At 47.3% G+C, this 56,445-nt stretch carries 64 protein-coding genes and 2 pseudogenes (2 of these 66 running past the window's edge); 46 read left to right on the top strand and 20 right to left on the bottom strand.

Translation table 11 applies throughout. From position 1 onward, the window contains the following. The 6 genes and pseudogenes from DWV34_RS02720 to DWV34_RS02695 form a co-directional block, all read left to right on the top strand. On the top strand, window positions 1-20 hold the final stretch of the coding sequence (locus tag DWV34_RS02720; protein ID WP_118475334.1) for an S-adenosylmethionine synthetase N-terminal domain-containing protein. The gene continues 763 nt to the left of window position 1, outside the view; only the last 20 of its 783 coding nucleotides appear in the window; its start codon lies off the left edge, out of view; it ends in the stop codon at window positions 18-20. An 11-nt stretch (window positions 21-31) separates the two neighbouring features. Then, a complete protein-coding gene (locus DWV34_RS02715) occupies window positions 32-1,297 on the top strand; it encodes a site-specific DNA-methyltransferase (RefSeq protein WP_118475331.1) in 1,266 nt (421 codons plus the stop codon). Beyond that, window positions 1,290-1,523: pseudogene (locus tag DWV34_RS02710) on the top strand (DNA cytosine methyltransferase); the annotation flags it as partial. The gene DWV34_RS02715 and the pseudogene DWV34_RS02710, both read left to right, overlap by 8 nt. Window positions 1,524-1,608: 85 nt before the next feature. Continuing rightward, on the top strand, window positions 1,609-3,297 hold the full coding sequence (locus DWV34_RS02705; RefSeq protein ID WP_118475329.1) for a site-specific integrase: 1,689 nt from the start codon (window positions 1,609-1,611) through the stop codon (window positions 3,295-3,297). Next, window positions 3,294-4,262, top strand: coding sequence for a tyrosine-type recombinase/integrase (locus DWV34_RS02700; RefSeq protein WP_118475327.1), 969 nt, complete (start codon window positions 3,294-3,296; stop codon window positions 4,260-4,262). The genes DWV34_RS02705 and DWV34_RS02700 overlap by 4 nt, the downstream gene beginning before the upstream one ends. Continuing rightward, a complete protein-coding gene (locus DWV34_RS02695; protein ID WP_118475325.1) occupies window positions 4,255-5,280 on the top strand; it encodes a tyrosine-type recombinase/integrase in 1,026 nt (341 codons plus the stop codon). Before DWV34_RS02700 ends, DWV34_RS02695 begins: the two co-directional genes overlap by 8 nt. Before the next feature lie 8 nt (window positions 5,281-5,288). Here the strand turns inward: DWV34_RS02695 and DWV34_RS02690 are convergent, their stop codons facing one another. After that, window positions 5,289-6,176, bottom strand: coding sequence for a GIN domain-containing protein (locus DWV34_RS02690; protein WP_118475323.1), 888 nt, complete (start codon window positions 6,174-6,176; stop codon window positions 5,289-5,291). A 230-nt stretch (window positions 6,177-6,406) separates the two neighbouring features. On the opposite strand from DWV34_RS02690, the gene DWV34_RS02685 reads away from it, so the two are divergent. The 40 genes and pseudogenes from DWV34_RS02685 (at window position 6,407) to DWV34_RS02495 (ending at window position 39,301) form a co-directional block, all read left to right on the top strand. Further along, window positions 6,407-7,990 (top strand): DNA cytosine methyltransferase, encoded by a 1,584-nt coding sequence (locus tag DWV34_RS02685; RefSeq protein ID WP_118475321.1) that lies wholly within the window; start codon window positions 6,407-6,409, stop codon window positions 7,988-7,990. A 99-nt stretch (window positions 7,991-8,089) separates the two neighbouring features. Continuing rightward, on the top strand, window positions 8,090-8,809 hold the full coding sequence (locus tag DWV34_RS02680) for a virulence protein (RefSeq protein ID WP_118475319.1): 720 nt from the start codon (window positions 8,090-8,092) through the stop codon (window positions 8,807-8,809). Further along, a pseudogene (locus tag DWV34_RS18075) lies at window positions 8,793-9,008 on the top strand (DUF4314 domain-containing protein); the annotation flags it as partial. The gene DWV34_RS02680 and the pseudogene DWV34_RS18075, both read left to right, overlap by 17 nt. A gap of 163 nt (window positions 9,009-9,171) precedes the next feature. Continuing rightward, complete coding sequence (locus tag DWV34_RS02670; protein WP_118475315.1) at window positions 9,172-9,348, top strand: DUF5049 domain-containing protein; 177 nt, start codon at window positions 9,172-9,174, stop codon at window positions 9,346-9,348. Window positions 9,349-9,498: 150 nt separating this feature from the next. Next, window positions 9,499-11,067 carry a terminase large subunit gene (locus tag DWV34_RS02665; RefSeq protein ID WP_118475442.1) on the top strand — a complete coding sequence of 523 codons (1,569 nt, stop codon included), beginning with the start codon at window positions 9,499-9,501 and terminating at the stop codon, window positions 11,065-11,067. A 79-nt stretch (window positions 11,068-11,146) separates the two neighbouring features. Continuing rightward, window positions 11,147-11,500 (top strand): DUF1413 domain-containing protein, encoded by a 354-nt coding sequence (locus DWV34_RS02660; protein ID WP_158565671.1) that lies wholly within the window; start codon window positions 11,147-11,149, stop codon window positions 11,498-11,500. A gap of 3 nt (window positions 11,501-11,503) precedes the next feature. Beyond that, window positions 11,504-11,734 (top strand): hypothetical protein, encoded by a 231-nt coding sequence (locus DWV34_RS02655; RefSeq protein ID WP_118475311.1) that lies wholly within the window; start codon window positions 11,504-11,506, stop codon window positions 11,732-11,734. Between the two features lie 26 nt (window positions 11,735-11,760). Next, window positions 11,761-12,126, top strand: coding sequence for a hypothetical protein (locus DWV34_RS02650; protein WP_118475309.1), 366 nt, complete (start codon window positions 11,761-11,763; stop codon window positions 12,124-12,126). An 80-nt stretch (window positions 12,127-12,206) separates the two neighbouring features. Next, window positions 12,207-13,571, top strand: a complete 1,365-nt coding sequence (locus tag DWV34_RS02645; RefSeq protein WP_118475307.1) for a phage portal protein — start codon at window positions 12,207-12,209, stop codon at window positions 13,569-13,571. Next, window positions 13,468-14,199, top strand: coding sequence for a head maturation protease, ClpP-related (locus tag DWV34_RS02640; protein WP_118475305.1), 732 nt, complete (start codon window positions 13,468-13,470; stop codon window positions 14,197-14,199). The genes DWV34_RS02645 and DWV34_RS02640 overlap by 104 nt, the downstream gene beginning before the upstream one ends. 6 nt (window positions 14,200-14,205) lie before the next feature. Then, a complete protein-coding gene (locus tag DWV34_RS02635) occupies window positions 14,206-15,408 on the top strand; it encodes a phage major capsid protein (protein ID WP_118475303.1) in 1,203 nt (400 codons plus the stop codon). Window positions 15,409-15,425: 17 nt separating this feature from the next. Continuing rightward, entirely contained in the window at window positions 15,426-15,737 is a 312-nt protein-coding gene (locus DWV34_RS02630) for a head-tail connector protein (protein WP_118475301.1), read from the top strand. 1 nt (window position 15,738) lies between these two features. Next, a complete protein-coding gene (locus DWV34_RS02625) occupies window positions 15,739-16,074 on the top strand; it encodes a head-tail adaptor protein (RefSeq protein WP_118475299.1) in 336 nt (111 codons plus the stop codon). Further along, on the top strand, window positions 16,067-16,498 hold the full coding sequence (locus tag DWV34_RS02620) for an HK97-gp10 family putative phage morphogenesis protein (protein WP_118475297.1): 432 nt from the start codon (window positions 16,067-16,069) through the stop codon (window positions 16,496-16,498). Before DWV34_RS02625 ends, DWV34_RS02620 begins: the two co-directional genes overlap by 8 nt. Continuing rightward, the gene (locus tag DWV34_RS02615; protein WP_118475295.1) at window positions 16,495-16,836 is read left to right on the top strand and encodes a hypothetical protein; all 342 of its coding nucleotides are present in this window, start codon (window positions 16,495-16,497) and stop codon (window positions 16,834-16,836) included. Before DWV34_RS02620 ends, DWV34_RS02615 begins: the two co-directional genes overlap by 4 nt. A gap of 3 nt (window positions 16,837-16,839) precedes the next feature. Beyond that, entirely contained in the window at window positions 16,840-17,436 is a 597-nt protein-coding gene (locus DWV34_RS02610; protein WP_118475293.1) for a major tail protein, read from the top strand. 14 nt (window positions 17,437-17,450) lie between these two features. Further along, complete coding sequence (locus tag DWV34_RS02605; RefSeq protein ID WP_118475291.1) at window positions 17,451-17,834, top strand: hypothetical protein; 384 nt, start codon at window positions 17,451-17,453, stop codon at window positions 17,832-17,834. Between the two features lie 26 nt (window positions 17,835-17,860). Beyond that, complete coding sequence (locus DWV34_RS17170; RefSeq protein ID WP_158565670.1) at window positions 17,861-18,022, top strand: hypothetical protein; 162 nt, start codon at window positions 17,861-17,863, stop codon at window positions 18,020-18,022. A gap of 12 nt (window positions 18,023-18,034) precedes the next feature. After that, entirely contained in the window at window positions 18,035-20,590 is a 2,556-nt protein-coding gene (locus tag DWV34_RS02600; RefSeq protein WP_118475289.1) for a phage tail protein, read from the top strand. 16 nt (window positions 20,591-20,606) lie between these two features. Then, complete coding sequence (locus DWV34_RS02595; RefSeq protein WP_118475286.1) at window positions 20,607-21,383, top strand: distal tail protein Dit; 777 nt, start codon at window positions 20,607-20,609, stop codon at window positions 21,381-21,383. A gap of 4 nt (window positions 21,384-21,387) precedes the next feature. Next, window positions 21,388-23,913, top strand: coding sequence for a phage tail spike protein (locus DWV34_RS02590; protein ID WP_118475284.1), 2,526 nt, complete (start codon window positions 21,388-21,390; stop codon window positions 23,911-23,913). 11 nt (window positions 23,914-23,924) lie between these two features. Next, on the top strand, window positions 23,925-24,122 hold the full coding sequence (locus DWV34_RS02585) for a hypothetical protein (protein ID WP_073126833.1): 198 nt from the start codon (window positions 23,925-23,927) through the stop codon (window positions 24,120-24,122). Further along, window positions 24,115-24,678, top strand: coding sequence for a hypothetical protein (locus DWV34_RS02580; RefSeq protein ID WP_118475282.1), 564 nt, complete (start codon window positions 24,115-24,117; stop codon window positions 24,676-24,678). The genes DWV34_RS02585 and DWV34_RS02580 overlap by 8 nt, the downstream gene beginning before the upstream one ends. 26 nt (window positions 24,679-24,704) lie before the next feature. Further along, on the top strand, window positions 24,705-27,143 hold the full coding sequence (locus tag DWV34_RS02575) for a glycosyl hydrolase family 18 protein (RefSeq protein WP_118475440.1): 2,439 nt from the start codon (window positions 24,705-24,707) through the stop codon (window positions 27,141-27,143). Window positions 27,144-27,218: 75 nt separating this feature from the next. Further along, window positions 27,219-27,641: a phage holin family protein gene (locus DWV34_RS02570; protein WP_118475438.1), complete on the top strand. Its 423-nt coding sequence runs from the start codon at window positions 27,219-27,221 to the stop codon at window positions 27,639-27,641. A 1-nt stretch (window position 27,642) separates the two neighbouring features. Then, a complete protein-coding gene (locus tag DWV34_RS17960) occupies window positions 27,643-28,587 on the top strand; it encodes an N-acetylmuramoyl-L-alanine amidase (RefSeq protein WP_118475280.1) in 945 nt (314 codons plus the stop codon). A 131-nt stretch (window positions 28,588-28,718) separates the two neighbouring features. Beyond that, window positions 28,719-28,934: an SHOCT domain-containing protein gene (locus DWV34_RS02560; protein ID WP_118475278.1), complete on the top strand. Its 216-nt coding sequence runs from the start codon at window positions 28,719-28,721 to the stop codon at window positions 28,932-28,934. A gap of 62 nt (window positions 28,935-28,996) precedes the next feature. Further along, window positions 28,997-30,559 carry a recombinase family protein gene (locus DWV34_RS02555; RefSeq protein ID WP_118475275.1) on the top strand — a complete coding sequence of 521 codons (1,563 nt, stop codon included), beginning with the start codon at window positions 28,997-28,999 and terminating at the stop codon, window positions 30,557-30,559. Next, window positions 30,560-30,994, top strand: coding sequence for a recombinase family protein (locus tag DWV34_RS02550; protein ID WP_118475273.1), 435 nt, complete (start codon window positions 30,560-30,562; stop codon window positions 30,992-30,994). It begins immediately after the preceding gene. Continuing rightward, window positions 30,981-32,552, top strand: a complete 1,572-nt coding sequence (locus tag DWV34_RS02545) for a recombinase family protein (protein WP_118475435.1) — start codon at window positions 30,981-30,983, stop codon at window positions 32,550-32,552. The genes DWV34_RS02550 and DWV34_RS02545 overlap by 14 nt, the downstream gene beginning before the upstream one ends. A gap of 145 nt (window positions 32,553-32,697) precedes the next feature. Then, window positions 32,698-33,216, top strand: a complete 519-nt coding sequence (locus DWV34_RS02540; RefSeq protein WP_118475271.1) for a hypothetical protein — start codon at window positions 32,698-32,700, stop codon at window positions 33,214-33,216. Window positions 33,217-33,218: 2 nt separating this feature from the next. After that, on the top strand, window positions 33,219-33,563 hold the full coding sequence (locus tag DWV34_RS02535) for a DUF262 domain-containing protein (protein WP_243000798.1): 345 nt from the start codon (window positions 33,219-33,221) through the stop codon (window positions 33,561-33,563). Window positions 33,564-33,654: 91 nt separating this feature from the next. Continuing rightward, the gene (locus DWV34_RS02530; protein WP_029425405.1) at window positions 33,655-34,149 is read left to right on the top strand and encodes an HD domain-containing protein; all 495 of its coding nucleotides are present in this window, start codon (window positions 33,655-33,657) and stop codon (window positions 34,147-34,149) included. 93 nt (window positions 34,150-34,242) lie between these two features. After that, window positions 34,243-34,827 carry a GrpB family protein gene (locus tag DWV34_RS02525; protein WP_118475269.1) on the top strand — a complete coding sequence of 195 codons (585 nt, stop codon included), beginning with the start codon at window positions 34,243-34,245 and terminating at the stop codon, window positions 34,825-34,827. A 44-nt stretch (window positions 34,828-34,871) separates the two neighbouring features. Then, window positions 34,872-35,366, top strand: coding sequence for an AAA family ATPase (locus DWV34_RS02520; protein WP_118475267.1), 495 nt, complete (start codon window positions 34,872-34,874; stop codon window positions 35,364-35,366). Between the two features lie 777 nt (window positions 35,367-36,143). Continuing rightward, the gene (locus tag DWV34_RS02515) at window positions 36,144-36,464 is read left to right on the top strand and encodes an ArsR/SmtB family transcription factor (protein ID WP_118475265.1); all 321 of its coding nucleotides are present in this window, start codon (window positions 36,144-36,146) and stop codon (window positions 36,462-36,464) included. A 100-nt stretch (window positions 36,465-36,564) separates the two neighbouring features. Next, the gene (gene arsB, locus DWV34_RS02510; protein ID WP_118475263.1) at window positions 36,565-37,605 is read left to right on the top strand and encodes an ACR3 family arsenite efflux transporter; all 1,041 of its coding nucleotides are present in this window, start codon (window positions 36,565-36,567) and stop codon (window positions 37,603-37,605) included. After that, window positions 37,605-38,603 (top strand): permease, encoded by a 999-nt coding sequence (locus DWV34_RS02505; protein ID WP_118475261.1) that lies wholly within the window; start codon window positions 37,605-37,607, stop codon window positions 38,601-38,603. Before arsB ends, DWV34_RS02505 begins: the two co-directional genes overlap by 1 nt. Before the next feature lie 14 nt (window positions 38,604-38,617). Next, entirely contained in the window at window positions 38,618-39,016 is a 399-nt protein-coding gene (locus DWV34_RS02500; protein WP_118475259.1) for an arsenate reductase ArsC, read from the top strand. A gap of 57 nt (window positions 39,017-39,073) precedes the next feature. Further along, the gene (locus tag DWV34_RS02495; protein WP_118475257.1) at window positions 39,074-39,301 is read left to right on the top strand and encodes a thioredoxin family protein; all 228 of its coding nucleotides are present in this window, start codon (window positions 39,074-39,076) and stop codon (window positions 39,299-39,301) included. A 55-nt stretch (window positions 39,302-39,356) separates the two neighbouring features. Here DWV34_RS02495 and DWV34_RS02490 read toward each other — a convergent pair whose 3' ends face one another. The 19 genes from DWV34_RS02490 to DWV34_RS02405 form a co-directional block, all read right to left on the bottom strand. Next, window positions 39,357-40,925 carry a recombinase family protein gene (locus DWV34_RS02490; protein WP_118475255.1) on the bottom strand — a complete coding sequence of 523 codons (1,569 nt, stop codon included), beginning with the start codon at window positions 40,923-40,925 and terminating at the stop codon, window positions 39,357-39,359. Then, window positions 40,925-41,341, bottom strand: a complete 417-nt coding sequence (locus DWV34_RS02485) for an integrase (protein ID WP_118475253.1) — start codon at window positions 41,339-41,341, stop codon at window positions 40,925-40,927. Before DWV34_RS02485 ends, DWV34_RS02490 begins: the two co-directional genes overlap by 1 nt. A gap of 4 nt (window positions 41,342-41,345) precedes the next feature. Continuing rightward, entirely contained in the window at window positions 41,346-42,905 is a 1,560-nt protein-coding gene (locus DWV34_RS02480) for a recombinase family protein (protein ID WP_118475251.1), read from the bottom strand. Window positions 42,906-42,957: 52 nt separating this feature from the next. Beyond that, a complete protein-coding gene (locus DWV34_RS02475; protein ID WP_006291492.1) occupies window positions 42,958-43,164 on the bottom strand; it encodes an SHOCT domain-containing protein in 207 nt (68 codons plus the stop codon). Between the two features lie 118 nt (window positions 43,165-43,282). Beyond that, window positions 43,283-44,254, bottom strand: coding sequence for a GH25 family lysozyme (locus DWV34_RS02470; RefSeq protein WP_118475249.1), 972 nt, complete (start codon window positions 44,252-44,254; stop codon window positions 43,283-43,285). A 1-nt stretch (window position 44,255) separates the two neighbouring features. Continuing rightward, window positions 44,256-44,669 carry a phage holin family protein gene (locus DWV34_RS02465; protein ID WP_118475247.1) on the bottom strand — a complete coding sequence of 138 codons (414 nt, stop codon included), beginning with the start codon at window positions 44,667-44,669 and terminating at the stop codon, window positions 44,256-44,258. A gap of 79 nt (window positions 44,670-44,748) precedes the next feature. Then, window positions 44,749-47,187 (bottom strand): glycosyl hydrolase family 18 protein, encoded by a 2,439-nt coding sequence (locus DWV34_RS02460; RefSeq protein WP_199485876.1) that lies wholly within the window; start codon window positions 47,185-47,187, stop codon window positions 44,749-44,751. A gap of 29 nt (window positions 47,188-47,216) precedes the next feature. Further along, a complete protein-coding gene (locus DWV34_RS02455; protein ID WP_118475243.1) occupies window positions 47,217-47,795 on the bottom strand; it encodes a hypothetical protein in 579 nt (192 codons plus the stop codon). Further along, complete coding sequence (locus tag DWV34_RS02450) at window positions 47,796-47,987, bottom strand: hypothetical protein (RefSeq protein ID WP_118475241.1); 192 nt, start codon at window positions 47,985-47,987, stop codon at window positions 47,796-47,798. Window positions 47,988-48,000: 13 nt separating this feature from the next. After that, a complete protein-coding gene (locus DWV34_RS02445) occupies window positions 48,001-49,866 on the bottom strand; it encodes a phage tail spike protein (RefSeq protein WP_243000797.1) in 1,866 nt (621 codons plus the stop codon). Between the two features lie 663 nt (window positions 49,867-50,529). After that, complete coding sequence (locus DWV34_RS02440) at window positions 50,530-51,309, bottom strand: distal tail protein Dit (protein WP_036696184.1); 780 nt, start codon at window positions 51,307-51,309, stop codon at window positions 50,530-50,532. 1 nt (window position 51,310) lies between these two features. Further along, window positions 51,311-54,031: a phage tail tape measure protein gene (locus DWV34_RS02435; RefSeq protein WP_118475237.1), complete on the bottom strand. Its 2,721-nt coding sequence runs from the start codon at window positions 54,029-54,031 to the stop codon at window positions 51,311-51,313. A gap of 18 nt (window positions 54,032-54,049) precedes the next feature. Beyond that, entirely contained in the window at window positions 54,050-54,214 is a 165-nt protein-coding gene (locus DWV34_RS17345; protein WP_009242878.1) for a hypothetical protein, read from the bottom strand. Beyond that, a complete protein-coding gene (locus tag DWV34_RS02430; RefSeq protein ID WP_099224995.1) occupies window positions 54,211-54,588 on the bottom strand; it encodes a hypothetical protein in 378 nt (125 codons plus the stop codon). The genes DWV34_RS17345 and DWV34_RS02430 overlap by 4 nt, the downstream gene beginning before the upstream one ends. Before the next feature lie 11 nt (window positions 54,589-54,599). Then, window positions 54,600-55,184 carry a major tail protein gene (locus DWV34_RS02425; protein ID WP_118475235.1) on the bottom strand — a complete coding sequence of 195 codons (585 nt, stop codon included), beginning with the start codon at window positions 55,182-55,184 and terminating at the stop codon, window positions 54,600-54,602. A 5-nt stretch (window positions 55,185-55,189) separates the two neighbouring features. Then, window positions 55,190-55,516, bottom strand: coding sequence for a hypothetical protein (locus DWV34_RS02420; protein WP_099224999.1), 327 nt, complete (start codon window positions 55,514-55,516; stop codon window positions 55,190-55,192). Then, window positions 55,513-55,899, bottom strand: a complete 387-nt coding sequence (locus tag DWV34_RS02415; RefSeq protein WP_118475233.1) for an HK97 gp10 family phage protein — start codon at window positions 55,897-55,899, stop codon at window positions 55,513-55,515. The genes DWV34_RS02420 and DWV34_RS02415 overlap by 4 nt, the downstream gene beginning before the upstream one ends. Then, on the bottom strand, window positions 55,896-56,228 hold the full coding sequence (locus DWV34_RS02410) for a phage head closure protein (RefSeq protein WP_118475231.1): 333 nt from the start codon (window positions 56,226-56,228) through the stop codon (window positions 55,896-55,898). Before DWV34_RS02410 ends, DWV34_RS02415 begins: the two co-directional genes overlap by 4 nt. Further along, on the bottom strand, window positions 56,225-56,445 hold the 3' portion of the coding sequence (locus DWV34_RS02405; protein ID WP_118475229.1) for a head-tail connector protein. 115 nt of this gene lie beyond the right edge of the window; only the last 221 of its 336 coding nucleotides appear in the window; the start codon falls outside the window, past its right edge; it ends in the stop codon at window positions 56,225-56,227. Before DWV34_RS02405 ends, DWV34_RS02410 begins: the two co-directional genes overlap by 4 nt.

The following is a 56,445-nucleotide window of genomic DNA, read 5'->3' as shown; positions in this document are numbered from 1 at the left end:
CTGAATGGGGTCTGTACTAAGGAGGGCGCATATGGGAAGAACAACTACACAAATGGAATTAGTGTCCATTTCAAAATTAGTGCCGTATGTAAATAATGCCCGCACCCATTCTCCGGAGCAGATTATGAAACTGCGTTCCTCCCTGCGAGAGTTCGGATTTATCAATCCTGTCATTATTGATAAGGATTTCGGTATCATTGCCGGACACGGCCGTGTGATGGCAGCCAAAGAAGAAGGTATCGATGAAGTCCCTTGTGTTTTCGTAGATTACCTTACCGAAGCACAGAAGAAAGCCTATATTCTTGCTGATAACCGTATGGCTATGGATGCAGGCTGGGATGAAGAACTGTTGAAAATTGAAATCGAAGCACTGCAGGGTGTGGATTTTGATATCGGTCTTGCAGGCTTTGATGATGATGAAATTGCAGACCTCTTTGCAGGAGATGATAAATCCGATGTGGAAGAGGATGATTTCGATTTGAACGATGCTTTGGAACAGGCTGCCTTTGTGGAACGTGGTGATGTATGGACAGTTGGCAGGCACAGACTGATGTGCGGTGATGCCACAAATCCCGATGATGTTGCTACGCTGATGGATGGTAAGAAAGCAAATCTTGTGCTGACCGACCCTCCGTATAATGTTGCCTTTGAAAGTTCCGATGGTCTGTCCATTAAAAACGATAAAATGGCAAGTGAGAAGTTTTATGAATTCCTGCTTTCAGCATTTCAGAACATGGCTGCCCACCTGGAAAAAGGCGGTGCTGCGTATGTGTTCCATGCTGACACCGAAGGCTTGAATTTCCGTAAGGCATTTATCGATGCAGGTTTTCACCTTTCCGGCTGTTGCATTTGGGTCAAGAACTCTCTGGTGCTTGGCAGAAGTGATTATCAGTGGCAGCACGAACCTGTGCTTTACGGTTTTCTCCAGAACGGAAAGCATTATTGGAGTAAGAACGCAGGCAGAAGTCAGACCACCATCTGGAACTTCGATAAGCCAAAGAAAAATAAAAACCATCCGACTTCCAAGCCACTTGACCTGTTGGCATATCCTATCGGCAACTCCAGCCGTGAAAATTCCATCGTGGTCGACACCTTTGGCGGCAGTGGTTCTACGCTGATGGCTTGCGAGAAAACAAACCGCATCTGCCATACGATGGAACTGGATGAAAAATACGCATCGGTTATCCTTCGCAGATATGTGGAAGATACTGGTGATGCAGATAATGTATATGTTGTCCGTAACGGCGAGCGTATTCCTTATGCCGACCTTGTGAAGGAGGTTGGTACAGATGAATAAGAAACCTATGACCCTCGGCAGCCTCTTTGATGGCTCCGGGGGATTTCCTTTAGGAGGCTTGATTTCTGGTATCATCCCTTTGTGGGCATCGGAAGTTGAGCCTTTTCCTATTCGTGTAACAAGTAGGCGTATTCCACATATGAAACACCTCGGTGACATTTCCGGTATCAACGGCGCGGAAATCGACCCTGTAGACATCATCACTTTTGGCAGTCCCTGCCAAGATTATGCCGAGGAAATAGTTATCCCGAAGTTTAAGCCACCGCCCTTGTAAATAAAGGGATTGTGGCCGAAAACTTCGGGATAACAGAATGGAATCCATCGTTTACTTGCATAATAAAAAAGCAGGTTTTCACCTGACTATCCGGAAATGCGAGGTAAAACGAATGGACACATTTAATCTACAAGGGGCCGCTGAACAGTCATTACGGCTGTTGGAGCAAGGCGGCTCAAGTGCAAAGACGGTCAAAGAGTATCGAACCACAGGGTTTGGCGCAATTATCCGCCATTTCACCCGAAAGGGAGTTATGGATGTGAACGACGAAATGCTTGATACCTTTGTGCTGGAGCAGCGCGAACATTTTGAGCGGGGTGAGTTTTCCGAATGGAAATGGCGGCTGGTCCGGCGTGGGAGTGAATTGCTCAAACACTTTGCACAAACCGGTACAGTAGAGTTGACAGAACTCAGACCCTGGGAACCTGTTTTGAGAAAACCACGCCAAAGTGTTGAACTGGACATGCCAACACCTGAACAACTGGCCGACCCCGACGATCTTTTCGCACTGATTTGGCGAGTGAAGCAAGAGCTTCTCAAAGTGGGGCTGACGAAACGAACAGTGCGGCATTATACGGTCGAAGGAATGACAATCATCTTGCGCAGGCACACAGAGCAAGGACTGGCACACTATTCTGAATCGCTGGCATCCGACATAGTGTCGGAAATACGAAGCAAATATGAGCAAGGGCTTACCTCACGGGTTTCATACCAGAACCTGCGCAAAGCGAGTTTCCTTCTGGCTGAAATGCACCGAACCGAAGATATTACTCTCTGCAAGGTTCCAGATTGGGGACAACGCGAACCGGCTCCCGAATTTGCAGCCTTGCTTCTCCATTTCTGCGACAATGCTAACCGCACCGGCATACTTGCGGGCAGCACGGTCAAGACGGCCCGAAGCGCCATACGCACCTTTTTCTTCGAACTGAAAGCACGCGGCAGGATATCCTTTGACGGCATCACTTTGGCAGAGATCAGCGACACCATAACCCATATGGCAACTCGGTATACCGGCGGCCTGCACTCGGCTATCTTTTCCGTCCGGGTATTTCTCCTGCATTTGTATGAAAACAATTTCACGCCGGAGAACCTGAGCCTTGCGGTTCCTGAGATGGCCGCACGCAGAACTGTATTCCGAGAGGGTTTTACCTTTGATGAAACAGCGTGCCTGCTGAATGAGCCAGATTTAGCAACGGCTGTCGGTAAGCGCGATTACGCTATGATGCTTTTGTCCGCCCAAACCGGCCTGCGCGCCTGTGATGTTGTAAATCTCAAACGGGAGGACATTGACTGGCGGGCCCGGGAAATTAACATTGTTCAGCAGAAAACGGGCAAGCCGCTGAGCCTGCCTCTTGAACCTGAAAGCGGCAACGCAATCGCGGACTATCTGCTCCATGCCCGCCCGGAAAGTGATCTGCCGTATATTTTCCTGTGTCACACCGGCACTCTGCGCCCCATCAACAACCGCAGCGCCAGCGCCCTTGTGACAAAGTATCTGCACCGTGCAAAGATTGCTTCAGATATTCCTCGCCGGGGTTTCCACAGCTTCCGGCGGGCGTTTGGAACCCGGCTGCTGCAAAACGAGATACCGCTTGAATTGCTTCGACAACTTTTGGGGCATTCAAAAATTGATTCGGCAAAACCGTATCTCTCCGTAGATGAGCAAGGCCTGAAAACCTGCGCTCTGGGGCTTGTGCCTTGCGGGAAGGTTGGTGATTTGGCATGACATACACGTTTGAAAGCCTTTTTGCCGAGCATCTGCGCGGGTTTGTACAGCAAAAGAATGCTGTCGGATTTCCGTATGACGAATCGTTACGGCTGCTGCGCGATTTCGACCGGTTCTGCCTTGACAGGTTCCCCTCTGAAACCGCTTTGACTAAAGAAATATGCTTGGCTTGGGCGGTCCGAAAGAATACGGAGGGCAACAACACCTTTCGCAATCGCTTAATGCCGGTCAGGGAATTTGCTCGTTACCTAAACCGCTGCGGGGAACCAGCCTTTGTGCTTCATCCCAATTTCGCAAAGAAAGGCCAGCGGTACATCCCACACATTTACAGCGAGGAAGAAATCGCTGAACTGTGGGATGTTTTAGACCATCTGCGGCCACGCAAGGGCTATCCTATCCGCCATTTTGTTCTTCCAACTCTTGTCCGGCTATTGTATTGCTGTGGCCTGCGCCCCTGCGAGGCCCGAAAACTCCGGACTGCCGATGTGGATTTGGAAAAGGGACGCTTGGACATTATGGAGAGCAAGGGTCACAAAAGCCGCATTGTGATGATGGCGGATGACGTTGTTGAAGTGTGCAGGCGGTATGATGAAATTGTTTCACGGCTTATGCCGGGACGTGAGCTGTTCTTTCCCAATTCCAATGAAAATCTGTACACCAAAGAGTGGCTGGAAAAGACATTTCGCATTGTTAAAGCCAAAGCAAGAATCGGGACATCCGGAGAGCATTCCCCCAGACTTTATGACTTCCGGCACACATTCGCAACGCACCGTTTGTACCAGTGGATGCGCGATGGCAAGGACGTAACCGCTATGCTGCCATATCTCAGCGCGTATATGGGACACGCGCAGTTAAGCGACACACACTACTATATCCACTTGGTTCCGGGCCTGTTTGAAAAAATGGCGGGGTTTGACTATTCAGCGTCAGAACATCTTTTGCCGGAGGTGGAGTGCGATGAATGATTTTTTTAATACTATCAGAAGTTTTCTGTTGGAGTATCTGCCCAACCAAAGATGCTTTAGCGAAAATACGGTTCGATCCTACCGCCAGGCACTGAATCTTCTCATTTTGTATTTGCGAACGGAACAAAGGCTGTCCATTAAGCAAATACGGTTTGATACCATGAACAGAGAGGTGATTCTGAATTTCCTTGATTGGCTGGAAAATGACCGGCACTGCGGTGCCAATACCCGCAATCAACGGCTTATGGTGTTGCGCTCATTTTTTGATTACGCCGGGGAGCTCGACTGCACGCAGATTGCATTAAGCGTAACCGTCCAGAATATTCCGATTAAGGCACCGCAAAGCAAGGTGGTGGAGTATCTGTCGGAAACAGCGTTGGAGGTTTTGCTGAAACAGCCAGATCCGACAAAACGAACCGGGCTGCGCAATCTGTTTTTCATGGTGCTGATGTATGATACAGCCGCGCGTTGCGGTGAACTTTTGGGCATGAAGGTTCGTGATCTGCGTATTAAGGTTCAGCATCCCATTGCCTATTTGCACGGCAAAGGAAGCAAGACCCGCACGGTACCTTTGCTTGCCGGAACAGTTCAGCATTGTGAGCGGTATTTGCGTACATTCCATACCAATGAACCGGCGGACAGTGAAAAACCTTTATTCTACACCGTTATTCATGGAATACAGCAGCCTATGTCCGCAGATACGGTGGCGCTGTTTCTGAAAAAATATGGAGATTTGGCTTGCCGTGCCTGTCCGGAGGTCCCGCCGCATATCCATGCGCATATGCTCAGGCATACCAGAGCAATGCACCTGTACCACCAAGGAATGCCGATGATGTTGCTTTCTGAATATCTCGGTCATGCCAGTGAGGAAACAACCAAAGTATATGCCTACGCGGATACCGAAATGAAGCGCGCGGCGATTGACAAGGCTGATATTGTTCGAGGCAACGCTCCACCGCCCGTGCCGGTTTGGATTAATGATGATGAAATGATCCTCAAATTATCTGGATTACTTTGAGTGCGCTATTATCTTCCTATCTTCAACACCCTTATGCATCCAGAGCCATTCTCTTGCGTGGTGTACTCATCAAGTACATGTGCAATCATCATATTCCCAGAACCTGAAAGAGTTAAGGCGGCTGTTTTAACTAATGCTCCGATCATGAGATCTCCAGATCCGCTAATTTGAACATCTAAATTTTCCATCGTTCCCGTTAATATGTCGATACTCCCTGACCCAGAAATACGACCATACAGACTACCATTTAATTCATCGGCAACTAAACTTCCACTACCTGAGATGTTAAGTTCTGCATTTTCTAATTTGATTGCACTGATTGATGTTGAACCTTTGATTTTTGCTTTTAAGTTGGAAATTGGGACATGAGAAAAGATGTTGCCTGTACCAGAACCATTGACATACAGGCTGTGGAGGACATTACACTTAATTTCAATATACCCAAAATCTTCTGACAATCGCGGAGGAAGCCGCTTGCCATTAACCCAAACGTTTCCCATATCAATATGGATGTTGCTTTTACTCTTGGGCGTTTCAATACAAAGTTCATCTCCGCGTTGATAAACGGAGCTGTTTTCAACAAAATCATCCGATCCGCCAATTGACACAAGGCACTCACTACCTTCGTTAGGGAGAATGACAACATTATTCATATCTCCGCCTACACTAAGCTGCGTAATGGCATTAAATTTCAGTTGCTCTTTAAATATCTCATTCATTGGCGGCCACAACGGCAAATCTTTAATGATAATTTCTCCGGGACCCTTGTTGATAACTGTTCGTGTTGCAACATTAACAGAACTGCCATCGGCAAAGGTAAAAATATACCCATTGTTTTTAAAGACTTCCTTGTTGCTCAGAATCATCATCTCTTGGCTCTCAAATATTCTATTCATGATTAACTTCCTCCTCTGTAGTTTTGGCGGGCTCACGGCAGCTCAATTAAAAAGATTATACCATGTCTTCAACTCTGCGTCACAGGACAAGCAATAAAGCGTAGATAAATATTTATTATCCCGAAGTTTTTGACCGCAATCCCTTTATCTACAGGGACAACGTCTTAAACTTCGGGATAACTTTTTCCTCGGCATAATCTTGGTTATTCCGATGTCGGGATAACACTGATATGAGCGTCGCGGGAAAACGCAGCGGTCTTGATGGTGAGCGTTCCTGCTTGTTCTACGAAGCAATCCGAATCGTAAAAGAAATGAGGTGTAAAACCAATGGTGAGTATCCAAGATACATCGTGTGGGAAAATGTCCACGGCGCCTTCTCCTCAAACGCAGGAGAAGATTTCAAAGCCGTCCTTGAGGCAGTTGCGTCCGTCAAAGGCCACTATGCTGTTCCTTGTCCTCCAAAAGGAAAATGGACAGGAGCAGGAGAAATCCTGGGAGATGATTTCAGCATCGCATGGAGATGCGTTGACGCGCAGTTTTGGGGAGTTCCCCAGAGAAGAAGACGTATCTATCTTGTCGCAGATTTTAATGGCGGGTGTGCCGGAAAAATATTATTTGAGTCAGAAGGCCTGTTTGGGAATCTTGAACCGAGCCGATGCCCGTGGAAAAGAACTGCCGGAACTTCTGAAGAAAGCACTCCTGCGACAGGCATCGTCTTAAACGACCAGGGTGGCAGCCGTATGGATGTCACTGAAGAGTTTACCTGTCCCCTTCGTGCCGAAGCTCATCATCCGCCTTGTGTGATGGAATCGGCAGGCTTTTGTACGGAGCATTCTGCTAACAGCCGTGGCATTGGATATGAGGCGGAAAAATCTCCGACACTTCGAGCCGGAGTTGTTCCCGCCACTGTGTATGAAAATCATTCACAGGACACTCGTTATGTTGGTCCTCTTTCCGTTGCACAGACTGTCGCAGCAACCTACGGCACAGGCGGTAACAATCAGCCGTTTGTGGTCGAGCCGACAGCCTTTGGAGTTTGCTCCAAAGACAGCAACGCCATGAAATCAGCTAATCCCAACAGCGGTTTTTATAAAGCGGACACTTCCCGTACTCTGGACGGCAACGGTGGAAATCCATCATGTAACCAGGGCGGTATTGCTATTGTGGAAGGTAACGGTTCAAGACCATCCCATCACGGTAATGGCTATTCGGAAAGTGATGTCATGTATACCTTAAATACCGTAGACCGCCACGCAGTGGTTTATGCCATTGACCGTGAAAGCTATAACTGCGGTCAGAATTTTGCAAGGAATATGGGTATCAGTGATGAGGGTGTCAATTCCACACTGAAAGCCACGGGACCCGATGCGGTTGCCGTTCCCACCTACTCAAGCAGCAAGGCATCGTTTTTTACTTCTGCGGAAGAGGAACTTGCCAATACTTTAGTAGCTACAGATTACAAAGACCCTCCGTTGGTCAATGACACCGATGCGGATCTGGAATACATTGTCCGTAGGCTGACCCCTACGGAATGTGCAAGGCTCCAGGGATTCCCGGATTGGTGGTGCGATGACCTTGGTGTAAAACTTCCCTCGGAAGAGGAACTCACCCGTTGGACAGAAATCTTTGAAACACATCGTAAGATTGTGGGAACATCAAGCAAACCGAAAACACGGAAACAAATCTTCAAGTGGCTGCAGAACCCGCATTCCGACTCGGCAGAGTATAAGATGTGGGGCAACGGTGTGGCACTGCCTAATGTGGTTTATGTGCTGACAGGAATCGTGTACTATACACAAAATGAAGGGGTGTAAAACTACAACAATTCTCCCTTATATTTTGCACATATTACTTGCTATTTTGAGCCTTTAGAGTGATATATGTAGTACCGAAAATTAAAGGAGGTACTCAACATGAGATTTGAATTTAATGTAACAGGAAGTGACCGTAAGGCACTGGTTACGGCAATGGGAGAAATTCTGGATGTAAAACCAAAGTACATGGGAATGCCCAGCATGAATTACGAAGTGGATTATTTCACAGTAACCAAAGAAGGTGCGGTGGAGTTTGATGACAGAGCCGACAGTGAGGAAATCGAGCAGTTGCTTGAGAAACTTGCTGACAAAGGCTTTGTCGTAGCACCCGCAGAAATGGCACAGGCTTGGCTTGATGCGAGAGCCGAGGAAATGGCTGATGAAGAACCAGAAACGCTACAGGACGAAACTGTGGGGCTTACGGTGGCGATTCCTTTGGATAAGGTATCACTTGGCAATCTGACGAATCTTTTGGATGCTAAGGGCAGCCTTATTAAAAAGGCATTGGGCATTGAGGCAACACCAATCGAAGTCGGAGAGGATAGGATTTCCTTCCCTTGGTTTGAGAGCGGTTTGAATGCTGATGAGGTCAAGACATACAGCCACTTCATTGCTGCCCTTTGTGAGATGAGTCGAAATCAGAAACGCATTAACGCCACGGATAAAGCAGTGGACAACGAGAAATATGCATTCCGATGCTTTCTTCTGAGACTTGGTTTTATCGGCAACGAATACAAGGATGAGAGGAAAATCCTGCTCCGCAACCTTTCCGGCAGCAGTGCTTTTAAGGGAGGTGCGAAGCATGAGATTTCCGAATAAAGAAATTGTGGAACAGGTTCGAAAGGAATATCCCGTAGGCTGCCGAGTGGAACTGGTGCAGATGGATGATATGCAGGCACCTCCGGTTGGTACAAAGGGTACGGTCAGAGGCGTGGACGATACTGCCTCCATCATGGTCAGATGGGATACGGGTTCCGGCTTGAATGTGGTGTACGGTGTCGATATTTGTCGAAAACTGGACGCAGTACAGATTACCTGCTACGGTAAGACGGAAACTTGGGACAGCAGAAAAGAAGCAGCAGATTTTTACCTTCGTGCCATCGCAGGCTCCGAGGGCAGTGAATGTGAACGCTACACAAAAATCTACACGGAGTTGCTTATGGGCAAGGAGGTCTGCACTGATGAATAAAGTGAAGGAACAGATTTTCGCCATCAGAGCCACAGGTCGAACCAATATGTTTGATATCCCGATGGTACAGTACATTGCCAACGAGATGCACTTTTACGAATTGGTGGTCTACCTTGAGGAACACCGAAAGGAATACACCCATTTCATTCTCACGGGTGAATTTGAATAAGAAAATCCTGCATAAGGTCAGGACGGAGCCGTAAGGCTCTGTTCCTCGTATACACGGTCGCACCGAATATGGTGGCGGCTATTTTTTATGCCATTTTCAAGGAGGTGACGACATTTGCGAAAATTGATAAATTATAAACCAACCCGCTTTATGGCGGAGGGCAGCTATTACGATAAGGATGCCGCCGACCACGCAGTATGTTTTATCGAAAAATTCTGCTGTCATACCAAAGGTACATGGGATGGAAAGCCATTTGAACTGATTGACTGGCAGGAACAGATTATCCGAGATATCTTTGGTGTCTTGAAACCAAACGGATACAGGCAGTTCAACACAGCCTATATCGAGATACCGAAAAAACAAGGCAAGTCAGAATTGGCAGCGGCAGTGGCGCTGTATCTTTTATGTGCTGATTTTGAACCGGGTGCAGAAGTTTACGGCTGTGCTGCGGATAAAGACCAGGCACGAATTGTATTTGACGTTGCTTTGGAAATGGTAAGGCGAAGTCCACTGCTTAAAAATAAAATGACCATCCAGGCAAGCCAAAAGACAATGACCTACAATCCTACAGGAAGTAAATATAAGGCACTGTCTGCGGATGTGGCAAATAAGCATGGTTTCAATACCCACGGTGTTATTTTTGATGAGCTGCATACCCAACCGAACAGAAAACTGTTTGATGTAATGACCAAGGGTTCCGGTGATGCAAGAATGCAGCCGCTTTATTTCCTGATTACAACGGCGGGAAATGATACACAGTCCATCTGCTATGAAACGCACCAAAAGGCAAAGGATATCATCGAAGGTCGAAAAGTTGACCCTACCTTCTACCCTGTGATTTATGGTGCAGAAGATGATGATGACTGGACAGACCCGGAAGTATGGAAGAAAGCCAATCCTTCCCTTGGTGTGACGGTTGGTATCGATAAGGTTCAGCAAGCCTGTGAACAGGCAAAGCAAAATCCCGGTGAAGAGAATGCATTCCGACAGTTAAGACTAAATCAGTGGGTCAAGCAGGCTGTTCGTTGGATGCCGATGGCGGTTTGGGATGCCTGTGCATTTTCTACCGATAAATCGGAACTGGAAGGGCGTGTCTGCTACGGCGGTCTTGACCTTTCAAGTACAACGGATATCACTGCATTCGTGTTGGTGTTCCCACCGGAAGATGAGGATGATAAATATATCATTCTTCCTTACTTCTGGATTCCGGAAGATAATATCGACCTGCGTGTACGCCGTGACCACGTACCGTATGACATTTGGGAACGTCAGGACTTGCTTATGACTACCGAAGGAAATGTAGTCCATTATGGCTACATTGAGAAATTCATCGAGTCTTTGGGTGAGAAATATAACATCCGTGAAATTGCCTATGACCGTTGGGGTGCTGTCCAGATGGTTCAGAACCTTGAGGGTATGGGATTTACAGTAGTACCTTTTGGGCAGGGATATAAAGATATGTCGCCTCCTACAAAGGAACTGATGAAACTTGCGATGGAGAAGAAACTGGCTCATGGCGGGCATCCCGTTCTTCGTTGGATGATGGATAACATCTACATCAAGACGGACCCTGCCGGAAACATCAAAGCAGATAAAGCCAAATCCACAGAGAAGATTGACGGTGCCGTTGCTACGATTATGGCGCTTGACCGTGCGATTCGTTGTGGTAATAGCAATAGTGCCTCGGTTTATGATGACCGTGGAATTTTATTTATTTAACCCCTTGCATTTTCTGATTATGTGTGCTAATATTAGATTACAAAATATTATAACACATTATCAGAAAGAGGTGTTGAGCATGGCAGTAACTGTCTCCGTTACATTAACTGATGAAGAATATGAGGAGGTTTTGGTTAAATCAAAAGCAATAGGTTTATCTGTTGCACAGTATGTAAAGAAGTATCCAATCTCAGTAGATGATTTTGATAGCAGATATTCATATCTTAAGGAACAGGCACTTTTACAGCCCGCAGGAGTTCCATTTACGGTTATGTCTTTGTTTGATGATTGGGATACTATCCCACGAGGAGTAAAACTGTCGCTGGGAAGAAATTTTTATCATCTTGTAAAGAGGGAAACCCAAGAACTAATTCAGATAAAACCTGCGGGAAAAACAAGTTCCAATGTTCAGCTATATGTTAAGGAGGGATAATCGATGCAACCAGATTATGTAAAAAGAAGAGTGGAGCGAGAAATTGTAGACACGATGAGAAAATATCCAAGGGGTCGAGATACAAGAAAACTGATATCAGAAGTATTGGGAAATCTTCAAAAAACTTACCCATCTCTTAACAGGCATCATGTTGCAGGTATGTTGGCTTGGATTCTCAAAAAGTATAATTTTTCATTAACTACACGCTATCCCGGATTTATGGTTAGTGTGTGAAACTAAAGATTCTGGAGGAATGTAAAATGTTATATTCAGTTGATTCTATGAAATATGTGACAACCTTGCCTCATAGCAAGGATTATGATAACTGGAGAAATCATATTTCTGACGCAGACTACGATAAGGTAGTAGATGCTATTAACGAACTGGTTGATACAAAAGAAATTAACACTGCAGGGTGGATGCCTGGTAGCAATTGGGATGGTACAGTGTATGAACCCCTATATTATGCCTGTGGTAAGAACCAAACTCAGGCTGGTATGTTCTTTGGACTGATTGTCTTTAAGACTCTTATGGACAGAGAAGATAAAGTTTGGGGATTCGGTAGATATGGGGATATTAAAAGTATGACATATTTTGTGCTTGATAATCCTCCACCTAAAAAGTAAATAACTATTATGGATTAGCATCTGTCAAAAACGGCAGGTGCTTTTCTTATGCCTATTTTTAAGAAGGGAGCGTGATTCTTATGGGAATTTTATCTGGAATATTCAAAGCAAGAGATAAGCCCGAAAACAGAACGGCGGGCAGTGCCTATACCTTTTATATGGGTGGCTCGACTTCCGGCAAAAATGTAACGGAACGTTCTGCGATGCAAATGACAGCGGTGTATTCCTGTGTCCGTATCCTGGCAGAAGCAGTAGCAGGACTTCCCCTGCACCTATACAGATATAATGCCGATGGTGGCAAAGAAAAAGCCATCGACCATCCGCTTTATCGACTGCTCCATGATGAGCCGAATCCGGAAATGAGTTCTTTCGTATTCCGAGAAACACTCATGACCCATCTGCTTTTGTGGGGTAATGCTTATGCCCAGGTCATTCGTAACGGTAAGAACGAGGTGGTTGCCCTTTATCCTCTGATGCCAAACAAGATGTCAGTGGACAGGGATGAAAACGGGCATCTGTACTACACCTATTACCGTGGCTCGGATGAAGCTATTAAAAATAAAGAATTTGCGGTAACGCTTCAGCCTTCCGATGTGCTGCATATCCCCGGACTCGGCTTTGATGGATTGGTGGGATATTCCCCAATTGCTATGGCCAAGAACGCCATCGGCATGGCTATTGCCTGTGAGGAGTACGGTGCCAAGTTCTTCGCCAACGGTGCAACGCCGGGTGGAGTGTTGGAACATCCGGGTACTATCAAAGACCCACAGAGAGTTAGGGAGAGTTGGCAGGCGGCCTTTGGTGGCAGTGCCAATGCCAATAAGGTCGCAGTTTTGGAAGAAGGAATGAAGTATACTCCGATTTCCATTTCTCCGGAACAGGCACAGTTCCTGGAAACTCGTAAATTCCAAATCAATGAAATTGCTCGAATTTTCAGAGTCCCTCCCCATATGGTGGGTGACCTTGAGAAGTCGAGCTTTTCTAATATTGAGCAGCAATCCCTTGAATTTGTGAAATACACTTTGGACCCGTGGGTCATCCGTTGGGAGCAGTCCATTATGAGGGCATTGCTTTCCAATACAGAAAAGAAGGACTATTTCGTGAAATTCAATCTGGAAGGTCTGCTCCGTGGTGATTATCAAAGCCGTATGAACGGCTACGCCATTGGCCGCCAGAACGGTTGGATGAGTGCAAACGATATCCGTGAACTGGAAAACCTCGACCGTATTCCTACGGAAGAAGGCGGCGACCTTTACCTTATTAACGGCAATATGCTCCCCTTAAAAGATGCGGGTGCTTTTGCAAATACACCTGACAATGACGGAAAGGAGGAAAAACCCGATGAAGAAGTTCTGGAAGTGGAAGAACCAGGCACAGACGGAAACGATGCCGGAGGCGAGGACACTGTTTCTGAACGGAACAATCGCAGAAGAAAGCTGGTTTGATGATGATGTCACACCACAGCTTTTCAAGGATGAACTGATGGCAGGCTCCGGAGATATTACCGTTTGGATTAACTCGCCCGGCGGTGACTGTGTGGCGGCTGCCCAAATCTACAATATGCTGATGGACTATCAGGGCAATGTCACGGTCAAGATTGACGGTATCGCTGCCTCCGCAGCATCCGTGATTGCGATGGCAGGCACAAAGGTGCTGATGTCCCCTGTGTCTATGATGATGATTCATAATCCGATGACGGTTGCTTTCGGTGATTCTGCGGAAATGCAGAAAGCCATCGAAATGCTGGCGAGCGTGAAGGATTCCATCATCAATGCCTATGAAATCAAGACAGGATTGTCCCGCACAAAGCTGTCACACCTTATGGACGCTGAAACATGGATGGATGCAAATAAGGCCGTGGAACTCGGCTTTGCAGATGAAATCATGCAGCGTTCCGACAGTGCCGAGGATATGGAGCTACCTGCGGTTTCCATGCTTTATTCCAAGGCAAATGTGGTCAATTCCCTTATGGACAAGGTTGCCGCCAAGTGTGCAATCAAGTCCGAACCAACCCGTAAAACCAAAGCCGATGACCTTATGGCAAGGCTAAATCTTATCAAAAACTGGAGGTAATTTATTATGACGATTAATGAACTGCGCGAAAAGCGTAACCAGGCTTGGCAGGCTGCAAAGGCATTTGTGGAAACCAAGCGCGACAAGGACGGTCTGCTTTCCGATGAGGATGCAAAGACCTATGCACAGATGGAGAAGAAGGTTCAGGACTACGGTGCTGAAATCGAGCGTATGGAGGCTATGGCAGCTATGGATGCACAGCTTTCCAAACCTACTTCTGCTCCGATTACGGAAAAGCCTATGAACGGCAATTCCGCACATGACCAGAAGCCTAAGACAGGACGTGCTTCTGATGCCTACAAGGACGGTATGCTTAAGGCACTCCGTACCAACTTCCGCAATGTGTCAAATGTTCTCCAGGAGGGCGTTGATGCCGATGGCGGTTACCTTGTTCCGGAAGAGTACGATACCCGTTTGATTGAGGCATTGGAGGAAGAAAACATCTTCCGTAAGCTCGGTCATACCATCACTACCAGTGGTGAGCGTAAAATTAACATCGCAGCCACTAAGCCTGCGGCAGCGTGGATTGACGAGGGTGAGGAACTCACCTGGGGTGATGCGAAGTTCGCCCAGATCAACCTGGATGCCCACAAGCTTCATGTTGCTGTGAAGGTAACTGAGGAGCTTCTGTATGACAATGCATTCGGTCTTGAGAAGTACATTCTCCGTCAGTTTGCAAAGGCTCTCGCCAATGCAGAAGAGGATGCTTTCCTCAACGGTACCGGTGTAGGTCAGCCTTTGGGTCTGCTTGCATCTGAAGGTGGTGCGGAAATTGGTGTGACTGCTGCATCTGCAACGGACATCACTGCCGATGAACTCATTGACCTTGTGTACTCCCTTAAGCGTCCTTACCGTAAGAACGCCAAGTTCATCTGCAATGACCAGACCTTGGCTGCCATCCGTAAGCTGACTGACAAGAACGGCCGTTATCTTTGGCAGGATTCCGTGCAGGCAGGAGAACCTGGCAGACTGTTGGGTTATGAGGTACACACTTCTCCTTATTTCCCTGTAATCACTGCGGGTATGCCTGCCATTGCCTTTGGTGACTACAGTTACTACAACATCGGTGACCGTGGTATTCGTTCCTTTGCGGAACTTAAGGAACTCTTCGCCGGAAACGGTATGGTCGGCTTTGTTGCCAAGGAGCGTGTAGACGGCAAGTTGGTACTTCCTGAAGCTGTGAAGTTGCTCACTATGGCTACTGCCTAAGATGGGAGGTGGCGGTGATGAGCGAACTTCTGACGAAGGTTAAGGAAAATCTGATACTGGAACATTCAGCGGATGATGGACTGATTGAAAGGTTCATCACCGCCGCCGTTTCTTATGCGGAAAGTTATCAGCATATTGCAGCAGGATATTATACGGAAAATGCGATGCCAGCCACTACCGAACAGGCAGTGATTATGCTGGCATCCCATTTCTATGAATCCAGGGACGGCTCTACAGGCGGTTTCTTTGCTGATAATGTGCAGGCAGGTCAGCAGGTATGGAACACGGTCAACCTTCTTTTAAGGCTCGACCGAGATTGGAAGGTGTGACATGAGTTTCGGAAAAATGAACGGATTTGCAGACATTATTATCACAAAAAAGGTAAAGGACAGCGAGGGTTTCTCTGCTACGGCGGATGAAATCCTCGCCTCTGTCCGTGTTTACAGAGAAGGCCGTCACGGTAGTGAGCGTTGGGCAAATCTTGCTGCATTCTCCGAGGCAACAGACCTGTTCCGCTTTCGATGTATTCCCGGTCTTAATGTTACCACCGACCACATTTTGGTCTGTGAGGATGGAAGGTTTGAAATCACATCCGTAGAGGATGTCAAGGGGCGTGGAATGTATACGGAGGTACTTGCGAAAAAGGTGGTGGCATCCGGTGGCTAAAGTAGACATTAAGATGCCGGAGGACTTTCTGGAGCGTATCTCAAGGCTTGGTTCAGACTTTGACCCTGTGGCACAAAAAGTGCTTGAAGCCGGAGGCGAGATTGTTCTTGCTAAGGCACAGAGCAACCTTTCTTCTGTAGTAGGAAGTGGTACAAAGTATGAATCCCGCTCCACGGGAGAACTGGAAAGTGCCCTTGGTCTGTCTGCTGTGAAGATGGATAAAAACGGCAATCACAATATCAAGGTTGGTTTTGCAGAACCTCGCCGTGACGGTATCAGTAATGCAAAATTGGCGAATATCATCGAATATGGCAAACACGGTCAGCCTGCCAAACCTTTTATGAAACCTGCAAAAACTGCATCCCGTGCTGCCTGTATCAGTGCCATGCAGGATAAATTTGAAGAGGAGGTCAGAAAGCTGTGAGTGTACTGTCAGATATCAATGAAACCTTGGAGCCGCTTGGCATTCCGCTTGAAACGGGTGCTTTTAAAGGTCAGGCTCCGGATAAATATATCGTAGTAGTTCCTATGGCAGACAGCTTTGAACTTCATGCTGACAATACTCCAGGATGCGATATCCAGGAGGCTCGAATTTCTCTGTATGCCAAAGGCAGCTACACAAAAGATAAAAATTTGATTGTCCGTGCCTTGATTGGCGCGGATTTTACCATAACCGACCGCAGATATATCGGTTATGAAACCGAAACAGGCTACTTCCATTACAACGTGGATGTGGCAAAACACTATGAAATGGAGGAATAAACAATGGCTACTATCGGTCTTGATAAACTTTTTTATGCCAAAATCACCGAAGATGAAACGGGAGATGAAACCTACGGTACTCCGGTGCAACTGGCAAAGGCAATGAACGCCGACCTTTCGGTGGAACTTGCCGAGGCAACCCTTTATGCCGATGATGGTGCATCGGAAATCGTAAAGGAATTTAAGAACGGCACACTTTCTCTTGGTGTGGATGATATCGGTGCTTCTGTGGCATCCGACCTTACGGGTGCGACCATTGATGCAAACGGCGTTGTGGTGTCTGCAAGTGAGGATGGCGGTGAGCCTGTAGCTGTGGGTTTCCGTGCAAAGAAATCCAACGGCAAATACAAGTATTACTGGCTCTATCGTGTGAAGTTCGGTATTCCTGCCACAAACCTTGCTACCAAGGGTGACAGTATTACTTTCTCTACACCTACTATTGAGGGTACGATTCTTCGCCGCAACAAAGTGGACGGCAAGGGCAAGCATCCTTGGAAGGCAGAGGTCACGGAAGGTGATGCTGCCGTAACTTCGGAAATTATCACGAACTGGTATCAGGAAGTATATGAACCTTCCTTTGCTACAGAAACGGCTGAATAAGGAGGATATGACACATGGATAACGAACGCTCTGCAATTATCAATATCGGTGGTGACGAGTATACATTGCTTCTCACTACTAAAGCTACCAAGGAAATCGCAGGACGCTACGGTGGTCTTGAGAACCTTGGTGATAAGCTGATGAAGTCTGAAAATTTCGAGATGGCTATCGGTGAAATCGTATGGCTGATTACGCTGCTTGCCAATCAGTCCATCCTTGTCCACAATCTGAAGAACAAGGATAACAAGCGTGATGTCCTCACGGAGGAGATGGTGGAACTTTTGACTTCTCCTTTGGATCTGGCAGACTACAAGGTTGCCATTACGGAGGCTTTGTATAAGGGCACCAAGCGTAATATCCAAAGCGAGGACAACTCAAAAAACGCAGTGGTCGGGTAACAGACGAGGAACTGTTCACCCGGCTATTGTATTACGGCATCAGTCAGCTTCATCTGTCAATGGATGAGGTGTGGCTGATGCCGTTTGGTTTGCTGTTGGATTTGTGGGAGTGCCACAAGCAGTACACAGGCGCAGCAAAACCGAAACGAGAGTATTTCATTGACGATATCATTCCGGACGGGATTTAAGGAGGTGGTTTGATGGCGGATGATTTTGGTCTGAAGATTGGTCTTGAAGGTGAAAAAGAATTTAAGAAAGCGTTGTCCGAAATCAACCAGTCCTTTAAGGTTCTGGGGTCGGAAATGAAGGTTGTGACCTCGCAGTTCGACAAAAACGATAATTCCGTGCAGGCACTGACCACAAGAAATCAGGTGCTGAATAAGGAAATCGAGGCACAGAAACAAAAAATCGAAACTTTAAGGCAGGCACTTTCTAACGCATCTGAGTCCTTCGGAGAAAATGACCGAAGGACTCAGCAGTGGCAAATCCAACTGAATAATGCTACGGCGGCGCTCAATGACATGGAGCGTGAACTTGACCGAAATAATACGGCTTTGGATGAAGCAGAGCGTGAGATGGATGATGCCGCCGACAGTGCGGATGATCTGGAAGAAGAAATCGAAGATGCGGGAGATGCTGCCGATGATTCCGAGGGCAAATTCTCAAAACTTGGTGGAACACTAAAAGCTGTTGGTGTGGCAATGGGTGCGGTGGTCACGGCTGCCGCTGCCGCCGCCGTTTCACTTGGAAAAGCGGTGGTAGAAGCCTACGGTGAGTATGAGCAGTTAGTCGGTGGTATCGATACGCTGTTTAAAGACTCATCTGCATCTTTACAGGAATACGCCAATAATGCCTATAAGACGGCGGGTATGTCGGCAAATGACTATATGTCCACGGTCACATCTTTTTCTGCCTCACTGATTTCTTCCCTTGGGGGCGATACTGAGGCAGCAGTGAAGTATGCGGATATGGCCATTACTGATATGGCAGATAACGCCAACAAGATGGGTACAGACATATCCCTCATTCAGAATGCCTACCAGGGATTTGCCAAGCAAAACTATACAATGCTGGACAACCTAAAACTCGGCTATGGCGGTACCAAGACCGAAATGGAGCGTTTGCTTGCTGATGCGCAGGCTATTTCCGGTATTGAATATGACATCAGTTCCTATGCGGATGTGGTGGAGGCTATCCACGTTATCCAAGAAAGCATGGGTGTGGCAGGAGCAACGGCAGCAGAAGCCGAGCATACCATCGAAGGCTCCATGAACGCCATGAAGGCTGCCATCGATAACCTCATCGTTGGTTTTGGTAATGCAGATGCTGACATTGAGATGCTCTGCAACAATGTGGTGGATGCGTTTCAGGATGTGCTGACCAATATTACCCCGGTCATTGAGAATATCATCTCGGCACTGCCAACGGCTCTGAACGCACTGCTTTCGACCGTAGGAGAATTACTGCCGACCTTATTGGATATGGTGGTTGACCTGTTCTCCCAAGTGCTGAATACCATACTGACTATGCTGCCGGAACTTATCCCTGTGGTCATTGATGCGTTAATGACCATCGTGAATACGCTGATAGAAAATCTGCCTCTGCTCATCGATGCCGCCATTCAGATAGTGATGTCTTTGGTACAGGGCATTGGAGAGGCGCTGCCTACATTGATTCCAACGGCAGTACAGGCAGTCATTACCATTGTGCAGAGTCTGATTGACAGTCTGCCGATGATACTGGATGCGGCTTTGCAGCTTATCATGGGATTGGCACAGGGACTTCTTGATGCAATTCCGGTGCTGATTGAGGCACTGCCTTCCATCATACTTGCTATTGTGGATTTTGTGATTGGTGCAATCCCTCAAATTATAGATACAGGTATTCAGCTTCTGACCTCGTTGGTTTCTGCATTGCCAGAAATCATCGTGGCAATCGTGGAGGCTATCCCGCAGATTATTGAGGGTATCATCACAGCAGTGCTTGGTTCTATTCCGCAGATTATCGAGGCAGGCATCGACCTTTTAGTGGCACTCATCCAGGCACTGCCGGAAATCATTACAACGATTGTTGCTGCAATTCCTGAAATTATCAGTTCTGTGGTCAATGCACTGATTAACAGCATTCCGCAAATCGTACAGGCGGGTATTACCTTGCTGACTTCACTGATTAAGAATTTGCCGACTATTATTGTGACAATCGTGAAGGCTGTGCCTCAGATTATTTCCGGACTTGTGAATGCCTTGAGTAAAGGCGTATCTCAAATGGCACAGGTCGGTGGCAACCTTGTCAAAGGCTTGTGGCAGGGCATCCAGTCCCTTGCATCCTGGCTTTGGAACAAGGTATCCGGTTGGATTTCCTCTATCTGGGACGGTATCTGTGATTTCTTCGGCATCCATTCGCCTTCGGATGAGATGGCATGGATTGGCGAGATGTTGGTGGAAGGCTTGGCAGGTGCTATCAATACCAGCGGTAAAGACGCTGTTGCAGCCGCTGAAGGTATGAGTCAGGACATCAATGATGTGATGCAGAGCCTTGCGGATGATATGACTACGGCACTTCCTACAGATTTCAATGTGAATAGTACTGTCAACCGAAATGACACCGTTTCCGGTATGGGAACGGGTTATGGTGCGCTGATTACCATTCAGCAGATGATTGTAAGGAGCGAAGAGGATATCCGTAAGATTTCCCAGGAACTTTACAACTTGATTCAGAGTGGTTCCCGTGCGCAGGGACATTTTACTACAGCATAAAGGAGGGTTTTGACCTATGGGTTTTATTTTTAATGATATTACATCGGCAAGCATGGGCGTCAAAGCCCGTCTGACCTCTTGGCAGGTGTGTGGTAAACTTCGAAACTTTACCACCACTGTGCCTGGTAAATATGGTGTGGCAGATTTTGGTGCAGACTTTGATTACCGTGAAATCAAGATACAGTGCAATATCTATCCGAAACACAGCTTCACATCATTGGTATCTGCCTTGGATGACATTGCTGCATGGCTTGACCCTGTGCAGGGACTCCGTCAGCTTGTGCTTGATGATGTGCCGGATAGATATTTTATGGCAAGGCTTAATGATGCAGTGGATTGTGAAAGGCTCATCCGTTCGGCGGGCAGCTTTGAACTGAAGTTTTTCTGTCCTGACCCGTTCGGATATGCTATCACGGATGAAACTTTCTCCATTGTGGAGGAAGGGGTTCACACCATTACAAGAACGATTGGCAATATTGAGTCACTGCCTGTGTATCGCATTAAGGGTGTGATAACCGCAGGTGCAAGCAATTATATCAGCATTACCACAAACGGCACGGAACTGAAAATCGTAAATGCCACGCTTTCCGAGGGAGAAACCCTCATCGTGGATACTGATAAAATGACCGCCTATGTGGTGGATGAAAACGGAGAAACGCTCCGCAATGGTCTGCCATATTTGCAGGAACTAAACTTTCCGACACTGGCTGTCGGAGATAACACGGTAACCGTGGAAGTAAGCAATGCCACGCTGACCGAATTACAGATACAAGCCAAGAGCAGATGGAGGTGACGGTATGTCTTTGAAAACAATTCTGAATAAACAGACGGATTTTACAGGTGAGTTTCCTGCAGAGTATGCTGCCTCCGGTTTATGGCGTTTCAATGAGTCTGCACCGGATGATAATACGGCACTTGCTGATTCTTCCGGTTGTGGACGCAATTTTACGGTTGTGAACTGGTCTGGAACTACGGCAAATCTTTTGAAGAGTCCGAAAGGCAGACAGATTCGTTTTAACATCAATAATCCAACTTCTGAAAAGACCCATCTGCAGGTGACCAATGACGGCAATATTTTTGCAAATCTTGGAGAGCGTATTATCGTGGGTGGTTGGATGTGCCCTACCACCTATTCCGTTGGTAATACATTCTGTCCGATTTTCAATACCCGTTATGGTCCGGGACAGCCGATTTTCTATCTGTCTTTGTACTCCGGAAAACCGAGAATTATGCTTTATAACGCTTCTGGCAGTCTTATCCTTGATAAGACCGTGACACCGACTTTTTCATTAAAGAATGGTGTGTGGTATTTCATTGCCGGAGTTATCGAGACTACAAGTAAGAAGTTCACCTATGTGGTGGGTGACCGCTCCACAGGCGAAGTTTGGAAATCTGAGGTTCTGACATTTACGGGAGAACTGAACCGCTCCTGCGTTGCAGATCTGGTTATTGGTATGCACGCTACTACCTATTACTATGCAGGTGGTTTTGATGAGTGGTTTCTGGACTGCAATTCAACGCTTACTGCGGATGATTTGGTGGACTTTTTTCATGCAACCATTCTTTGTAATGGTGCAGATAATTCTTCGGATGTAGATGCCACTACCGATGTAAGCGGTGTTACATTGAAAGCAACGAATGGTGTTTATCCGGAAAGCGGTATCCTCTATACCAAGGCTATGGAATGTAACCTTTCCGGTACAGGCAGAGTGTCTTATACCAGTGAGTACGTTGCGGGAACAACGGCAGTGGCATCGGTGGAAACATCCACCAGTGATGACCTTGTGGATTGGAGTGATTGGGTTGCTGTTGGAACAGACGGGAAACTGCAATCTCCGAATCGAAACTATATCCGTTTCAAAGTGACGCTGACCACTACGGATACTTCAAAAACACCGAAACTTATCGATATCCGTCTTTATGATATTCCAAAAGCACCATATGAAAAAATCGGCTATGCCCGTCCTGTGGTTTTGGACGATAACGGAGCGTGGGAGGCCATTTTAGAAAATGCCTATAACATCATTGTCACGGGTGAAATCAATGGTGAGGATACACTGACATTTTCTATTCCGTTCCGTGACGGTAAGCGTAAATACTTGGAAAACGAAAAGAAAATCCAGATTGTGGATGACATTTATAAGGTGCGAACCATCACTGATGTGAAGGACACTGCGGGAAATACAGTTACACAAGTGTATGCCGAAGCGGAATTTTACGATTTGACCTTTTCTGTTCGTAAGGAAGAAAAGAAGTTTGATGCAGAAACAGCGGATATTGCCATGTCTTATGCCTTGGCTGATACGGAGTGGAGTGTGGGAACGGTTAATGTTACATCAAAGCGTACCTGGACTTCTACGGAGAAAAATGCTCTCTCCATTCTTCGCAGTGTTGCCAATCTCCACGGTGGTGACCTCGTATTTGACTGTCCGAACCGATTGGTGCATCTGCTTACGGTCAACGGCAAAGACAGCGGTGCCCTATTTGCCTACAAAAAGAACATGAAAAGCATTGAACGAGTGGTGGATACCCGTTCCCTTGTAACAAGGCTTTATGCGGTCGGTGCCAACGGCATGACCTTTGCTGATATCAATAATGGAAAAGCGTATCTTGAGGATTTCACTTATTCCAAAGAAGTACGCATTACCACCCTTGATTGTTCTTCTTTCACCAATCCGTATCAGATGAAGGAATACACTGCCATGCGTCTTGCAGAATACTGTAAGCCTGCCGTATCTTATGTGCTGAATGCGATGGACTTATCAGTTCTGACGGGTTATGAACATGAGGCATGGAACTTAGGTGATTATGTCCGTGTGGAAGATAAGGATTTGGGTCTTTCGGTCACTACCCGTATCGTGCGCCGAGAATACAATCTGCAGGAGCCTTGGAACACCGTTCTGGAACTTTCCACCACACTAAAGAATCTGGGCAGTTCGGTGAGTTCCATTGATACCATTGCCGATGCACTGGAAGGCACAGGAATGGTATCCAACAACGATATCCGAGAACTTGTTCCGTTCAATCATCTGCGAAATTCCCGTGCAGACGATGGACTGGCATATTGGGTCAGTTCTGGTTTTGAGGCAGACGGAGAAAACGGTGCATCCGGTACAGCATCTTTTAGGGCAGAAGGTGTTGCAGGCATGACAAAAAGTCTGTATCAGACTGTGTATCCTTCCAACCGCAGCAGTTATACACTGTCGGCGCAGATTGCATCGGAGAATTTGAAGAAACTTTCCGATAATGCCCAGGTCGGCATTGAAGTAGTGATTGAATATGAGGACGGCAGCACCGAAACCCGATTCATTGACCTTTACTGATGGAGGTGTCTATGGCTTATTTTTCTAAAACATCGGAGAAGATAATGCCTGAAAATTACTTCTCCAAAGTGAAATCTATTACCGTGCGTGTGTGCGTGACCAACTGCACAGGCACTTTTTATATTACAGACCTTTTGCTGCAGCCGGGTTCGGTTGCTACGGGATGGGTAGGTCATCCCTGTGAAATCAAGTGGGTGCTTGATGGCTAATCCGGTATTCATTCGTTTGGCAGAGGTTATCAATAAAAAGCAGGATATGCGTGTTGTGAACGTTACCGTGAAACCTACCATCACGGACTGCTCCGGCACCATTTGGTTTACTGACCTGCAATTACAGGAAGGTCCTGCACTGACAGGGTATGTGCCACATACGGAGAGTCGACTTGCCAAAGGCAATAAAGTATGGTTCAACGGTGTGGTTCGTTCCGCGGAAACAGTGATTGTCTGTAACCTTGGAGAAACTTCCGGTGGGTTGGATATTCATATTTATCCAAAGTCTGATATGGCAGCAGGCTCGGTGCAGCTTTCCCAAGGTGTGGGTGGACAGAAGGTAAGATTCCCAAACGCACTGGCAGCAGAAGATGATCTGGCACTGCTTGCTTCTGTAAGAGAATGTACGAAGAATGGTGTCACAGAACTAAAAGAGGGATTTTATCAATACAGTGCCGCTTGGGATTCCAAGCATAAGGTTACCTTGGAGGACGGCAAGTCTGCCAGGGTGCTTTTTGAATTACAGGAAATGACGGACGGAGGTGTGTCGATTTGAGGGATAAACTGAAAGGCAAACGTATTATGGTGTGGACATTTATGGGTAATTCCAGAATGTATGAGGCCTTGCGTGATTACGGTGACCGAATCGATACTATCGGTCTATTTTCCTTTAAGGTAGACAAGACAGGAACAATTACCGAGAGCGGCGTTCCCATCAGCAATATGCTGACATACATCAACAAATGGCCACATATCCGATGGTTGCTTACTGTTGCTAACGATGGTGCAAATTCAATTTTTAAGGCTCTGCGTGATAACACGGACGGTGCGCAGGATAAGTTCTGCTCTGAACTTGTGCGTATCATGGAAAAGTATCCGTGGTGCAATGGTGTGGATATCGACTTGGAAAAAGGAGATGACTATTCCACCCACGCAGTATCCACGGCAATGTTCAAGCACATCTACGAAACGGTAAAAGCCTATGACTCCACCAAAGAGATGAACATCTGCCTTCCGGGTATGACTTCTGTTAACGGTTCGGTGGGTGGTGAGAACTGGTGCGTGTATGGTGACCTTGATAAATATTGCGATACTGCATCTATCATGAGTTACGGTATGGCTTGGGCGGGTTCTGCTCCCGGTCCTGTTTCTCCGAGGAGTTGGCTTGAGGGTATTTACGATTATGCTACGAAGGTAATGAATCCCGACAAGGTTTTCCTTGGTATGCCTGCTTACGGTTGGAACTGGCAGATTTACGATACGCCGGAGAACCTTGGGAAATATTATCGTGGTACATCTAACACCTATTACGCCGCAAAATACTGGATGCAGGGTGTCTATAATTTTACCGATGATGCACCTCCCCAACCCTTTATCCCTATTGTTTCCTATTGGGACGATTACGATATGGGGCCGTGGGCATTGCCTCATGTGTACGATTATATGGAAGGCAGGGATGCCACAGATTATTCCTATCCGCTTATGACTGAAACCTATAATCGCAGACGATACCTTACGGCATACGCTAAACAGCAGCACACGGAATTTGGAGAAATTCTCATTGACCGTGGTGCCGAACCGGACAGCTATGACGGTGTGGTTTCTGTATCAAAAACACTGGTCACTTTAGGTGATGAGGGTTCTGCTACCTACAATTTTACGATTGATAAGGCAGGCACTTATGATGTGGCGGTTCGTCTGTGTTACCCATTCTGGGATAAAAACAGCATTTATGCATCTCTTGATGGCAGTACGGTTCATTTCTCCGAGAACAGGCTATGGTGGCCATATTGGAGGACTACCTTCTGGGCGACACTTGCCAAGGGGGTGAGACTTTCTGCAGGAGAACATACACTGACTATTTCCGTTGGTGTAAACGGTGTGCAGTTTTATGGTTTCCGTGTCTGTACCGATTTTTCTGAACAACCAACAGCGGGAGAAGCAGAATATACCCTTGCACCACGAAAGTTTAAAGATGTGAATGGAGATATGGTGGGTCCTGCAACGGGATTTAAGTTGACACTGGAAATGCTCCGCCGAAAGCCTGACTCCGCTCTTGTGTGGTATGAGGATTTCCGTGACGAAGAGAAGATACCGGAAAGCTACTGGACAGTTCTATCCGGTGAGTGGAATGTGTGGCAAGACCCGGAAAGTATGGCAAAACGACCATACTCACAGCTTGAAGGTTATGGTCAGCTTGCATGGAATTATAATGGATTTTCTGATATCCACCTTCGGGCGCAGATTATCTTTCCGGCAAATGGTAGCGGTAAGGCGGGTATCTTCATTGGAACATTATTTTGTTGCCTTAACTATGATACACAGCGTTTGGAATTGTATGAGGGTTCTACGCTGAAAGGCAGTTACGCCATGATAATTTCAAAAACTTCAAAGGCTGACCTTCGCAGCAATCCAAATGTTTACACCATTGAAATGCGTAAACGTGGAAACAAGGTGCGGGTGTATTCCTCTACATTCAATACGCTGCGATTTACTGCAACGGTAAGCAGTGGCGGTGGGTATGCGGGGATTCGTTCTGAAAATCAAATCAACTGTCAATTGCTCCGTTTGGGAGATGCCTGGACGTATGAGCCATATGAGAGATTTGATGTGGTAATGCCGGATGGAACGGAAACTTCCTATGGCAGAATCGAGAGAAGTAACTGCACATGGGATGAGGAGTTCCAAGTATTTACGCTTACTTCCGATGTGGAAGAATACTCTACCAGAAGCGAAGATATTTCTCTGGACTACGAATTTTATCATTCCCACATCATGCCCCTTGAGTGTGGATATGATTATGGAACAAAAATTATCCCAAGGGATATCAACATCTGGATTTCCAGACTGTTCCTTGGGGATTCGGACGGCTTTTCCATTCTGTATTATCAGGACGTGGACAGCCTGATCTATTGGGCGAACCAGGCAGCATATCGTTGGAAACTGCGAGGGATGTGTATGTGGTCCCTTGGACAGGAAGATATGCGAGTCTGGGAGTGGCTGCCTAAACAAACGGAATAACGGCTTGAAGGGTATCTGCCAATGTGGTGGGTGCCCTTTTTGCATACAAAAATTAATGAAAGCGAGGATTTTACTATGAAGGATTTATGGAATACCATTCAAATCATCTTTACTGCCCTTGGCGGCTGGCTAGGTTGGTTCTTGGGAGGCTTTGACGGTCTTCTGTATGCACTGGTGGCGTTCGTGGTTGTGGACTACATCACGGGCGTTATGTGTGCCATTGCAGATAAGAACCTCTCCAGTTCCGTTGGTTTTAAAGGTATCTGCCGTAAGGTGTTGATTTTTACTTTGGTAGGCATCGCACATATCATTGATGCCAATGTTATCGGTGACGGCAGCGTACTCAGAACGGCGGTTATTTTCTTCTATCTCTCCAATGAGGGTGTGAGCCTTTTGGAAAACGCATCCCACCTTGGTTTGCCGATTCCGGAGAAGATGAAGGATATCCTGGAGCAACTCCATAACCGTGCAGAAAATACGGAAAGTGAGGACAAGTAATATGAATTTACACAAACTTATTTTAACGGAAAATGCCTGCTACAAGGCGGGCAGGAAAATCACGGTCAAAGGCATCATGGTTCATTCCACGGGTGCCAACAACCCTAATCTGAAACGCTATGTGGGTCCCGACGATGGTCTGCTTGGCAAAAACCAGTATGGCAATCACTGGAACACTTATCATCCCGGCGGAAGAGAGGTCTGCGTTCATGCCTTTATCGGCAAGCTGGCTGACGGTACGATTGCAACCTATCAGACACTCCCTTGGAATCATCGTGGATGGCACGCCGGAGGCAGTGCAAACAATACTCATATCGGTTTTGAAATCTGCGAGGACGGTCTTACGGATTATGCCTACTTTAAGAAGGTGTACCGTGAGGCCGTAGAACTTTGTGCCTACCTTTGTAAGGAGTACGGATTGACCGAGCAGAACATCATCTGTCACAGTGAGGGTTATAAACAGGACGTTGCATCCAACCACGGAGATGTAATGCACTGGTTTCCGAAACACGGCAAGAGCATGGATACTTTCCGTGCCGAGGTAAAGGCTCTGCTTGCTGCCGATACCAAGGAGGACACCGAAGATACTGCCGAGCCTGTGGTGACCTATCCTGAAAAGCTGACATCCGGTTATTACCGTGTGCGTAAGACATGGAAGGACAGCAAATCACAAGTAGGTGCGTATCGTATCCTTTCCAATGCAAAGACGGCTGCCGATAAGAACCCCGGCACTTTTGTTTTTGCCAATGATGGAACTGCCATTTACCCTGCGGATGAAACCGCCGAGCCGGATTACCGTATCCATACGGTGGTCAAAGGTGATACCCTGTGGGAGATTGCAGAGCGGTATCTTGGTAAAGGTGCAAGATACACCGAAATTAAAAAGCTGAACGGACTGACTTCCAATGTGATTTATAGCGGTTGGAAACTGAAGATTCCGAACTAATATGATGCCCTTTGAGGATTTTTCCTTGAAGGGCATTATTTTTTTTGCTTTTAAGGGGGTTCGATTCAGCCTGTCTTTTCGCATATAGGCAGAGGAAACATTTCCACTGTTGAATGATTGGAGGAATCGAAATGGAAGTACAGAGAATTGAGAATTTTAAGATACCAAATGCCGTTGCACATGAGATTACGCAGGAAGAATTGCAGAAGGAATATGATTATTACAGGGCGCAGAAAGTCTTGGAAACCATGTTTATGTTCGGCATGATTTCTGTGGATGAATTTCACAAAATATCGGCTGTAAATCGCAAAACTTTCTCCCCGTTTCTGTCAGAGATTATGCCGTAAATGACTTGCTATTTCTGCGATAGTACGGGAATATGTCACTACCCAAAAAGTGAGGTGAGTTGATGAAAAGGATAACAAAAATCGGGGCAAATGAATCCTCGGTTCAGAAGAAAAAACTAAAGGTTGCAGCCTATTGCCGAGTTTCTACGGCAAGTGATGAACAGCTTATCAGCCTTGAAGCACAAAAGGCCCATTATGAAAATCATATCCGTGCCAATGACGAATGGGAGTATGTTGGTCTTTACTATGACGAGGGTATCACAGGCACGAAAAAGGATGTCCGTGCCGGACTGCTTTCTATGATTGCAGACTGCGAGGACGGTAAGATTGAATTTATTATTACCAAGTCAATCAGTCGATTTGCCCGTAACACTACGGACTGCCTGGAAATGGTGCGAAAGCTGACAGATTTGGGCATTTCCATTTTCTTTGAAAAAGAAAATATTAACACGGGTTCGATGGAGAGTGAACTGATGCTTTCCATTTTAAGCAGTCTGGCAGAAAGCGAGTCGGTATCCATTTCCGAAAACAGTAAATGGTCGGTGCAGAAACGCTTTCAGAACGGAACCTTTATTATTGCCTATCCTCCATACGGCTATGACAATGATAACGGCACGATGGTTATTGTGCCGGAGCAGGCAGAGATTGTAAAAGAGATTTTTGCAGCCTGCCTTGCTGGAAAAGGTACACACGCTATAGCCAAGGACCTGAATGCCCGTGGCATCAAGACCAAAAAGAATGGTAAATGGGGCGCGGGTGCCATAAACGCCATTCTTACCAATGAAAAATACACAGGTGATGTAATTTTTCAAAAGACCTACAGTGACAGCAATTTTAACCGCCATATCAATTACGGAGAGCGTGACCGTTTCCTTTGCGAGAACCATCATGAACCGATTATCAGTCATGAGGATTTTGAAAAGGTACGCATGGTGCTTGACCAGAGAGCGATGGAAAAAGGCAATGGAACGGATACCTATCGATATCAGAACCGTTATTGTTTCTCCGGTAAAATCAAATGTGGCGAATGCGGGACTACTTTTAAGCGTAGGCAGCATTACAAGCCAAGCGGCAATTATGTGGCTTGGACTTGCGGAAAGCATCTGGAAAACAAGCAAGAATGCTCCATGCTCTACATTTCGGATGACAGCGTTAAGCTGGCTTTTCTGACCATGATGAATAAGCTGACCTATGGTCATCAGGTGGTCTTGAAACCGCTGTTACGCACTCTGCGAGGAATGGATGACAAAGACAGATTGCTCCGTATTCAGGAATTGGATATCTGCATTGAAAGTAATACCGACCGAAAGCAGATTCTTACAAATCTGATGGCAACAGGGGTATTAGAGCCTAATGTTTTTAATCAAGAAAACGCTGCCCTTACTATGGAAGAGCAAAAGCTACGGGCAGAAAAAGAGAAGTTAGTTAATTTCGTTGGCGGTGACAAGACACGAATTAAGGAACTGCAAAAGCTGATGACTTTCACCACCAAAGGTGTGATGCTGACAGCATTCGAAGATGAAACCTTCCTTGCCTATGTGGAAAGTATCACGGTAGAGTCCCGAGCAAAGATTGTGTTCCACTTAAAATGCGGATTGAATCTGACGGAAAGGTTGGTGAGTTAAATGACAGCACATATTCCATACGGATATCGGATTGTAGAAGGAAAAGCTGTGGTAGATGAGATTCAGGCAGAACAGGTCAGAAAGTTTTTCGAAGAATACATTTCCGGCAAAGCACTGAAAGTTGCAGCAGAAAATGTTGGAATAAAGATTTATCACGGCAGTGCCGGAAGGATGCTTCGAAATACCCGTTATCTTGGGGAAGATTATTACCCTGCCATCATTGATCAGGAACTGTTCGACAGAGCCGAAGAAGAAAGACAGTCCAGAGCCAATCAGCTTGGCAGGGTCAGAGAACTGCAAGGTAAAGAAATGCCTGCCGTTCCCCTGCATTTTACAATGGGGCGACAGACAAAAGTTATTTATGACCCTTACGAACAGGCTGAATACGCCTATAGTTTGATAGAAAGTGAGATGAATGCAAATGGAACCAGTTAAAAACATAACGGTAATTCCGGCACGTAGACGTGTTGGCAACACCGCTAAAGAATCAGAAATACCAAAACTGCGTGTGGCAGCCTACTGCCGAGTTTCCACTGACAGTGATGAACAGGCCACCAGTTATGAGGCGCAGGTGGAGCATTATACCGATTACATTCGCAAAAATCCGGAATGGGAGTTTGCCGGAATATTTGCTGATGACGGGATATCCGGAACTAACACGAAAAAACGAGAAGAGTTCAACCGCATGATTGATGAGGCTAGGGCGGGTAAAATCGATATGATTGTTACCAAGTCCATCAGCCGATTTGCGCGAAACACTTTAGACTGCCTAAAATACATCAGGCAGCTTAAGGAAAAGAATATTCCCGTTTATTTTGAAAAGGAAAATATCAACACGATGGATGCCAAGGGCGAGGTGTTGCTTACCATCATGGCGAGCCTTGCACAGCAGGAAAGCCAGTCCTTATCACAGAACGTAAAGTTAGGGTTTCAGTATCGTTATCAGCAGGGGCAGATTACCGTGAATCACAATCGTTTTCTTGGATACACCAAGGATGAAAAAGGACAGTTGATTATTGAACCCGATGAAGCGGAAGTGGTCAAACGAATTTACAGAGAGTACCTGGAAGGTGCAAGTTTGCAGCAGATTGGCAGAGGCTTGGAGGCTGACGGAATTCTGACAGGCGCCGGGAAGAAGAAATGGCGACCGGAAACCCTGCAAAAAATCCTCAAGAACGAAAAGTATATCGGAGATGCCCTTCTGCAAAAGACCTATACCGTGGATTTCTTGGAGAAGAAGCGTGTTCCGAACAACGGATTGGTTCCGCAGTATTATGTGGAAAACAGCCATGAAGCCATTATCCCCCGCGACCTTTATATGCAGGTACAAGAAGAAATGGTCAGACGTGCCAACCTACACAGCGGGCAGAACAGAAAGAAACGTGTTTATAGCAGTAAGTACGCATTATCCTGTATCGTGTACTGTTCCAAGTGTGGTGACATCTACCGTAGAGTTGTGTGGAATAATCACGGTAAGCAATCCGTTGTGTGGCGTTGCTGCACCAGAGTGGAACACGGTCCTGGAGCCTGCAATGCAGACGCTATCCACGAATCAGAATTACAAAACCTTGTGGTTCGAGCCATTAATATGGCACTCGGCAAAAAAGATACGATGAATGAAACCTTGCAAAGAAATGTTGAGGCGGTGCTTACCGGAACAGACGGTGTTCCCATTGCTGAGATTGATGCCCGACTGGAAGAATTGCAGAAGGAGCTTCTGAAGGTCGCAAACGCCAAAGGAAATTATGACAGCATTGTGGATGAGATTTATAGCCTTCGTGAGGCGAAGCAGAATGCCCAAGTGGATAATGCGGAGCGTGAGGGTATGAAACAGCGAATCAGCGAAATGCAGCAGTTCCTTACAGAGCAGACGCAGAACATCACTGAATATGATGAGCAGTTGGTTCGCAGGCTGATTGAGAAAATAACGGTTTACGGCGGAAAGGTTACTGTAGAATTTAAATCCGGCACAAGCGTGGATGTGAGAAGATAACATTTGGATGGAACACACCTTGCAGCAATGCAGGGTGTTTTTCTTTTGCAGTGAAATGTTGCCGATTAGTCTATGAGTATTGACAAATTTACTAAGAGTGCGTATAATATATAATGACGTATTCTAAATGAACGGAGGTAAAATAATGCAAAAAAATATATCCTTTACAGTGGATTCAGATGTATATGAAAAATTTAATATGGCACTTAATTTGTCCGGGGAAACATCTGATGAGGCTGGTGAGGCCTGTCTCCGTTGGTATATTGCACAAGCATTTGGCAATGCATCGAAAGAATATACACCAAGAGTTGTGAAACAAACTGACAGCGGTTCCAGAGATTTCTACGGAAAAGCATTGCAGCGTATCCCTATGTGGGCAATGAAACCGAGTCAGTACAACCATAAAATTATAAAAGCCTTTTTTATGGCTATTGATATTGCAGGAGAAGCTACTCTGCCTATGATGGAGCGTCTGTGCAGTGATAAAGAGCGTCCTGATTTGTTTGTTCCTACTTTTAGAAATAACTATTCCCAAATGAAACTGGATGGACCAAAATCACACGGAAAAGTTTTTGAAGATGACGGAGAACGTGTCTGGGTTTGGGACGAGGTTGAAGACACCCTTGTGAAATATAAAGAAAGTTTCTACGTTGGAGAGGAGTAACCATGAGCGTTTTAATAGATAACAGCATCACTATATATGAGGCACTTGAACACATAAAAAATGGGAAGTATGTTATGCCTGCATTCCAAAGACAATATGTGTGGAGTATGGAGCAGATTGAAAAACTCTGGGACTCCATTCTTTTGGATTATCCTATTGCGACTTTTTTGTTTTGGCGCGTGGATGATGATAATGTTAGTTGGGATACTTATTTTTGTAATTTTATGTCTGAGGTTACATTTGATAGCAGAAAGCAGGCAGACAGTGTCAATCATGAGTTGAGTAATATCGATGTAAAAATGACCGACACCGCAGTTTTAGATAGGCAGCAGAGATTAACCTCTTAAATGCGCCATCCCATGATGTTGATTGTATCGACGAACAAAAAAATGGATAGATAGAACTAAAACACCTATAAGGTATAAATGGAGGCAATTTATGTTTAAAGAAAAAATTATTATAGAGATGAAAGAAGTATTCAAAGAAATTCCTTTTGGCATAGAGCATACTCTTAAAGTTTTGAAAAATGCAGAAGATATAATGAACGGAGAAAATATCGGAGAGGAAGAAAAAGAATTCATCAGTATTACTGCTATACTACATGATATTGGTGCGGTTGAAGCACAAAAAAAATACGGTTCTATTGATGGTGTCTATCAAGAAAAGGAAGGACCAGCAGTAGCGAAAGAAATATTAAAAAAGGTAGGCTATAACAAAAATATTGATAGAATATGCTTTATAATAGGCAACCATCATACTCCATCTAAAATTGATGGACTTGATTTTCAAATACAATGGGAAGCTGATTTGCTTGAAAATTTAACGGTTATGGATAAAGAAAAAGAACAGGAAAAGATAAAAAAGTGTATAGGTGAAAACTTTAAAACAAACACAGGAAAAAGGATAGCTTATAATCGCTTTATTTTAGATTAGTAGTAGATTATTACAGTTATGTATTTTATATCGCAAAGAAAAATAGTAGTTAAGTTTAACCCTAGATAATAAGCAGCAAAGGAGTGCGATAATATGATATCTAATAATACCTCCATGCCTACAACGGATGATGAGTTGCAAAAGAATACGGTTGGTGAGCTTAAGCCGCACAATGCACCGATCACTCTTGTTGAATACGATTCAAGTTGGCCTGAATTGTTTGAGCAGGAATCGAACCGGATTCATTCAGTACTCGGCAGCAAAGCGTTGCAAATAGAACATGTGGGCTCAACCTCGATTCCTGGGCTTTGTGCAAAGCCAATCATCGATATACTGTTGGTTGTTAAGGATTCTGCTGATGAGTCATCCTACGTTCCAGCGTTGGCAGCGGCCGGATATGTGCTACAGATTCGAGAACCTGACTGGTTTGAGCATCGTTTGTTTAAAGGACCGGATACCGATATTAATCTGCATGTGTTCAGTTTGGGCACATCAGAGATTGATAGAATGTTACGCTTCCGTGATTGGTTGCGGACTAATGATACTGATCGGGACAAATATGCACAAGTCAAACGAAGCTTGGCAAAGAATAAATGGAGGCATGTCCAGCACTATGCGAATGCTAAAACATCAATAGTACAGGAAATCATGAAAAGAGCGAATGGTAATAATACTTAAGGAGAGTGTCATGTTTTCTTGGTTTGTTATAGGAGGTTATATTAATGAAAAATACAATAGATAATTTGTCAAAAAGTAAAGTTATTTTAATGTGCGGCCCTGCGGGAGCAGGTAAATCAACACTAGCAAAAAAATTTGAAAGTACCGGGATGACAATACTATCTTATGATGAAGAATCATTCAAACGAGGTTTGAAAGAACATCCTTTACCTCAGGAGGTTTTAGAAGATATTAAAACCTATCTTGATGAAAAACTAATTTCACTTATCATGCAAAACATTGATATTGTTCTTGATTATTCATTTTGGTCTAGAGAAATGAGAAGTGAATATATTTCATTATTAAAGAAATACGACATAGAACCCAAAATCTATTATATAAAGACACCTAAGGAAGTTGTTATGGAACGTATTCGAAAAAGAAACGGAAATCATCAAAATGATATCATATTGACGGAGCAAACAGCTTCCACTTATTATGATCATTTTCAACCCCCAACTGCTGAAGAAGGTGAAGTTATAGTAGTCGAGGGATATTAATATTTTAGGCATGGAAATTGTACTAGATGATAAGTTTTGTCAAATTTTTTGAAAGAGATACTTCCAACAAGGGGATACTAGCTTCAGGTGATATCATTATTGTTATATCAGAGCAGGGGGTAGTATTGATTCAGCCAGAAGAATAAGTGGCGATGCAATGAAGACGATGAATGCATTATTGAAATTGCAGGAAAAAAACTTACTGAAATACGTTATATTTATTCTTTTGACAACTCTACTCAATCATGATTATGCAATTAGACACGTTTTTTTATCATGAATGGATATGTTCTCGTCTACCGATAGTGCCAAAAACGCAGTAGATATGTTTCCGCAAACGGCTCAAACAAGGAAACGGCTGTGGATTTGTTCCCATAAACAGAAAAATAGCAAAGACATTCAGCCTATCGTATCGAGCCACGTGGAGACGGTAGTATTGATGTCAAGGGTCGACGGCAAATAGCCGCGAAAGCCCGCTAATACTGCGGTTTTCGGACACTCGGGCAAATTTGGCATTGGGCAGCCAAAACGCTTCTCGGTAACTTATCGAAGGGCAATCTGGGTCAAAAAGTGTTAGAGTTGAGTTGCCACGATAGATGTCACTATGTTGAGTTGCCGAGTTAGATGTTGGGTAGTTGTGGCTGTGAGATAGATGTCGGAAAAAGGCTCCCACACTGCCATCAGAGTCGGGGAGTTTTTTGAAATAATATTATATTCATACATTGACAACTGTAAATGTGTGTGATATAATATGTATATCTCTCGGAGGTGAAAATCATGGGATTCAGAGAAGACGTCAAAAAAATAAAGGCACTCACAGATGAGAACCGCCTTGCGATCATGCTTGCTCTCCAGCATGGGGAGAAGTGCGGATGTGATCTGCTGGAGGAACTGAATATCACACAGCCGACTCTTTCGCATCACATGAAGATCCTTGCGGACAGCGGACTTGTAGATTACTACAAAGAGGGAAAATGGATGCATTACTCCATCTCCGCAGACGGGGTCAGGGAGTTCCGGGACATGATCGGTTCCTACGCAAGATGTGACTGCGAAACGGACGAGAGCGTATCCTGCGGATGCAAGAAAAAGGAATAATCAATATCTTTCATTAACATAGGCAGTCCCTTGGGATTGCCTATATAAAGGCCATAAACATAGATGCATTTCAATATATAAAACTAATGGAGGCGAAGTCATGAGCAATCAAAGCAAAGGCATAAATACATTTCAGCGTTATCTTTCTGTGTGGGTACTGCTCTGCATGGCCATTGGAGTACTGATTGGGCATTTTATCCCGGCTATTCCTGCCACACTCGGCAAATTTCAGATTTCCGGCATTTCGATTCCTATCGCTGTTCTCATCTGGGTCATGATCTACCCTATGATGATGAAAGTAGATTTTCAGAGCGTAAAACAGATTGGAAAGAATCCAAAGGGACTTCTGGTCACATGGGTGACGAACTGGCTGATCAAGCCTTTCACTATGTATGGAATTGCTTACCTGTTTTTGTTTGTCATATTCAAAACCTTCATATCACCGGGACTGGCAACAGAATACCTCGCCGGAGCTGTGCTTTTAGGAGCTGCTCCATGTACAGCGATGGTGTTTGTGTGGAGTACACTTACAAAAGGGAACCCTGCTTATACGGTTGTGCAGGTGGCCACCAATGACCTTATTATTCTGGTGGCATTTGTTCCGATTGTAAAATTCCTTTTAGGCGTTTCCAATGTGGCTGTTCCCTATAGCACCCTGTTCGTCAGCATCTTTCTGTTTGTAGTGATTCCGCTTGTGGGCGGCATCCTCACGAGGATAACAGTCACGAAGCAAAGAGGCGCGGATTACTTTGAGACCACGTTTGTCCACAAGTTCGACAATGCCACAACAATAGGTCTGCTGCTGACGCTGGTTATTATTTTCAGTTCACAGGCTGAGGTGATTCTGTCTAATCCGCTTCATATTGTGCTGATCGCGGTGCCGCTGACCATTCAGACATTTTTGATCTTCTTTATCGCTTATGGGGCAAGCAAGCTGCTGAAATTACCGCATGATATTGCGGCTCCTGCCGGGATGGTCGGTGCATCGAACTTCTTTGAACTTGCGGTGGCTGTGGCGATTGCACTCTTTGGCACGACAAGTCCCGCGGCTCTCGCCACTACAGTAGGCGTTCTGACGGAGGTTCCGGTCATGCTGATGCTTGTGCGGATAGCAAATAAAACGAAAGCGAGGTTTGCATAATGTGGACTTTTATTCAGGATCAGATCCTTGGGATGAAGTGGCTGAATGCCCTGATTGAGCAGTTGCTGCTGATGGTCGGACTTAATGTAGATAGTCGGATTGGCGGCAGTATACAGTTCTTCATTTATGACACAATGAAAATCACGGTATTGCTCTGTGTGTTGATCTTTCTGATTTCTTACATTCAGAGTTTCTTTCCTCCGGAGCGGAGCAGGAAGATCATGGGAAGATTTCATGGAATAGGAGCAAATATAATAGGCGCACTGCTTGGAACGGTTACACCGTTCTGTTCCTGTTCATCCATTCCAATCTTCATGGGCTTTACGAGCGCAGGGCTTCCGCTTGGGGTGACATTTTCATTTCTCATTTCATCGCCAATGGTGGATTTGGGGAGTCTTGTGCTTCTCACCAGTATCTTTGGCGTGAAGATTGCCGTGACCTATGTGGTGCTGGGTCTTGTCATTGCGGTTCTTGGCGGGACACTAATAGAAAACCTTCACATGGAAGATCAGATTGCTGATTTTATCCGCAATAACAACAGCAAGGTAGATATCGAGTCTCCGAATCTCACTGTCAAAGACCGGCTGATTTATTCCAGAGATCAGGTTGCATCCACCTTTAAGAAAGTGTTCCCTTATATCCTTATCGGCGTGGCTATCGGCGCGGTGATCCATAACTGGATTCCCGAAGGCTGGGTGGAAACCGTTCTCGGCGACAATAATCCGTTCGGTGTGATACTCGCCACGCTTGTCGGCATACCCATGTACGCAGACATTTTCGGCACGATTCCGATTGCCGAGGCACTTTTGGCAAAGGGAGCATTGCTCGGTACGATTCTCAGCTTTATGATGGCGGTTACCACGCTCAGCCTTCCGTCTCTTATCATGCTTAAGAAAGCGATTAAACCAAAATTGCTTGGAACGTTTATTGCCATCTGTACGGCCGGTATCATCATCGTCGGATACGGCTTCAATGCCATAGCGTACTTATTGGTGTAGAGGGGAAAAATTCAATGAACAAACCGAAAGTAGCATTTATCTGTGTTCATAACTCGTGTCGCAGCCAGATAGCCGAAGCATTAGGAAAATATCTTGCGTCTGATGTATTTGAGAGCTACTCTGCCGGAACAGAAACAAAACCTCAGATCAATCAGGATGCAGTACGCCTGATGAAGCAAATCTATGGCATTGACATGGAAAAAACGCAGCACAGCAAGGTTCTGTCAGATATCCCACCCGTAGATTTTGTTATTACGATGGGATGCAATGTTAAATGCCCATTTCTCCCTTGCAGGGAGAGATTTGATTGGGGCTTGGATGATCCAACGGGAGCAAGTGATGAAGTTTTTATCGAAACGATTCGGAAGATCCATACGAAAATTGTAGAGCTGAAAGAGTATATAGCACAGTGATTTACGGTTATAATTAAAAGAGTTTTTATAACTTTTTCGAACAGGAGGATAAGTAAAATGAATATTAAGGTTTTAGGCGGTGGCTGCAAAAGTTGTGAGGCACTTTTGAAGTCAGTAAAAGAGGCGGTAGCAAACAAGGGGATTCATGCTGAAATCGAGTACATCACCGATATGGAAAAAATCATGGGATATGGGGTGATGAGCATGCCCGCTCTTATGATTGATGACAAAATTGTTTCTGCAGGAAAAGTGCTGAAGGCAAAGGATGTAGAGAAACTATTGTAAGCAAAAAAGGATAAGGCTCCTCACTACTGATTGGGTTCAGTGGCGAGGAGCCTTTTTATGCTTCGATTTCGATTGCAATCCCTGACTTGAATTCCACGGTGAAGTGGTCGTTGAAGACGGTAATCTTCTCGATGAGTTTTTTGACCAGAGCCTCATCAAACTCTGTTATGTCGGTTTCCTGCTCGGAGATGAAGTCCTGCAGCTCCTTGATCCGGTTCATGGCTTCTTCCCGGTGGTGGCTGTCAAGCTCTGATTGTTCTTTCTGGTCACGGAGCCGGAAAATCTCATCAGCGATGGCATCGTAGTCCTGTTTATTGTTTGCCTTCTTGATGAGCTCCTTTTGCAGTTCCAAGAGCCTGCTCTGAATGCCGTCCGGTGAGAGGGTGTCAGCGTTGACCACAGCCTTGGCGATGTTCTGCTGTAAGGTTTTAAGAAACACGTCGCGTTCGGTGAGAAGCTGATTGAAGGCCTTGACCGTAATTTCCTGCAGCAGGAGCTCGTTCACCGTCCGATTGGTGCAGTTCTTTTCAGCCGAGGTCGGTTCCAGACGGCTGATGCAGCGCCAGACGATGGATTTGCAGCCGTGGTTGTTCCAGTGAACGCGCCGGTAAAGCTCACCGCAGTCACCGCAGAAAACCATCTGTGCAAAACAGTGATTGCAGGAGAAACTGCGCTTCTTGCCTGTCGGGCTGACGTGGACTACCCGGCGACGGACAAGCTCCGCCTGCACCTGCATGAAGAGGTCTTTTGGAATGATCGCTTCGTGATCGCCTTCGACGTAGTATTGAGGGACGGTGCCGTTGTTCTTGATCCGCTTTTTTGTTAAGAAGTCTGTGGTATAGGTCTTTTGAAGCAGCGCGTCACCCATATACTTCTCGTTCCGGAGAATTTTGTTGATGGTGCTGGTGTGCCATTTTTCTTTTCCTGCTCCGGTTAAAATGCCGTCAGCCATAAGACCGGCGGCAATCTTGTCCATGCTGGAGCCTTCGAGGTATTCCCGGTAGATGCGTTTTACGATTTCTGCCTGTTCCGGATCGATGACGAGGTTGCCGTTTTCATCCTTGGTGTATCCGAGGAAGCGGTTGTGGTTAACCTGAACCTTGCCCTGCTGGTAGCGGTATTGAAGGCCGAGCTTGATGTTCTCGCTCATGGATTGGCTTTCCTGCTGGGCAAGGCTCGCCATGATCGTAAGGAGCACCTCGCCTTTGGCATCCAGCGTGTTTATGGACTCCTTCTCAAAATAGACTGGAATGTTCTTGTCCTTGAGCTGCCGGATATATTGGAGGCAGTCGAGGGTGTTTCGGGCAAATCGGCTGATGGATTTGGTGATGATCATGTCGATGTTTCCGGCCATGCACTCCTCGATCATGCGGTTGAACTCGTCACGCTTTTTGGTGTTGGTACCGGAGATGCCATCGTCCGCAAATATGCCTGCCAGCTCCCAGTCAGGATTTTTCTGGATGTACTCCGTGTAGTGCGTGACCTGCGCCTCGTAGCTTGTTTCCTGTTCTTCAGAATCCGTACTGACGCGGCAGTAGGCTGCAACACGGAGCTTTTTCTGTTCAGATTGCTTTACTGTGTTCCCGACCTGCCTTTTGGCCGGGATGACCATAACATTTCCCATTAGATCGCCTCGCTCTCAATGAGGCTGTACAGGTATTCTGCCTGTAGCCTCGGATCTTCATAGTGTTGCTCTGCCGCTGCCATGCGAAAGCCGGTAGGAGACGCTGCAGGCTTTGAGTTCTTTTTCCTGTTCAGCCTGCCAAGTTTCCCGGCGCGTTCCAGACGGATGGCAGCAGCTTTATCGTAGGTTTCCTGATCGATGATGGCCGGGTAAAAATCGTCTCCGAGGTAGTGTCTGTTTTCCATCAGACGCTTTGCTGTGCCGTGGTAGGTTTCAATGCCAGCAGCGGCAGCAGCCTTGGCCAGAGCCATCCCGGAGATGTAATTCTTATAGAGCTTCCGTATTTTATTGGCTTCATCCTCTTTAATCGTGGCGCGGCCGTTTTCAATGCTGTAGCCGTAGGGTGTATGTCCCATGTTTTCACATCCTTTCCCGAAGCGTCAGACCGCATTTCAATTCAAAGCACACTTCATTTCTGGAGCGCACAATGATGCGGTTCACATATTCTTTAAACAGGGCATCATCGAATTCCTGAAGTATTCCACCTTTTTCTGTAAAGTGCAGAAGCGTTGTGGCTGCAGTAACCTTTGTTACATCTCCGGAAACGGCGTTTTTCAAGGCGTTAATCTCATCCCGGCAACTGTCCGCCTGCGAAAGCAGCTCGTTCGTTTCCTTGTTAAAAAGGATCGGGTCGATGATGCCCTGTGTCATGAGCTTTGTCAGCGTCTCGCGCTTTTCTGTGTTTTGCGCCAACAGGGTCTGTATTTCCTGAATGCGCCGAAGCGAGTCATCAGACGAAGTGTTTTTCAATGCGTCCACATATGGTTTTAGGATGATCCTGTGCGCGTAGACCAGCTTGTTCATCATGGTGACGAAAGCCTGCTTCAGATCATCGTCTTTTACAAAAAGCATGTGGCATTTATCTTTATCCTTGATGTGGGTACTGCAGCACCATGCGGTGTATTTGTATCCGGTGCAGCTGTGTATCCGGCGCTTAAAGGTATCGCCGCACTCGCCGCAGATGATCTTCCCGGAGAAGGTGTAGCGATTCTGGTATTTGTCGCTCCCTTTGACGACACCTTTTTCCGTTGCCCGCTGGTGAATAAAAGCGTGAGCAGCTTCAAAGTCCTCCCGGCTGATGATTGCCTCGTGATGATCCTTGACCATGTACTGTGTCTGCTCGCCGTGATTGTTGTGCCGGACAAAGCGTGAATCCGAGTACGTTTTCTGGAAAAGGCAGTCGCCGACATACTTCTCATTGGAGAGCATCCCACGAATGGTTGTGGCTGTCCAGCGTCCGTTTCGCTTGGTAGGAATGCCGCGCCGGTTCAGGTCATCCGCGATGGCGTGGGTGCCTTTGCCGGAGAGCAGCGCTGCGAAGATTTCTTTTACCACAGCCGCCTGCTCCGGATTAATTACCATCTGCTCGCCATCCCAATCGTAGCCGTAGGGTGGGTAGCTGACTTTATAGGTGCCGCTCTCAAAGCGTTTCTGGATTGACCACTTGCTGTTTTCTGATATGGAAACAGACTCGCCTTCGGCCATGCTGGAGAGAATTGCCAGAAACAGCTCGCTCTCCATTGAGCCGGTGTTGATATTTTCCTTCTCGAAATAAATCGGAATGTGCAGGGCGAGCAGTTTTCTTACCAGTTCTAAGCAGTCCGTTGTGTTCCGGCTGAAGCGGCTGATGGATTTTGTGATAACAAAATCCACTTTACCGGCCTTGCAGTCGTCAATGAGTCGTAGGAGCTCCGGGCGCTTGTCCTTCTTGGTGCCAGTAATGCCTTCGTCGTAATAGAGTCCAGCGAACTCCCAGTCATCACGGGATGTGATGTAATTTCCGTAGTGGGTTTTCTGTGCATCAAGGCTCTCAAGCTGGGCATCAGAATCCGTAGAGACGCGGCAGTAGGCGGCTACCCTGATCTTCTTGAGTTTAACTTTCGAGCTCGCTGTTTCCGCGATTTTCGTGACTTTTTTCAAGGGAAGTCCCTCCTTTCCGTACGTCTATACATCACTCTAAAGCGACTACATATCAAGGGATTTTCGGCATTATTTCCGCGAACAAGGGGGAGAAAGTTTCCCGATTGATGGCGGTTAATTTGTTGAATTCAGCCACAGAAATGAGGCCGTCATCGAGCATCTTCTTTGCGATTGTCTGCGCTCTGCGGTAGTCCAGATCGCCCTGAATCCGCTCTTGCGTGAAATATCCAGATTGAACATTTGTGATTTCGTCTGTCATAACATATCCACCTCCAGTTTCCACTGGAGATGAACTGCCTTTTTGAGCGGAGGAAAATAAAAAAAAGCCTGCGGGTATTCCGAAGAACACTCGCAGGCATAGTAGATTGGATATTCAGTTATTTCACTCTGATCTTCCAGCCGATCAGAATGAGGTTGACGTTTTTTATGAGCGTCGGGTTGAGATTCTGGATCGCCGAAACCGTGGTGCCGTATTTCTTGGCAATTCCAGAGAGGGTATCTCCGCTTTTTACAGTGTAATAAACAGGAGTAGATTCCTGCTTTTTCACCAGAGCATTGACCTTTGCCTGCACGGCAGAATAATCATACCCGGCAGCGGTGAGGCGTTCTTTGCGGTCAGTTCCGTTTCCCCATTTGCCGTCCAGCACCTCCTGCGCCAGCTCATCTACGGTCTTTGCCGGAGTGACCGGAGCAGGAGTGGCAGGCTTGCTGTCATCGGACACAGCCTTTGTAAAGCCGTTGAAGCCGCCGTTCTGGATAATGGCAGGATAATCCACATAGGCGTAGTCCATATCCACATTACCACTGATGCCGTCAACAGAACCCTTGGAAGAATACTGCCATATGCCGTAGTCGCCCTTATAGGAGCATTTGCTGGCATACTGCGCTACCCAGTGAGCGTAGGGCGTGAGTTTCGTGTCATCCATGCGCTCCTTGAAACCGGAAACAGCGGAGCCATAGATCCCGACGAAGTAACCGGCATCTTCCATAGTTTCACAGAAAGCAATGGTGGCCTCAGTGATTCCGGCTTTGGCAGAAGCGGGCTGCGCCTCGTTATCCATATAGACCGGGTATTCCAGCTGCTTGCCCTTCAGGATTTGCAGGAAGCGCTCAGCGTCTGCTTTTCCGGCGGCAGCAGTCACGCAGTCCTTTCCGACAAAGTAATAAGCACCGATTGGGATACCGGCAGCCTTCGCGCCTTTGTAATTTGCTTCCCATTTGCTGTCCGTATAAAAACCGGCATCGGAGCCGCCAGCTTTGATGATGGCAAACTCGATAGCGGCCTTTTTGACCTTATTCCAGTCAATGGTTCCCTGCCAATGACTGACGTCTATTCCTTTTCTCGTCATATTATTTTTCCTCCTCATCGTGACGGTCGTGGAGCTGCTCCAAGACCTCCTTTAATTTCTCCGGTACCGGCAGGCCGAGATGTGCTGCGTTCTCCGTCAGTGACAGGCCTTCATTGGACAGGTAGAAGAAGATGATCGCCGTGCGGAGCACTCCCGGATGGCCGAGTACCTGAACATCAATGACGTTTCCGATGCCTACCAGCAGGAAGATCAGCACCTTGCGGCAGATTCCCTTAAAGCCGACCTCGCTTGAGAGCTTTTTGTCTACGATGGCACATATGATGCCGGTAAGGTAGTCGCAGGTCACAAAGATCACCAGAGCAATCAAGAGTCCGTCACAGCCGCCAAGGAAATAGCCAAGCCATCCTCCGACAGCGGCAAATACCAGTTGGATCGTGTTCCAGAATTCTTTCATGAGAAAATCCCTCCTTTGTGCAAAATAAAAGCCGCCTGCATTTTGCAGACAGCCTCGTGAACTGTATCCGTGTATAAAGTTATATCTGTTTTGGCAGCGCTTCCCAGAGCCGCATATCTTCCTGCCCCAGCGACCACATGGCAAAGCCTCTCACTCCCCAGCGGTAGGCCGCTTCGTTTGCCCAGTAAACGAGCGAGTCCACATCCTGATAGTAGAGGATGGAAAAGCCGTCTGCGTCTCCGAGAAAGAGCCTTGCTATCCAGATGTCGATATCCTTTGGCGTGATGGTCACCGTATAATCGTTCCCACAGGTCAGGGCAAGCTCATGGGAGTGGTAGAATTCATAATCCAGCGAAATACTCTCGCTGCGAGTCGCATCCTCCTCGATATCCGAGGTCAACGTAAACACCTGAAATTCCGTATCCCACGTGGCGTTCGACCGGCTGATCCTGCCATACTGCGTAACTGTGCCGTCCGGGAAGGTAACATCAAAGCGTTCGTATGGCTCGTAAGTCCACGCATCGCCAAGGCGGAGCAGCTCGCAGACCGTCCGGTTATCTGATCGGTATCCGGCATAGCCTCCGGAAAAGCCGCTGACCGTAGCAGTGAAGCGAAGCGTATAGGAAGATCCGGAATAGACACGCACCTTGTTTCCACGGATACGCATCTCGACTGTGTACATGGATGGATTGGTACGAAGGTCGGCGTTTGCTGTCCGCTCTATGGTCTGGCTGTAGCTGCCAAGGAGCGTGCTGCCGTTATAAAGCTCCACAGCCTGAGAATCATAATTCAGGCAGCAGAACAGATCCCCGCAGAATACTCCGGCCTTGGCACTTCCTGTCGCAGGAAAGGCCAGCCTTGCCCGCAGGTGAATATCGGAAAAACCATCGTATTGCCATGCGAGCTTTCCGGAGCCGTCAAGCTGGGAGTAAACGCGGCTTTCGGAATATTCATCTTCGCGCCATACAGTCCAAGAGCCTGAAAGCGTCGTCCAGTAGTTTGTTTGCAGCACACCGTAGTCCCGGAAATCCTCATACCAGATGAGGGCAGAGTCTGGCTTTCGCCTCAGCATTTCGCAGGTGAGCTTGAAAGCTCTGTCCGGCTGACACTCGTTGCCGTCCACGTCGATAAAGTGGCGTGGAGAGAGCGTAAAGGTCGCAGTGCCTGCAGAGGGAGCCTCCGAAAAGCTGCTGCAAACACGGTAGCCGTAAAACTGTACGCCTTTTACATCAACGGATATCACGATGGTGTGCGTTCCGGCAGATAGTGAAATGCTGCTGGCGAGCGTCGTCCAGAAGGTGCTTCTCCAATATGGCCACCAGAGCCTGCTTTCCGTAAAATGCGTCGTGTTGCCGTCAATCGAAACATAAATGCCGTTTTTATCCCAGAAGGGATAGCAGAGCCGGATGGCAATGTCGTAGGTTCCGGCGCTTGAAACGGAAAAGGTATATGTGGCAGAGCCAGCATCACCGAGAGTGGCCACGCCGTTTTCAAAGGATACAATGCCGGAGTAGGAGCTTGTCGTTCCATCCGCATCCACATAGATGGTGCCGAACTCAGCGTGTTGTTCTTTGCTGTAAGCCGTCAGATAATGCCGCCTGTTATAGGTTCCGTTCATCAGAGGATACTCATAGCTTGTGGCGTCTCTGCCTTCCATGAAGTCGTAGACCTGCGGAAGCGCCCAAGGTACCATATCGTAATCATCCCAGTATGCGAGGATCGGGATGAAGGGCTGCGGTGGGGCATCATCTGTAAAATTGTACTGCCCGGTCATCCAGTTCTTTGCCGCATAGTAGGTATTTGATGTGCCGCGATAGGTTTTACCGAGGTTTGCAGGAAGATCATAAATCTGCCAGTTCCAGCCGTATGCGGGAAGGCCGAAGAATATCTTCTCCGGATTCATGACCGTGACCGCGTAGTCGTAAATGCTCTCCAGCCAGTCCCTTGGAGAGACAGCGCCGGGAGCAGAACCTGCCCACGCCATGCCATAGCTCATGATGGCTGCCGTATCGCAGTAAGCGTTGAGGTCGCCGTAAACGCACCAGTTTTCACCTCCGACCGAGCCGTTGATGGAATTCATACCCGGCAGGCAGATATTCATGAGCTTGCTGCTGTCATAACCTTTTACTGTGTTATAGATATTCCGAAACATCGCCGTAGAAGCAGCGTGCGTGGAATATCCGTCGCCTTTCTCAAGGTCAATGTCGATGCCGTCGCACCACGGGTATTTTTCCATAATGCGGACGATCTCCGAAAGGAAAGTATCCTGAGCACCGTCTGTGTTATCCCGGAGAGCGGCAAAGATGCTGTTTGTGCCATCGTTGGATATCGTCAGGAGCCATTTGATGTGCGGCCATCGGTTGATGTAGGTCAGCATATTGGAAATGGCCACGCCGCTTTCCGTGATGATACCGGTGCGCGATACCTTAAAAGAAAAGAGACCTACCTGTGAGAGGCGGTCTCCATAGGCGGCAAGTGCCTGATACATTCTGGAATTGCCCATGAATGTCCAGACCATGCATTTGCGGCCTTTCAAATAATCATAGCTCACAGGGCATCACCTCCGTCCTGCATTTCCTGAAATTCCACATAGATTCGAGCCGACTTTTTATCCTCGACCGTGATTGGGTGCTTGCTGTCACCGGCAGCTGAGTATTGGAAAAAGCCGTCCTTGGCTGTTGCAGCGCCGTTCTTCAGGCACTCCCTCGTAGAAGCGAAAAGGTCAAATTCATCACCGGCGGCTGCAGCTGCTTTGAAAGTCGCCTTATGGGCACCTTCACCCAGCGCAAGCGAAATACTCCCGGCAGCCATCGTCTGAATCGGATAGACCTTGTAGTCAAGACCGGCAGCCGTGGAACCGAGATTGAAGATGACGCAGGTTGCAGCAGAGCGGACGATGCCGTTATAAAATCTCTTGCCTGCTTTCGCATCATCGCCATCATATTTTTCTAGAAGTTTTTCGGTATTGATGACAAAGCCTGTGACTTTATCGCCTTCCTGCAGCATCAGATCGGTAAACCAGACCGAACCGGTGCAATCTGTGATGGTGGGCTTTACCGTAATGTTTACGACGCGCTTAGCCTGCTTTTTTGTAATTGTCTCTGTAAAGCGTGTAAACTCCGGCATTTATCCATCCTCCGTCCATTGAATTTCTGATACATGTCCTACCCAGCCGGTCGCGATGGAGCCGCCCTGCAGGAGCATATCTGTGATATAGACTGTACCGGTGCAGTCTGTCACGCATACCCGTATGGTGATCTTCGTAACGCGGCCATACTGAGGAGAGATATCCTGTGCCACGTGTGTAAATGAAGCCATAGAAATCCCTCCTTCAGATCAGGTCTATAAATCGTGTTTCCGATGTTCCGTCCTCGTATTCAAATGTCACCTCAATGCCCACCTGTCCATTCGTACCTTTTGAGAGATTCTCGGAGGCAATCTGCGCCGAAAAGGTATAGCACTGCCGGTTGGCGGGCGTGATGGTCTGTGAAAGACTTTTTGTGGTATTCAGCGCACCTTCGCATTTGAAGGAAGCCGTGCCGGATACGCCATTATCTGCATCCACAGCAAATCCGGAGTTTTGCCAGTAGGTAAGGCCGGAATCTGCTCTGGAATTACGCAGGTGATTAAACGGCACCAGATCCTTCATTTCCTGACTGTCTATCAGATCGGTAGACTCCAGCGTATCGGCTGCGCTATCCCAGCGTGAGGAGGAATCGCCCAGCTCCCGGAGGGTAGTGGAAAGCTCCAGCACCGTATTCCAAGGCTCTTGCAGGTTGTATTCCCTACGGACGATTCTGGTCTTTACAGACAGGTTCAGGTCGTCATCCTTCACCATGACCGTATCGCCCAGCTCCCATGTTTCATGTTCATAGCCGGTTAACACCGACAGATCCATCGCCTTTAGTACATAGGAGATACGAGGAGATGCATAGTCCGCCAGACGCATGTTGGCATATTCCAGCATCTGATACGGATTGGTGAAGTTCGAACAATCCAGCGTAGCAATTCGTATTTCGGAAGTATAGGTCGTGTCCTGCACATACTCGTTGCCGCCATTGATCGAGGCAAAGGTCATGCCGTCCTTGCCATAGGCGTAAAGCTTTGTAATCAGGCTGGTTGTATCAACGACACGCTGAATGGACTTCATATTTTTCTTGTAGCAGAACAGCACGCCGGAATCCTCACCGGAGAAGGTCAGGAGCTTCACGATTCTGTTTGCGTTATCAAAAATCAGGTCGCCGCCGTGAATGTTCTGTACTGCCCGCAGGATCGCCAGCGCGTTTTTCTCAGAACAAGTCCAAGTACGCTTTGTGGAGACATTAACCGTGCCCACATCCCAGTCAGTTCCCTGAAGAGCATAAGCTATCGGCGCATCTGCCGTGTCCGCGTTAAAGGTAATCTCATCCTTTTTCACGGAGTAGGCAAGATCATAGAACGCCGCCTCCGCATAGACCGTGGTGATGGCCTTGCCACTTTCTTCCTTGTCGTCCGTAATCGTGCGGATGCGATAGGTGTCGCTGACAATACGCACGGCCTTTTCGTTATCGATATAGGCGCGTTTGCTGTCCTGAAACGGCAGCTTAAATTCCAGCTCATCCACGCCGTTGATCTCACTGGTCACGATGATGTCATAGGCGTTATCCAGCACAGCTTCCACATTCCCGTCTGAGTCCAGAATGACCGGTCTTGCATAGCCAAGTTTGGTATAGAGCGGCTTTGGATTATTGTACAGACTGATAGATATCAGCGTAGGCGTCCTTGCTGTATTTGTGGTAGAAAGCGTGACGCGATATTTGATGTATTTCTTTGCAGGAGATTCCAGCTCGCCGTTTGCACCGACAGCCTGCCACTCTGTCCAAGTGGAGAGGTCATCTGAGGTGGCCGTTTCCACAAGCGAGATAGAGGTCTCTCCCGGAGAGTAATCTGCTTTTACAGAAACTCTGCCGTTGCCAGTCACGCCACAGTCCTTTGCTGCAGTAATGAGCTGTCCGCTTGACGGATAGACAGAGTCTGTAGCTCGAAGCGTAACGACATCCGCTGTCGTCAAAGCGTCCACATCACCGGTCAGATCTGCACCGTTTGCGGAGAGCGATTCCAGAAAATATTCTTCAAGGTCATCGGCGGTTAGATCAGAATCACAGTCGAGGAACCAATCATCAAAGCCGCCTGCATACCAGTAGGAGTCTGCGTGCATTCCCCAGATGAGGTCAGCCACGCAGCTACGATTCAGCTCTCCGGTAAAGGTCAACACATTTGACTGCCAAATCGTGCCGGAGCTCTTATCGCCAAGGATATACTGTGCTGTCTTGGCATTAGGCTTGATCACACAGGCGATAAAATACCAGTAGCCGTTTAGCAAAGAGAATGATGGCGTTACCGATGTATCGAGGATCAGGGAACCGGAGGAGTTATACAGCATAATTCTCGGTTTTCCTCTGATCAGCGACAGATAGAAAATCGGCTGTCCAGAACCATAGCGGGTATTCAAGATCGGAGTATAGGTGTTGCCGACTGAATATGTCGTGGGCTTCATCCAGCCGCCGACCACGATGGTTTCACCGAGGCTTGAAAAGATGCTGCCGTCGTTTTCTACCTTCAGGTAGGTTTTCTCCGATGAAGGATTATTGATGTTCATCTGAAAATAGCGACCGAAATTGCCAGTTTTCATATCTGCGGTTGTTCCGCTCCAGTTATGAATATATGCCTTGCGATCCTTCCCGGAGGAATCCGCCAGATAATCATCTGCATCCGGTTCGGACTCGTTAAAACGCCAGAGACCGTCGGGAGCCCATGCAGCCGGGAACTCGCCGGTGAAGGCATCTTGGGTATTCAATATATTTTTAAGAGCCATGCAATATCACCTCCAGCGGCTTCTGGCTTGAATGTTCAGTTCCGTAAATGTTGTACTCGTACCGACCACAGCAATCACGATGGTATTATCTCCCGTATTTAAGACCGGGAAATTCAGCTCCGACAAAAGCGGGAGACCGTTTCGGAGGGTTTCTCCATTAGAATCAACTACTTTTGCCGTCATCAGATCGGAGTCAATAATCAATGTTTCTCCGGCGGCAAGCCGTCCAATGATCTGAAGCTCGCTGCCGTTTGTGGTTATGGAGATATACGAGTCCGTCCCGGAAGGAATTACACCCGTTAAGGAGTAGACCGGGTAGGACTCGATATTCCCAAGAGTGCGAGACGCGGTAAAGGTTCCGGTTTCCGCAAAATCAAAGGTCTCGTCTGATATGGCATAGCCATAAGGGTCTGGGCAGAAAAATTCCAGATCAAAGGTGCAGGAATTACGGACTGCCCGGTCAAAGGAGAATCCGGACGTAAGCCTTGCTTCATACACTCGTCCCGGTTCCTTGTCCAGAATGAGCTGGCAGAGGCCGTTGTCCGGATTCAGCCATTCGATAATATCGTCCTTTTTTGAAAGAAACTGCTCGTCTGTCTTTCCCGGAGGAATGAAGCAGGAAATCAGTATCTTTCGCTCAGATACCGTTTCTCCAAAATCAAATACACCGTGCCGTCCGGGCATGGTGATCGTGTTGTTTCTAAGATCCGGCATACGGTATTCGTTTGTAATTCTTGTCGCAAGTCCCATAGACTGGGAGGTTGTTCCGTTAAATGAAAATCCCATGTTACACCAGTCCTTTCGCCCTGCGTCCGGCAGTCAGAAGAGTATTGAGCTGCTGAGAAATCTTCCGGATATCGTCGTCGCTTCTGACACTCATTTCCTCGATATTGATGAGAGGCTGGTCGCCTGAAACACTGAGGGTAGCGCCGCTTACTGCATCCTGAATCATGGAGCGCAGCGAGCTCACACCGACCACAGCTTCATCACCGGCCTCACCGCCGCCAAGAAGTGTGCCTCCGCTCTGGCCGAAGATGGTCGCATCCTTTAAGATCATGCCGCCGGACATCGCCTTCTTATACCAATCCACAGAAAAGTGCGGTATGGATGGCGGGTTCAGCGAAAAGCTGCCTGTGATGGAGAAGTGCGGCAGCTTGATCTTCGGCAGGCTCCAGCTGAAATTGAATACGTTCTTTAGCTTGTTTACGATGCCGGATACCGTGCTCCAGATGGTATTGAACACATTCGATATGGTACTCTTGATCCCATTTACGATATTGGACACCGTGCTCTTGATCGCATTGAAGCCGTTACTGATGCCGGACTTCATGGTATTCACCACATTCATGACCGCGCTCTTTATACCGTTCCAAACGGAAGTGGCTACGCTCTTTACGGCATTGAAAATCGTAGAGGTCGTAGTCTTGATGGCATTCCATGCGGTGGTGATGACCGTCTTTATGGCGTTCACGACAGTTTCAACAGCTGTTTTTATCGCGTTCCAAACAGTAGTAACCACGGTCTTTATCACGTTCAGGACGGTTTCGATGATCGTCTTGTAGATATTGAAATAGGTGGTCACTACAGTTTTGATTGCATTGAAAATGGTTTCAAAAAAGCTCTTGATGCCATTCCAGATCGTAGAGATAACCGTCTTTATGGCATTCATCACGGTTTCAACCGTAGTTTTTATCGTATTCCAAGCTGTGGTAAGAAAACTGCTGATTGCATTTGCCACAGTGGTGAAGGTGTTCTTTATTGCCTCCCATATACTGACGAAGAAGTCCTTGATCGCCGTCCATACAGTAATGGCAATCTCCTTGACCTTTTCCCAGAGGTTGATCCAGAATTCTCTGAAGCCTTCGCAGTTGTTCCACAGGTAGATAAACGCAGCTACCAGCAGGCCGATGGCCGTAATGATCAGGCCTATCGGATTTGCCGCCATGACAGCATTCAGACCAGCCATCGCCGTCTTTACTCCAGCCATAGCAGTGGTAACAGTAGGAATAATTGTTATAATCGTCCCAACAGCGGATATAACTTTGCCGACGATTACAAGTACCGGCCCGATTGCAGCAGCCACGAGTGCAATTTTTACGATCATCTGCTGCATAGGCTCTCCGAGGTTGTTCCACCATTCGGCGAGGGATTTCAGCTTGTCAGAGAGCTCTTTAAGGACAGGAGCGAGAACTGACATCAGGGAGTTGCCGACCTCCGCACCGGTTTCCTTCAGAGAGTTCATGGTCATCTGAAACTGGTCAATCGGGTCGAGTGTCTCATTGAAGGTATTCTCGACACTGCCTTCAAAATCTCCGAGGAAGCCGGAGAAATCCGACAGGTTGAGCTTTCCGGTCTGCACGGCATTATAAATGGAGGCACCGGCCTTACTTCCGAAGAGGTCATAGGCCGCCTGCAGCTTTTCTGCATCGCTTCCGCTTCCCTGCATGGTAGTGGAGAATTCCGCAAGTGCCTGATCCAGCGTTTTGCCGTCTGCCGTTGCATTCTTCATGGCTGTCTTTAAGCCCATCATGGCGGCAGATGTATCAAGGCCGGACATTTCCACCATGCCCATAAAGCCAGCGGCCTGCTGGGCAGTGAGTCCCATTTCCTTCAGCTGCGCGGCATTGGAGGAGAGGGCATTTGCCAGCGTGTCCATATCAATGCCGGTGGCCTGACCGGTAGCGTTTAAGGCATCCAGAAGATTATCTGCCTCGGAAGCGTCCATGCCGAAGGCGTTCATGACGGAGGATACATTGTCGATTGATGTCGAAACATCGGTATCATTGAGCTGGGCAAACTTGATGAATTTTGCCGAGAGGTCATCCAGCGCCTGCCCGGTCAGGCCGAAACGGGTGTTGACCTCGCCGACAGCAGCACCGGCAGTTTCGAAGTCCGTCGGTATCTCCGTGGCGAGGTCTTTTACGATCTGGCACATATCCTCCAGCTCATCGCCGGTAGCACCAGTTTTCTGTGCAACGATGTCGAGACCAGCATCCACCTCGTTAAAGGCAGCAATGGAGGCAGCGCCGATGGCGACAATGGGAGCCGTTACATGCGTAGACAGGCTCGTGCCGACATCCGATATTTTCCCGCCGACCTCCTGCAGTTTAGAGCCGGTCGCCCGGAGTGTTGCCGTGATAGAAGTATCTGTTTCCCGACATTGCTGTTCGAGGTTTTTGAGCTCGTTTTCGGTCTCTATGATCTCACGCTGCCATGCATCATATTGCTGCTGGGTGACGGTACCGTTTTTTAGTCCAGCATCCATCTGGTCTTGCACGGACTTCAGCTGTGTGAGCTTTTCCTTCGTTTCGGAGACTGCCTGTTGTAGGAGCTTCTGTTTCTGTTCGAGCAGCGTGGTATTTGTCGGGTCGAGCTTCAGGAGCTTGTTGACATCCTTCAGCTGCGACTGTGTTGATTTGATTTCCTTGTTTACACCGGATAGGGCTTTGGAAAGGCCGGTCGTATCGCCGCCGATTTCCACGGTTATGCCTTTTATTCTGTCAGCCATGCGATGACCTCCTTCCTGTTAAAATCGATCCATCTGCTCCTGTGTCGCGAGCGCAGGATAGTTGTAATCGTCGTTGCTCATTTCTGCGTACATGTCATTGACAGTCCCGATGGTGAGCAGGTCAAGCTCCGAGATGGAAAGCCCGATCTGCACGCACCGGAGTAAAAAGAGCGGGGTTGTCATTTCCCGCTCTGTCGGATGATGTTTTTTTTAGACTCCACCTGCTGTTCCACATTCAGTCCCCACAGCTCGATGATCTGCGGCAGGATTTCATAGATGGAGAAAGTGTTGAACTGGTCGAGCCAGTCCTCCGGAGTATCCGGGACATCAGGATTCTGATGCTTTGCCATCAGCCATGCGATGTTCTCAAAAAGCTCCAGACTGAAAGTGTCCAGATTGGAGCTTTCTGCGTCGCTTTCATCGATGCCTTTCTGCAGCTCGTTTAAATCCTTGTAAATATCCCTGTGGAACTTATTTCTGTAAAGGCGAGGAATGGCGGCAGAAGCGCGGAACTGCACCTCCTTGCCGTCAACCTCGATTGTTTTTGTTACTGCCATATTGCGTCTCCTTACTCACCGTTACTTACCGATGCACTCGGCTCATATACAGCGTTGTACCATGCGTCGTAAACAGCGCTTGTTGTGTTCGTGCCGGTTTTGACCTTCACAATGCCGGAAGGGAGCGGAGAAGCCGTAATGGAGAGCGTCTCTGTCTGCACCTCAGTAGAGTCCTCCTTGGTGCTGCCGGTGACGGAAGGGCGGGTCGCGCTGCAGTAATACATGCAGTGACGTATCTTTCTCTGATCGCCGGAGAACTCGAAAAGCAGAGCAAAATGCTCCGGCTCCACGTCCTTGTTCTCCACAATGACACCGTTGGCATCTTCGGTCTCGTGCATGACGTCCGTGAGAAAGCTCTCCGGAATCAGCGCCAGCTCAAAGTCGCCGGAATAACCGTTGTTGTTTGAAACCATGTAATATACGGAGTCGTCCGCATAAAACGGATCATTATCTCCCTCAGCATCCAGCGAAAGGGATACGGCACCGGGCATTGCTACAGGCGTGCCAAAGGTAACAGTACCGTCAGCGGCAAGCGTAGCAATTGCGTAGTGGCAGTTTTTAAGGCCGAACTTGACCTTGTTACTCGTGTTAGACATAGTTTTTAACCTCCTATAATCTGTGTTTGATATAAGACCTCGTACAGCTTCTCCGACTCGATCCATACCTCAGATTTCTCATAAGGCAGGTCGTGGGCGATTAAGATGTCCTCGATCTGGGTTTCTGTTTCCGGGTCTTTTACGTCCGTGTATAATTCGATGTTCAGCTCATCAATTTTCTTGAACACCGTGTCATCCGCGAACATATTGTCAGAGCCCGGATATAGAAAAACGAGGAAGGGCGGGTCTGGTGACTCGCCTTCGGCAAAGTGGTCGTAGGCAAGCGGCAGACCGGCTTCCTCTAACATGGTGATTACATCGTCGTATGTCATGATCCACCTCCCAGTTTCTGCTTGATGGTATTGACGAGCTTTTCGTTTCCGCGCTCCTCGGCTGAGGCGATATGAGGCTGCGCCGGAACACGTCCGCCGCCACGTTTCACATGCCCGTGCTCCAGAAGGTGTGCCAGCTGATAGCGGTTTTTCGAATGCACCACGAGGCCAATGCTCTGTGAATCCTCATGCATATTCTTGACCGACCAGCTTTTCTTGTATTTGCCGGTATCGACCGGAGCGCCAGTCTGAATATCCTTGCGGACGGAAGCGGCAGTCTCTTTCACTGCAGCCTTCAGGTCATCTGTAGCGAGCTTTGAATATTTTTCGAGTTCCTCCATAATGGCGTCGCCCATCTCGCTTATTGATACATTTCTACTCATGCGTTCTTCTCCAGCTTGCAGTTGAATTTCAGGCTGTTATGCTTATAGCCCATCGGATTCACATAGGTGATGTTGTAGGTGCGGCCTTCCGCGATGATCCGGTATTTTGTCGATTCCACATCCGCAAGCTCAGAGCAGTGGCGGCAGGTGAAGTCCAGCGATTCCTCCGGATTGATGACTACACCGGAAGATTCGGAACCGGAGCTCGTGCCGACAGTCGCCCAGCAGGAAAAATAATCCGCCCAGCCGGTTTTGTGGTTTCCGTATTTGTCGACGATGACCGTATTTTTCTGGAAGGTGACTCGCACCCTCATAGCTGCTATATTCATGAAAACGCTCCTTCCCGTATTGCAAAAAGAAGAGAGCGCAGTGTCATGGTAAGAGCATGGTGGTCGGCTTCCTCCCTGTGCTCAAAGAGATAGGCACAGGTATAGAGGATAGCGACCTTCATGGTTTCACGGATTGCAGACAGCTCCGCCTCGGTATATTCATCAGAAGAAGCGGCATCGGAGTCGATCACTTCCCACTGATTATCCGTAAGTCTTG

The organism is Anaerostipes sp. AF04-45 (genome assembly GCF_003461725.1).
GTDB classification, from domain to species: Bacteria; Bacillota; Clostridia; order Lachnospirales; family Lachnospiraceae; genus Anaerostipes; species Anaerostipes caccae.
The sequence above is the reverse complement of the archived record's forward strand: the minus strand, read 5'-3'. Positions and strand labels throughout refer to the sequence as shown.

What these genes read in the sequence shown, in the direction of transcription:
- DWV34_RS02465 (WP_118475247.1), bottom strand. Translation starts at nt 44,669, where the DNA reads ATGAAAGAATTCTGGAACACGATCCAACTGGTATTTGCCGCTGTCGGA.
- DWV34_RS17345 (WP_009242878.1), bottom strand. Translation starts at nt 54,214, where the DNA reads ATGACAACCCCGCTCTTTTTACTCCGGTGCGTGCAGATCGGGCTTTCC.
- DWV34_RS02715 (WP_118475331.1), top strand. Translation starts at nt 32, where the DNA reads ATGGGAAGAACAACTACACAAATGGAATTAGTGTCCATTTCAAAATTA.
- DWV34_RS02575 (WP_118475440.1), top strand. Translation starts at nt 24,705, where the DNA reads ATGGTGTGGACATTTATGGGTAATTCCAGAATGTATGAGGCCTTGCGT.
- DWV34_RS02515 (WP_118475265.1), top strand. Translation starts at nt 36,144, where the DNA reads ATGGGATTCAGAGAAGACGTCAAAAAAATAAAGGCACTCACAGATGAG.
- DWV34_RS02455 (WP_118475243.1), bottom strand. Translation starts at nt 47,795, where the DNA reads ATGCCGGAGTTTACACGCTTTACAGAGACAATTACAAAAAAGCAGGCT.
- DWV34_RS02680 (WP_118475319.1), top strand. Translation starts at nt 8,090, where the DNA reads ATGAGATTTGAATTTAATGTAACAGGAAGTGACCGTAAGGCACTGGTT.
- DWV34_RS02535 (WP_243000798.1), top strand. Translation starts at nt 33,219, where the DNA reads ATGAGCGTTTTAATAGATAACAGCATCACTATATATGAGGCACTTGAA.
- DWV34_RS02700 (WP_118475327.1), top strand. Translation starts at nt 3,294, where the DNA reads ATGACATACACGTTTGAAAGCCTTTTTGCCGAGCATCTGCGCGGGTTT.
- DWV34_RS02625 (WP_118475299.1), top strand. Translation starts at nt 15,739, where the DNA reads ATGAGTTTCGGAAAAATGAACGGATTTGCAGACATTATTATCACAAAA.
- DWV34_RS17960 (WP_118475280.1), top strand. Translation starts at nt 27,643, where the DNA reads ATGAATTTACACAAACTTATTTTAACGGAAAATGCCTGCTACAAGGCG.
- DWV34_RS02530 (WP_029425405.1), top strand. Translation starts at nt 33,655, where the DNA reads ATGTTTAAAGAAAAAATTATTATAGAGATGAAAGAAGTATTCAAAGAA.
- DWV34_RS02695 (WP_118475325.1), top strand. Translation starts at nt 4,255, where the DNA reads ATGAATGATTTTTTTAATACTATCAGAAGTTTTCTGTTGGAGTATCTG.
- DWV34_RS02645 (WP_118475307.1), top strand. Translation starts at nt 12,207, where the DNA reads ATGGGAATTTTATCTGGAATATTCAAAGCAAGAGATAAGCCCGAAAAC.
- DWV34_RS02660 (WP_158565671.1), top strand. Translation starts at nt 11,147, where the DNA reads ATGGCAGTAACTGTCTCCGTTACATTAACTGATGAAGAATATGAGGAG.
- DWV34_RS02475 (WP_006291492.1), bottom strand. Translation starts at nt 43,164, where the DNA reads ATGACAGACGAAATCACAAATGTTCAATCTGGATATTTCACGCAAGAG.
- DWV34_RS02670 (WP_118475315.1), top strand. Translation starts at nt 9,172, where the DNA reads ATGAATAAAGTGAAGGAACAGATTTTCGCCATCAGAGCCACAGGTCGA.
- DWV34_RS02560 (WP_118475278.1), top strand. Translation starts at nt 28,719, where the DNA reads ATGGAAGTACAGAGAATTGAGAATTTTAAGATACCAAATGCCGTTGCA.
- DWV34_RS02580 (WP_118475282.1), top strand. Translation starts at nt 24,115, where the DNA reads ATGGCTAATCCGGTATTCATTCGTTTGGCAGAGGTTATCAATAAAAAG.
- DWV34_RS02585 (WP_073126833.1), top strand. Translation starts at nt 23,925, where the DNA reads ATGGCTTATTTTTCTAAAACATCGGAGAAGATAATGCCTGAAAATTAC.
- DWV34_RS02570 (WP_118475438.1), top strand. Translation starts at nt 27,219, where the DNA reads ATGAAGGATTTATGGAATACCATTCAAATCATCTTTACTGCCCTTGGC.
- DWV34_RS02490 (WP_118475255.1), bottom strand. Translation starts at nt 40,925, where the DNA reads ATGGGAAATGTTATGGTCATCCCGGCCAAAAGGCAGGTCGGGAACACA.
- DWV34_RS02430 (WP_099224995.1), bottom strand. Translation starts at nt 54,588, where the DNA reads ATGGCAGTAACAAAAACAATCGAGGTTGACGGCAAGGAGGTGCAGTTC.
- DWV34_RS02655 (WP_118475311.1), top strand. Translation starts at nt 11,504, where the DNA reads ATGCAACCAGATTATGTAAAAAGAAGAGTGGAGCGAGAAATTGTAGAC.
- DWV34_RS02685 (WP_118475321.1), top strand. Translation starts at nt 6,407, where the DNA reads ATGAGCGTCGCGGGAAAACGCAGCGGTCTTGATGGTGAGCGTTCCTGC.
- DWV34_RS02520 (WP_118475267.1), top strand. Translation starts at nt 34,872, where the DNA reads ATGAAAAATACAATAGATAATTTGTCAAAAAGTAAAGTTATTTTAATG.
- DWV34_RS02485 (WP_118475253.1), bottom strand. Translation starts at nt 41,341, where the DNA reads ATGGGACATACACCCTACGGCTACAGCATTGAAAACGGCCGCGCCACG.
- DWV34_RS02525 (WP_118475269.1), top strand. Translation starts at nt 34,243, where the DNA reads ATGATATCTAATAATACCTCCATGCCTACAACGGATGATGAGTTGCAA.
- DWV34_RS02555 (WP_118475275.1), top strand. Translation starts at nt 28,997, where the DNA reads ATGAAAAGGATAACAAAAATCGGGGCAAATGAATCCTCGGTTCAGAAG.
- DWV34_RS02410 (WP_118475231.1), bottom strand. Translation starts at nt 56,228, where the DNA reads ATGAATATAGCAGCTATGAGGGTGCGAGTCACCTTCCAGAAAAATACG.
- DWV34_RS02450 (WP_118475241.1), bottom strand. Translation starts at nt 47,987, where the DNA reads ATGGCTTCATTTACACACGTGGCACAGGATATCTCTCCTCAGTATGGC.
- DWV34_RS02435 (WP_118475237.1), bottom strand. Translation starts at nt 54,031, where the DNA reads ATGGCTGACAGAATAAAAGGCATAACCGTGGAAATCGGCGGCGATACG.
- DWV34_RS02415 (WP_118475233.1), bottom strand. Translation starts at nt 55,899, where the DNA reads ATGAGTAGAAATGTATCAATAAGCGAGATGGGCGACGCCATTATGGAG.
- DWV34_RS02440 (WP_036696184.1), bottom strand. Translation starts at nt 51,309, where the DNA reads ATGGGATTTTCATTTAACGGAACAACCTCCCAGTCTATGGGACTTGCG.
- DWV34_RS02605 (WP_118475291.1), top strand. Translation starts at nt 17,451, where the DNA reads ATGGATAACGAACGCTCTGCAATTATCAATATCGGTGGTGACGAGTAT.
- DWV34_RS02445 (WP_243000797.1), bottom strand. Translation starts at nt 49,866, where the DNA reads ATGCACGCAGACTCCTACTGGTATGCAGGCGGCTTTGATGATTGGTTC.
- DWV34_RS02505 (WP_118475261.1), top strand. Translation starts at nt 37,605, where the DNA reads ATGTGGACTTTTATTCAGGATCAGATCCTTGGGATGAAGTGGCTGAAT.
- DWV34_RS02500 (WP_118475259.1), top strand. Translation starts at nt 38,618, where the DNA reads ATGAACAAACCGAAAGTAGCATTTATCTGTGTTCATAACTCGTGTCGC.
- DWV34_RS02595 (WP_118475286.1), top strand. Translation starts at nt 20,607, where the DNA reads ATGGGTTTTATTTTTAATGATATTACATCGGCAAGCATGGGCGTCAAA.
- DWV34_RS02550 (WP_118475273.1), top strand. Translation starts at nt 30,560, where the DNA reads ATGACAGCACATATTCCATACGGATATCGGATTGTAGAAGGAAAAGCT.
- DWV34_RS02610 (WP_118475293.1), top strand. Translation starts at nt 16,840, where the DNA reads ATGGCTACTATCGGTCTTGATAAACTTTTTTATGCCAAAATCACCGAA.
- DWV34_RS02545 (WP_118475435.1), top strand. Translation starts at nt 30,981, where the DNA reads ATGGAACCAGTTAAAAACATAACGGTAATTCCGGCACGTAGACGTGTT.
- DWV34_RS02540 (WP_118475271.1), top strand. Translation starts at nt 32,698, where the DNA reads ATGCAAAAAAATATATCCTTTACAGTGGATTCAGATGTATATGAAAAA.
- DWV34_RS02460 (WP_199485876.1), bottom strand. Translation starts at nt 47,187, where the DNA reads ATGGTCTGGACATTCATGGGCAATTCCAGAATGTATCAGGCACTTGCC.
- DWV34_RS02600 (WP_118475289.1), top strand. Translation starts at nt 18,035, where the DNA reads ATGGCGGATGATTTTGGTCTGAAGATTGGTCTTGAAGGTGAAAAAGAA.
- arsB (WP_118475263.1), top strand. Translation starts at nt 36,565, where the DNA reads ATGAGCAATCAAAGCAAAGGCATAAATACATTTCAGCGTTATCTTTCT.
- DWV34_RS02640 (WP_118475305.1), top strand. Translation starts at nt 13,468, where the DNA reads ATGAAGAAGTTCTGGAAGTGGAAGAACCAGGCACAGACGGAAACGATG.
- DWV34_RS02630 (WP_118475301.1), top strand. Translation starts at nt 15,426, where the DNA reads ATGAGCGAACTTCTGACGAAGGTTAAGGAAAATCTGATACTGGAACAT.
- DWV34_RS02495 (WP_118475257.1), top strand. Translation starts at nt 39,074, where the DNA reads ATGAATATTAAGGTTTTAGGCGGTGGCTGCAAAAGTTGTGAGGCACTT.
- DWV34_RS02590 (WP_118475284.1), top strand. Translation starts at nt 21,388, where the DNA reads ATGTCTTTGAAAACAATTCTGAATAAACAGACGGATTTTACAGGTGAG.
- DWV34_RS02635 (WP_118475303.1), top strand. Translation starts at nt 14,206, where the DNA reads ATGACGATTAATGAACTGCGCGAAAAGCGTAACCAGGCTTGGCAGGCT.
- DWV34_RS02690 (WP_118475323.1), bottom strand. Translation starts at nt 6,176, where the DNA reads ATGAATAGAATATTTGAGAGCCAAGAGATGATGATTCTGAGCAACAAG.
- DWV34_RS02425 (WP_118475235.1), bottom strand. Translation starts at nt 55,184, where the DNA reads ATGTCTAACACGAGTAACAAGGTCAAGTTCGGCCTTAAAAACTGCCAC.
- DWV34_RS02470 (WP_118475249.1), bottom strand. Translation starts at nt 44,254, where the DNA reads ATGACGAGAAAAGGAATAGACGTCAGTCATTGGCAGGGAACCATTGAC.
- DWV34_RS02705 (WP_118475329.1), top strand. Translation starts at nt 1,609, where the DNA reads ATGGAATCCATCGTTTACTTGCATAATAAAAAAGCAGGTTTTCACCTG.
- DWV34_RS02420 (WP_099224999.1), bottom strand. Translation starts at nt 55,516, where the DNA reads ATGACATACGACGATGTAATCACCATGTTAGAGGAAGCCGGTCTGCCG.
- DWV34_RS02650 (WP_118475309.1), top strand. Translation starts at nt 11,761, where the DNA reads ATGTTATATTCAGTTGATTCTATGAAATATGTGACAACCTTGCCTCAT.
- DWV34_RS02665 (WP_118475442.1), top strand. Translation starts at nt 9,499, where the DNA reads ATGGCGGAGGGCAGCTATTACGATAAGGATGCCGCCGACCACGCAGTA.